We start from the raw sequence: 57,671 nt of genomic DNA, 5'->3' as shown, positions 1-57,671 counted from the left end.
CCCGACGATCATGATGGGCTGGCCGAGCTGGCCGCGTCGTACTATGGCGCGCAGCGTGCACTACCGGTCGCCGGGAGTCAGCCGGTAATCCGCTTGTTGCCGGATCTGCTGCCGCGATGTTCTGACGCGCACGCAGCGCGCCGGGCCGACGCGGTGGGCATCGCTACCCTGACTTACGGCGAGTACGCGCCAGCGTTTGCCCGTGCCGGCCACCGCGTGCTGCGCTATGGCTTCGCAGACCTCCATCGCGCAGACCTTGATGCAAGTCCGAGTCTAAGTTCGAGCCTGGGCACCAGCACTAGCCAAAACCAAAACATTAAACCAGCCGATTTCATCGTGTATCCCGGCAGCGTATTGCCGCCCGAGGTACTGCATCTGGTCGTCGTCAACCCTAACAATCCCACCGCAGAGCAATTCGACGCTGACACCCTCCTCGGCTGGCACGCACAGCTCACTGCGCGCGGAGGCTGCCTGATCGTGGACGAGGCTTTTGCGGACGTGGCGCCGCACGCCAGCGTGACGGCCCACAGCGCGTTGACCGGTCTGATTGTCCTGCGGTCGATCGGGAAATTTTTTGGACTGGCCGGCGCACGTGCCGGTTTTACGTTGGCCGAACCGGCGTTGCTCGACGCGCTCGCCGCTGAACTCGGTCCTTGGACGCTGACAGGCCCAACGCGGGCCGCCGTACGCGCGGCATTACAGGATCAGGCTTGGCAGCGCACTACCCGTGCCCACTTGCATGAGGCGGGCGAGCGGCTCGTGGCCCTATTAACCCGCCGCGGACTTGCACCTCGCGGCACGCCGCTGTTTGCCTGGGCGCCTCATTGCGCTGCTGCCGCACTGCAAAAGCACTTGGCCGGCGCAGCGATCTGGGTCAGATTGTTCGACGACAGCGCGGCGCACAAACGTGCGGCGTTCGATTCGAAGTCGATGCCGAACTCGACACACCCATCGATCGAACGCGACTCAACGTTACCCGCCTACCCGAGCGGATTGCGCTTCGGCTTGCCCGGGTCGAAATCGGAATGGGATCGTCTAGATGCCGCGCTCGCCGACTGCGCCGATTTGATCGACGCTGGAGCGATCAAGCGCTAGCCCGGCGTGCCTGTTTGCTGCGATACATCAACGCGTCGGCATCGCGCAGCATCTCATTGATGCTCGAATGGTGCTTCGCATCGTAATGGACCGCCCCGACACTGAACGCGATCTCGTAACCGCGCTGCGCGGCCCCGTTGTACTCGGCCACGGCTTGTGTCAGACGCTCCAGGATCGCCGCGCCCTGGCTGGCATCGGTATTGGTCAGTAGCACGACAAACTCGTCGCCACCCAGGCGGCCGATCACGTCCGATTCACGGAACAGCCCGCGCAGTATTCCGCTGAAATCGATCAACGCCCGATCACCCTCGGCATGACCGAACTTGTCGTTGATTTGTTTGAACCCGTCCAGATCGAAGAAAAACAAGGTCGCTGGCCGCTCCAATCGATGACACAAATGGACCGCGTGCTGCGCGAGCGCGACAAAGCCGCGCCGATTCGAGATCAAGGTCAGCTCGTCGAGCGTGGCGAGCCGTACCGCGGCGATTTCCTGCTCCGCCATACTGGCCAAATCGCGCAGCAAGGCGCGCTCGTCATCGTCGAATTCGCGTGGCACCGTATCGATCAGGCAGAGCGTGCCGATCTTACTGCCGTTGGCCACGGAAAGCGGACAGCCGGCGTAAAAACGGATCTTCGGGTCGCCGGTAACCAGCGGATTATCGGAAAAACGCGGATCGGCAAAGGTGTCGGGGATCGACAGGATGTCGTCGTCCAAAATGGCGTGCGCACAAAAAGACACATCGCGCGAGGTTTCGCTCATGCCCTCCGGCAATCCGACACACGATTTGAACCACTGCCGATCGGCATCCACCAGGCTCACCAGTGCGATCGGTACGTTGAAAAGACGTTTGGCCAAGCGCGTCAGGCGATCGAAACGCTCTTCCGGCGCAGTGTCCAGAAGATGCAGCGCACGCAAGGCGACGAGCCGTGCGTGTTCGTTGGGGGTCCGGGCGGGGGGCTGCATAGTGAACCTCAGCGTCTGAAAATCGATTGAACATCCGCAGTGGCAAGCCGACGCGTGGTTGCGCGGCGCCATAGTGTAACCACGTTTTGTGCTAACCCCAACACTCTGTCGTTCCGATCCAACCTGCCCGTCCAGCCTGCACCGCTCGCAGCAGGAAATTTCAGCATGGCCGCGGCCTGCGGCTATCGGATCAGGTGAGCGGCTTCGCAAGATGACGCTGAAATGCGGTTCGCCCTTCTATGCGTTCGTACCAGCTCGCCAGATGCTCGAAATCCGGCCGATCGATGCCGTCGATGCCGAACCAGCGGCGTGCATAAGCACCCAGGACGATATCGGCCAAGGTAAACGTATCGTTTTCGATAAACCGGCGACCGGCCAGATGCGCGTCGAGTATCGCCCAGTGTTTGGCGACATTCGCCACGTCGGCGGCAACTTGCGCGGCATTGCGCGCCTCGGGAGCGGTACGCACCATTGCCCAGAAGACGGGGCGTTCGGCCGGTTGGAGCGTCGACAAACTCCAGTCCAACCAGCGGTCTATCGATGCGCGGGTTGCGGGCGGAAGGGGATAAAGTATGCGCTCGCCGTGATATTGCATCACGAGATAGCGCAGGATGGAATTCGATTCCCACAGCGTAAAGTCACCGTCTTCCAGCAAGGGAATGCGGCCATTCGGATTCTTGGCGAGATATTCCGGTTCGGTATTGACGCCATGTTCCAGGCCGGCGTCGATTCGTTCATACGAGACCCGCAATTCGTCGCAACACCACACCACTTTTTGCACATTGACGGAGTTGCTTCGTCCCCACACTTTAAGCATCGATCGGTTCCTCAGAGGGCTTATAGGTATAAACAGCAGCAGGTCCGAAGAACGGAAGAAGTGTGATGCGCGACCAGCCGGGATCTCCGGTCAGCCGCGCGTTTCACGGAGCCTGCATGGCAAGTTCGCCTATCGTAAAGGCCAACCACCTTGCAGTACAAGCAGCATGGATGCCGCCACCCGTCGCTCCCTTGCAAGACAAATTCAAACAAACCAAAACACCCCCGAGCAAATCCGGGAAAAATCCACGAAAAACTCGATAAAGCTCAGGAAAACCCAGGAAAACTCACACTCGGACGCTCAGTTGGCCATCAGGTCGGCTTGTTGGCTGCCTTGCGCGGGAGTAACCGGGGAGGTCGTCGCCGAAAAAAATGTCGCCTTATTGCTACGCCCGTACACACGGTTGATGCCGCTCAACACCGCACGAATCGAAGCCGTCACCAGATTCGCGTCAACGCCGACCCCGAACGTGCTGCCCGGCACGGCATCGCAGGCCATCTCCGCAAAGGCGATGGCGTTGGCGTCCGCACCCTGCCCGATCGCCCGTTCTTCATAGTGGTGCACGCGCACGGGCGTATGCAAAACCGGCGCAAACGCGTTGACGAGCGCGTCGATCGGGCCGTTGCCCGTCCCGCGCAGCACCTGCGCGACGCCGTTTATGGTCACGCTCAGCTCGATCGATTCACGGCCGTCGCGTTCGCTCAATACGTGCTTGTGATATTCGATCGGTTCGCTAATGTCGATGTACTGGTTGTTGAACAGCGCCCACAGATCCGCCGCGGTCACTTCGCGCCCGGTATCATCGGTGATCGCCTGCACCGCAGTGCTGAACTCGACTTGCAAGCGACGCGGCAACGCCATGCCGTAGCCCTGTTCCAGCAGATAGGCGATGCCGCCCTTGCCCGACTGGCTGTTGACTCGAATGATCGAGTCATACGTGCGGCCCACGTCATTGGGGTCGATCGGCAGATAGGGCACTTCCCACAGCGCATCGGGCTGCTGCACGGCCATGCCTTTCTTGATCGCGTCCTGATGCGAACCCGAGAATGCCGTGAAAACCAGATCGCCGACATACGGATGACGCGGGTGTATCGGCAGTTGCGTGCAGTCCTCGACCGTACGCGCCACTTCGTTGATGCGGGAAAAATCGAGTTGCGGGTCTACGCCCTGCGAGTACAAATTAAGCGCCAATGTGACGAGATCGACGTTACCGGTGCGTTCGCCGTTGCCGAACAAACAGCCTTCGACACGATCGGCGCCGGCCATCACGGCCAATTCCGCTGCGGCCACCGCGGTGCCGCGGTCGTTATGTGGATGCACGCTCACGATAATGCAGTCGCGGCGTGCCAGGTTGCGGTGCATCCATTCGATTTGATCGGCGTACACATTGGGCGTAGCCACCTCGACCGTAGCCGGCAAGTTCAGGATCGCACGGCACTGCGGCGTCGGATTCCAGACTTCGATCACGGCGTCGCAGACTTCCTTCGCAAAATCGAGCTCCGTGGAGGTAAACACTTCGGGGCTGTATTGGAAGGTCCAGGCCGTCTCGGGTTGCGTGGCGGCGATTTCCTTGATCAAGCGAGTGCTGCGTACCGCGATCTCCTTGACGCCCGCACGGTCGGTCGCGAACACGATCTTGCGAAACGCCGGTGCGGTGGCGTTATACAAATGGATGATGGCCTGCTTGCTACCTTTGAGCGAGTCCATCGTGCGGCGAATCAGATCTTCGCGTGCCTGCGTGAGCACTTCTATCGTCACGTCGTCGGGGATGTGCCCGCCTTCGATCAGTTCGCGCACAAAATCGAAGTCAGTCTGGGAGGCCGCCGGGAATGCCACTTCGATTTGCTTGAAGCCGATTTCCACCAGCATCTTGAACATGCGCATCTTGCGCGCAGCGTCCATCGGCTCGAACAGCGCCTGATTGCCATCGCGCAAATCGGTGCTCATCCAGATCGGTGCTGCCGTGATGGTATTACCGGGCCAACGACGGTCGGGCAAGTCGATAGGCGGGAAGGCGCGATATTTGCCGGTGGGATTCTTCAACATGGTAGTGCTCGCTTATAAAATAACTGGCTGGTTTCAAGAGTCAAGATCGGGGTTTAGCAGCTGAAGTCAAAACGAAACGAAGCGCCGAACGTAGCAACGTCGCGCGATGTGACCGAATTCAGACCAAACTTGAACAGGAGACGTGAAGCAGATTCGCGCAGACGGTGGCGCGGGGGGCAATGCGCGTTAAACGCGCGATAGCTTGCCTAGCGCCGACGAGCGGGCTAGTAGAGATAGAACGAGGGGGATGTGGATGGAACGCATGGGTCGTAGTATCGCGAAGTCGCTATGACTTTGTCAAGCGCTTGAATTCGATCGCAGCGATAGGCTGGATCAATGCCTGGGCGGCGGCGGCGAATCATGCAACGTCACGGCCTTTGCTTGTGGCGCCCGGCTGACGAATGCCCGCGGGGCTGAGCGGCTACCTAGAATGAAGTTCGTCGGGCGGCGTGTATCTGCCCTAGCGTGTATCTGCCACTAACCAAGCTAACAGCTACACGCCAAGTCCAACGCCAGCAGTTACTGCTTTTTCATATCGTCTTTTTTCATCGCGTCATGCGACATGCCATCCTTGGCCATGCCGTCTTTTGCCATACCATCCTTGGACATGGTGTCGTGCGACATGCCGTCCTTTGTCATCGCGTCATGCGACATGCCGTCCTTGGGCATCGTGCTGTTCTTCATTGCGTCTTGCGCATAAGCACCGGTTACGGCGCACATCAGGCAAGCGGACAATACAGCGGTCATGATCTTGTTCATTAGAATCTCCAGGCATCGCTAAAGTGGTGGACGAAATCGTCCGATTGTCGGGCTCACTTAATATCGTGAGCTCCGGATTCTGTCGTGATCGGCACTGCTGGCGCGGTACCGAAAGCCGATTTACTCAAAGCCGCTGCCTCACGTGGACCTCCCTCACGTACACGCTCGCTCACGTGAACGCTCGCAAGTCAGCTCCTTTGCCGATTAGTCGCCCACTTGCGGCGAGCCTTACAGCTTTTCGAAAATAATTTAATCACCGTACGTCGCGAGCCACTGCGCCAAAAGAAAAGACGCCATGAAGCGCCCTCTGAAGCGCCACCCGCAGTTTTGTAACGATCGCTTCATAAATGATGAGCAGTATGCGGTGGCTTCCGCGCTTTGCGTCATTCTTACCGACTCTCGTCGACTCGAAGGTGCCCCCACGCTGCAACGATTGCCGAGTTGCGCGATACTGCAGGGCTGCGGATAGTGGCTCTATAAAGTCCCGCCAGGAAATCGATGCGAACTAACTTGCGCAGACACGCTCTCAGAGATTGGAGTACCCTTTCCACAGATAGGGTTGTGTTAGCGTTTTTCGCATCGCTTGCCTGCGGGACAGCGGCGCCCCCGCCATTACCTTAATTGACGCGAGGCAACATGCAACAACGACATGCCTATATAGACGAGCCGTTGGAAGAGCCCGCGAGCATGGACGCGGACCTACTCGAAAACGCCCCGCTCAGCGAAAGCGAGCAGATCGTCGACGCGCTGCTGCGCAGCCCGGCAGAAATCTCTCCTAAATACTTTTACAACAGCCTCGGTTCGCGGCTCTTCGAGCTGATCACCGAAGTCCCCGAGTACTACCCGACCCGCACCGAACGCGCGGTGTTTCATCAGCACCGCGCCGAGATCGCCGCAACGGTGGGCACTGGCCGTACGCTGATCGATCTGGGCGCGGGCAATTGCGAAAAGGCCGGCGCGCTATTCGGGTCGTTGCGGCCCAGCCGCTATGTGGCGGTCGATATCTCCACCGACTTCCTCCAAGCGGCCGTGGCCGACTTGCAGCAGCGTTTTCCGGAAATCGACATGCTGGCGGTTGGCGCCGATCTGTCTGGCGAAATTTGCCTACCGGCTAGCGTCCCCGAACGCCAGCGGGTGTTTTTCTATCCCGGTTCGTCGATCGGCAACTTCGACCCTGAACAGGCGCTGGCCTTGCTCGTGCAAGTGCGCAAACTGGCCGCGCCCGATGGCGGCTTGCTGATCGGCTATGACCTGATCAAACCGCAGGCGGTCCTTGAAGCGGCTTACGACGACGCGCTGGGCATTACGTCCGCGTTCAACCTGAACATCCTCAATCACTTGAACACGCTGATTCAAAGCGACTTCAAACTACGCGACTGGCGCCATCGCGCGCTGTTCAATGCACGCCGCTCGCGCATCGAAATGCACCTTGAAGCACGTCATGCGACCACCGTGCAGTGGCCTGGTGGGGCACGCAGCTTTGCTGCGGGCGAGCGTATCCATACCGAGAGCAGCTACAAATATCGCGTGGCTGACTTCAGTGCGCTGCTTAAGCTTGCGGGCTTTACCCAGGTCCAGACCTGGACCGATGCGCAGCAGTGGTTCGCCGTCAGCTACGCCAGCCTCGCTTGAGAACATGATGCAAAGAAACCCCAACGGTCCTGCCGCCTCCCTGCTAGGCCGCTATCTGGCAATCCGCGAGCGCAGCGTCGCACTGGCTGCGCCGCTTTCCGCCGAAGACTGCTGTGTGCAATCGATGCCCGATGCCAGTCCGGTGAAATGGCATCTTGCGCATACCACGTGGTTTTTCGAGACTTTCATTCTCGAACGCTATAGCCGCGACTTCAAACCTTATGACGAAGCATTCCGGGTACTTTTCAACTCCTACTACAATGCCGTCGGCGCCAAGCATCCCCGTCCGCAACGCGGACTGCTAACGCGCCCGGCCCTGCCGACCGTGCTCGAGTACCGCCATTCGGTCGACCAGCGCATCGCGCAATTGATGGCCGCGCCCATGGAGGCAGAACTCGAAGCGTTGATGGTGCTTGGCATGCACCATGAGCAGCAACATCAGGAATTGATACTCACCGACATCAAGCATGTGCTCGCGCAGAACCCGCTCAAGCCGGCTTACCAGACGACGCCGATGAGTTATGTGATCGATGCGCCGTTGGATGCGGTGATCGATACGCCGTTGGATGCGATGAACGTTGCGGGGAATGCTGCGGGGATGGTTTCCGGCGCAGCGCATCCGGCCGTTTCCGCCAGGAATTCGGCTCAAACCGACACGCCAGGTGCGCAAGCGAAGTGGCCGGTATGGCAGAGCTTCGATGCGGCACTGATCGAAATCGGGCACACCGGCGAGACCTTCCATTTCGACAACGAAACGCCGGCCCATCGCACTTACATACAGCCATTTCAGCTTGCGTCGGGTTTGGTCACCAATCGCGAATATGCACGCTTTATAGCAGCCGGCGGATATCACAACCCGGTGTATTGGCTTTCGGAAGGCTGGGACTGGGTATGCTCGGGCGAGCGCAAACATCCGCTCTACTGGTCAGAAACACCGGAAGCCGGCTGGCAGGAATTCACGCTTGCGGGTCTGCTGCCGCTCGACCCCGACCAGCCGGTGGTGCACGTCTCCTATTTCGAAGCCGATGCGTATGCCCGCTGGTGCGAAGCGCGCCTGCCGACCGAAGCAGAATGGGAATATGCGGCGAGCCGTCAAGGCAAGGTCGAGGCATCGGATGAAGCGCTTACGCCGCAACGTCTGCAACCTGCCGCGCGGCTACCCACGATCGGCATGCTTGCGCAGCTCTATGGCGACGTCTGGCAGTGGACTCAATCGAGCTATGCGCCCTACCCAGGTTTCAGGGCGGCGGCTGGCGCCGTGGGAGAGTACAACGGCAAGTTCATGGTCAATCAATACGTGCTGCGCGGCAGTTCGTGTGCGACACCGCTGGGCCATAGCCGCGCCACGTATCGGAATTTTTTTCCGGCTCATGCGGACTGGCAATTTTCCGGAATTCGGCTTGCGCGCGATCTGGCGGTATAAGCTGGGTGCATATGCTGCCGGTATAAGCTCGCTGGATGAGCTGGTTACATGAGTTACCTGCGTGAGTTACCTGCACAAGTCACCCGCATGAGCCGGCTCATACTCAGTCGACTATCTTTACACCATGCCAGAACGCGACGTATCCCGTGATGTTTGCGGCAGCGTCCTTCGGGCGCGGGTAGTACCACGCCGCATCTCGGTTGACCTGACCGTCGACCACGACGTTGTAATAACTGGCCGTGCCTTTCCAACTGCAGGTCGTCAGTGTCGAACTCGGTTGAAAATACTGCATGTCCAGCGATTCAGGCGGGAAATACACGGTGTTTTCCACGGTCTCGAACCGGTCTGTCTGTGCTACTACCACGTTGTTCCAGATCGCTTTGGGCATGAAGCTTCCTCTGTCAGTTTCAGATCGAGGTAGGCGCAGTTTTCCGTTCGCAGTTGGGGCTGCACCGCCTCGTCCTGACAACCATAACATCTAGTGCGCCATCGTGCCGTCTAGCCGTCGGCACCGAACCAAGCCGGAAGCCAGCGCCCGCCCTTAACCAGTCTTAATCACCCTTAGTCACCCTTAATCACGCGAGGATGCGCCAGCCGCAGCGCTCGCCGCCTGAGCCACATCGGCATGCTTACCCACCGCAGGCACGCCCATCGCTTGAAACAAAACCGCCGTGTCGATCAGCCTCGCACCGCGCGCGCGTATTTCGCTCAATCGGGCGTTCTGATACTGCCGCTCGCTGGCCCGCACGCTGTCCGCCGCAATCGCCCCTAATGCCGCGCGTTGCTCGGCATCGCGCCACACTTGCCCGTCGTGCTGCGCAGCCATCGCCGCCCCGTCCAGCGCTTGAGCGTCATGCGTCAATGCGCTGAGGGCGTCGGCCACATTTTGAAATGCATTCAGAACGGTTTGCTGATAGTTCGCAACCGCGGCCTGATAGCTTTCTTCAGCGGCACGCCGCCTAGCGCGCAAAGCGCCACCGTGGAACAACGGTTGGCTCAGCGACAGCCCCGCATTCCATAACGCTCCGGCGCCACCGGTCGCGGCCAGCCACGTGAATCCGCCCTGCCCGTACGCAGCACTCAACGACAAGCTCGGAAACATCTGAGCCGTCGCCACCGAGACCCCTGCGGCATTAGCCTTAACCAGCGCATCGGCCGCCAGAATATCGGGGCGCTGCTTGAGCAATTCGGAGGGGATTGCCACCGGTACCGGGTCGGGCACGCTGACGCCGCTCAGATCGAGGTCCTCTGGCGCCGCATCCGGCGTGCGCCCCATCAACACCGCCAATGCGTGGCGCTGCGCCAACCACTGCGTGCGCAAGCCCGGCAGGCTCGCGCGCAGCGTCTGGCTCGCGGCGGCCAGGTTCAGACTGTCGTCGCGGCTGTTCGCACCCAACTGATAACGTCGTTGCGCTTGCGCGGCATCCGTTTCGCTGAGTATCAGCAAGCGCTCGGTCGTTGCAATCTGTTCATGCAACAGCGCCGCATTCAGCGCGGTCGTCACTACATTGGCTGCGAGCATGCGGCGCGCGGCGTCGCGCTGATAAGACTGCGCGTCGATTTGAGCCGCCAGCGCGGTGTCGGCAAATCGCGCCGCGCCGAACACGTCGAAGGTGTAGTGGGTGCTGACCTGAGCGTCGAACAAGTTGTAGAGGAAACTCGATTGCCCGGCCAGCGGCTCGCCGATCGCGCGTTGTCGACTGGCTTGGCCACCAAGGTCCACCGAGGGCAACAGCGATTCGCCGATCTGGGCACGCAACTGTTCATGTGCTGCCGTGAGCGTGTGCGTGGTCGCCGTCAAGTCGTAGTTGTTGCGCAGCGCTTCGTCGACCATCGCATCGAGCGCTGCGCTGCCGTAAGCTCGCCACCATTGCGGCACGGGCCGGGCACCCAGCGCGAAATGTTGTGCCACACCTTGTGCGACATCGGTTTGGGCCGGCAGCGGCTCGACTCCGTAGTGCGCCGGTTGCGGCGCGGTGGTATGACCGTCCGGCCCGAACGTGCACGCGCCAAGCAGCGTGGCAAAAAGGATAGCAAAAAGCGCGGAAAACAGCATACGGTGCGCAAGCCTGCCCATAACGTCGTTCATCAGCGGCTCCCGTTGGCAACAGACGATGAAGGCGGCGCGGTATGTCCCGTCTCGCTTGTCTTCACCTTGAAACATAGCGCGTAGAGCGCCGGCAGATAAAACAGCGTCAGCACCGTGGCCGTCGTAATGCCACCCATCAGCGCGGTCGCCATCGGCCCGAAGAAATTGCTGCGTAACAACGGTATCAATGCCAGCACAGCCGCCGCGGCGGTCAGCGTAATCGGCCGGAAGCGCCGCACAGTCGCGCCGACGATCGCGTCGAAACGGCCGCGCCCGGCGGCGATATCCTGCTCGATCTGGTCGACCAGAATCACCGAGTTGCGCATGATGATCCCGAGCATGGCGATCGTGCCGAGCATCGCGACAAAGCCGAACGGCTGGTGAAACAGCAGCAAGGCGCCGACCACACCGATGAGGCCGAGCGGCGCAGTCAGCACCACCATCATGACCCGTCCGAAACTTTGCAGTTGGATCATCAGGAGCGTGAACACCGCAATCGCCATCAGCGGCATTTGCGCCGAGATCGAGGCTTGCGCCTTCGCGTTTTCCTCGACCGGGCCACCCACTTCGATCCGCTCGCCCACCGGTAACCCGCTACGCAATGTGTCCAGTCGCTTGTTCAGGTCGTTGGTCACATCGATGCCCTGCACGCCCGCGCGTACGTCGGCCAGCACAGAGATGGTCGGCTCACGGTCGCGTTCCCAGATCACGCCGTATTCCAGCTCGTCGCGCAAATGCCCAAGGCTGCTCAACGGTACCGGCCCATTGGCGGTCGGTATCGCCAGCGATAACAGTGAGCCCGGATCGACACGCTCGCTAGTGGGCGCGCGCAGATCGACATCGATCAACTTGTCGCGCTCACGATATTGCGTCACCGTATAGCCTGATAGCGTCATTGCCAGGAAGCTGGAAATATCCTGTGAGCTCACCCCCAGATCGCGTGCGCGTTGCTGATCCACCTCGAAGCGCACCGAGCGCTCGGCCGGTTCGTCCCAATCGAATTGAACGTTGCGCACGCGCTCATCCTGGCGCATCACTGCCGCCACCTGCTCGGCTACTGCGCGCGCTCCGGCAATCTGCTCGCCGCTGACTCGGAACTGCACGGGAAACCCCACCGGCGGCCCGTTCTCCAGACGCGTCACCCGCGTGCGCAAACCGCCGAACTGCTCGGGCAAAAGGCTTTCGAGTTGATGCGCAAGGCGCTCGCGGTCGGCGATCGATTTGGCCGTCACGACGAACTGTGCGAAGTTGGCGTTGGCCAGTTGCTGATCCAGCGGCAGATAAAAGCGCGGGGCGCCGGTCCCGACAAAATCGACCAGATGATCGATCTCGGGTCGCCCTTTGAGCGCCGCTTCCAACCGCTGCGCTTCGCGTAACGTCGCCGCAAACGACGCCCGTTCAGGCAGGCGTAAATCGATCAACAATTCCGGTCGATCCGAACTCGGAAAGAATTGCTGCGGCACCCATCCAAACGCCACCAGCGAGACAATGAACAGGGCCGCCGTGACCAGCACCACGCGCCCACGATAAGCCACGCACCAGCCGATCCAGCGGCGCAGCCGTAAATAGATACGCGTCTGATAAATTGCGTGGTCGTGGCCCTGCTGTTCATGCATGTCATCGGACGCCGCATCGAATTCGCTCGCCCCGGGCTTCTCCTTGAGAATCCGGAAGCCGAGCAAGGGAATCAGCACCACTGCCGCGAGCCACGAGAGTATCAGCGCGATCGCCGAGACTTCAAAAATCGAACGGGTATATTCGCCTGTTCCCGATTTCGCCAGCGCTATCGGCAGAAAACCCGACACCGTCACGAGCGTCCCGGTCAACATCGGAAAGGCCGTGCTGGTGTAAGCGAAGGCTGCTGCGCGAGTGCGGTCCCAGCCTTGCTCGAGCTTCACCGCCATCATCTCGACGGCGATGATCGCGTCGTCGACCAGCAGGCCCAGCGCCAACACCAGCGTGCCTAACGAAACCTTGTTCAGGCCGATGCCGAACTGATCCATGAATAAGGCAGTCACAGCCAGCACGATCGGAATCGAAATCACCACCACCATGCCGGTGCGAAACCCCAGCGAAACCAAACTCACGATCAGCACGATCGCTATCGCTTCGGCCACCGCTTCCAGAAAGTCGTTCACCGACTGCTCCACCGCGTGCGGCATGCTCGATACCTGATCGAGTTTCAAACCGGCCGGCAAGCGCGCACTCAGTTCACCCACGCGCCGATCGAGCGCCTGACCCAGGTGCACCACGTCGCCGCCCGGTTGCATGGTCACGCCGATGCCGAGCACGGGTTGGCCACCGAAGCGCATCTGCTGCGTGGGCGGGTCGTTGTAGCCGCGCGTAATTTTGGCGATATCGCCGAGCCGAAAGCTGCGGTTGTTCACGCGCACCAAGGTGTCGGCAAGCGTGCTCAGGCTCGTGTATTGCCCGGACGGTCGTACAAAGACGCGATCGTCCGCCGTGGAGATCAGGCCGCTGGCCGCGACCGCGTTCTGGCCGCCCACGATGTCGCCCAGTTGGCGCGGGGTGATGCCCAGCCGCGTCAGTTGCGCATTGCTGACTTCGATATAGATACGCTGGGTTTGATCGCCGAAGTAGTCAACCTTGGCCACGCCCGGCACTCGCAACAATTCGCCGCGTAATTGATCGGCGTAGTCGTGAAGTTGCGCGGGCGAAAACCCGTCGCCACTCAACGTGTAGATGTTGGTGTAGACGTCGCCGAATTCATCATTGAAATAAGGCCCCTGGACGCCGTCGGGTAAAGTCCCCGCGATATCGCCCACCTTTTTGCGGACCTGGTACCAGGTCTTGGGCACTTCGCTGGCCGGCGCCGAATCCTTGATCGTGAAAAACAGTTGGGACTCACCCGGGCGCGAATAACTGCGTTGGAAATCGACACCCGGTGTCTCCTGCAACTTGCGCGCAATCCTGTCCGTCACCTCTTCCTGCACCTGGCGCGCTGTGGCACCGGGCCAGAGCGTCTGTATCACCATCACCTTGAAGGTAAACGGCGGGTCCTCGGATTGCGACAGACGCGTATAGGACAGCATTCCCAGGATGGTCACCAACGCCAGGATGAACGTGACCAGCGCCTGATGCCGCAGCGTCCACGAGGAAAGATTGAAACGTCCTGGCGCGCTCATAGTGCGAAGTCTTCGGGATGCAACGGCGCGACTTCCTTGACCGTGTCACCGGCGCTCAGTGTGTGAACGCCTTGCACGACGATCGTGTCACCGGCCTTGAGTCCGCCCGCGACGGTCACGCTGCGCTGCGCGTAGGACAACACGCTGACGGGACGTAAGGATAAGCGATGGTCTATGGCTGAAACCACCCATACGGCAGGTTGATCGCCCTGATGAAACAAGGCGGTCGCGGGAATCGTGAAGCGCGCTGGATCAGTGTGCACCACGTCGCTGGCTTGGTCCGCATGCGCCACACCGCCGGCTTGACCGGCGTGCGCCGCGTCGCCGTCGGCCGCGGCGATGCGCAAGTCGCCGCTCATGCCCAGCCGTACGGCGGGGTCGTGGGTGTCGAGCGTCAGCTTGACGCGAAAGGTGCGACTTTGCGGATCGGCGGCCGGACTGACCTCACGCACGGTCGCGCGCAACGTATGGTCGGGCAACGCTGCGAGCACCAGTTGCGCACTCGCCCCCGGACGGATCAGGCCGATCTGGCTCTGCCCCACCTCGCCGACCACATCGATCGCACCGGACCAGGCCATCGAAAACACCGGCTGCCCCGGGCTCAAGACTGCACCGGTATCGGCTTGCTCGGCGGTAATCACACCGTCGCGTTCGGCGCGCAACACGGTGTAGTCCAATTGATTCGCGGCCAGCCCGGCGCGCTCGCGGGCATCCTTGAACTGCGCCTGAGCGGCGGCTTCGGCATCCTGCGTTTGCTCGAGTTGCAGCGCGCTGATCAGTTTTTCGCGCGCTTGCACCGTATCGCGCTCCAGTTGTACGCGCGCCGAATTCAGACGTTGCGTGGCCGAGGCCAAGTCGGCCTGGGAACTGGCGAGATTACGCTGTGAGTCGGCCGGATCGAGTCGCGCCACGATCTGGCCTTGCTTGACCGTATCGCCCAGATGCACGAGCCGTTCACGCACTTGGCCTGCAACGCGAAACGCCAGGGGCGTGACATAGCGCGCCTGGATTTCCGCCGGCACACTCACCGCAGCAGCATGAGTCGCTGCCTGCACCGGCAAGACCACCACGCTACGCGGCGTAATGACGGCAGGTTCAGCTTTGTGACAGGCTGCAAGACCCACGCTCAGGCACACCGCGACGCTCACCAGCGCAGCCAACCGCAGGCGTCGCGGGCCGACGCCGCTGCGCGCAAGCCCATTGTGCTCGATGGCCCGGTGCCGGGAGGACAAGTAACGATGTGGCTCGATAACGATCTTCACGACGCCCTTTTACAAAAATATCGGAGCGCCCCGCCGCGCCGTAACACCGCAGCCGTAGACACCCCGTACGAAAATGGATCCGACCTGTCGGCAAACGGATCGCCCTGCAGTCAGATGAGTTCGCGAATTGTAATTCACTATTGAATTCAAATACAACTATGTATTTTAAAAAGCGATGATAAACTCGGCGCATGACACGACAGCGCCTCTCCCGCGATCAAAGCCGCGAGCAAACCCGAGACCGTTTGCTCGAAGCCGCGCAGACCATTTTTACGAAGAAGGGTTTTGAAAACGCTAGTGTCGAAGACATTAGCGCGGCCGCCGGCTATACACGCGGCGCGTTCTACTCGAACTTCGGCGGCAAGACCGAACTGTTCATCGAGCTACTGCGACGCAGCCACGCCGGGGTCAAGCTCGAATTCGACCGCCTATTTGAAATCGCACCCGATGTGGCGACGCTGGAAGCGAGCATCATCCAGTACTACAGCCAACTCTATCGTGATGACCTATGCGGCGTGCTGTGGATGGAAGCGAAACTGTTGGCGATCCGCGACGTCAAGTTTCGCAACAAGCTCAACATCTTCCTGACCGAAAAGCGTGCCGAAATCATTGATTTCCTGCATCGTTTTTCCGCGCGTACGGGTGAGCCGCCGCTGGCCTCTGCAGAGGTTCTCGCGGTGGGATTGATGTCGCTCGCCGAGGGCGTGAGCTTCGCGCATCGCGTAGACCCGCAGCGCGTCAGTTGCAAGCTCGCGGAAGCGGCGCTGGCATGGTTCGGCCGCTGCTCCCTGTTTGGCCCCCCACGCGAATCCCAAACTGAATCTGAGCCGGCAACGCCGGCCGCCGACGACCTTTAGCCCGTTTAGGTTCCCCACCATCAAATTTACGTGCATTCCCGCTGGATCGGTGCTAGGTCCGCGCTGGGCCACCTTAGATCTGTGAAGCCCGCAATCGGGGGCGGCGCAGGCAATGTGACAGTTTGATTGCGTGTCGCCCTCACACAACGCATAGGTGTCGTTTTTTTTAAAGAAAGGTTGCGGCGTTTTTTTGTTTACCCTTTCTTTACCCAATGCCCGCAAGGGTTTCCACGAATATTCAAACGACTATTTCTCTTTTCGAAAGATATTATTCCAATTTTTAGGGTCTCCCGCTGCGGACCGCTCTCATTACACTCTGTCCGGTCGGGGAACGAGGGCTGTATCGAATAGCTCAACGTTCCCAAGCTTGTGCGCAAGATTGCGCTGGCACGATGCGTATTCATATTGAGTTCAATCCACTCGCAACATATCCGGAGCTTATCCCGAATGAAAAAAATCCTATTGGCGTCGGCTATCGCAAGCCTGTTCTCCGTGGCAGCGCACGCACAAAGCAGCGTGACGCTGTACGGCATCATCGATGAAGGCGTGCAATTCAACAGCAACGCCAAGAACACGGTTAATGGCGTCAACGCAGGTGGTCGTCAAGTTGCTCTGGATTCGACCAGCGGTCTGAATGGCAGCCGTTGGGGCCTGAAAGGTGCTGAAGATCTGGGCGGCGGTTTGAAGGCTATCTTCACCCTTGAGTCGGGTATCAACCTGAACAACGGCGCATTCGGCCAAGGCAGCACGCCGTTCGGTCGTCAAGCATTTGTCGGTTTGAGCAGCGACAAGTTCGGTACGCTGACGTTGGGTCGCCAGTACGACGAAGTTGTAACCTTCGTTCAACCTGTGACCTCGACCGGCTACCTCGGTGGCAGTAACCTGATCTCGCATCCGGGCGACTTGGACAACCTGAACAACACGCTGCGTACCAACAACACGATCAAGTACGCAACGCCGTCGTTCAATGGTTTGACAGCTGGCGTGGAACTGAGCCTGGGCGGTCAAGCAGGCAACGTAACCGGCAGCAGCGGATACTCGGCTGGCGTAGCGTATGCCAACGGCCCGATCACCTTGGGTGCTGGTTACAACTACTTCAAGAACCCAACGGGTACAGCCGGCAGCACGGGCCTGTTCACGGATAACGTGAGTGGCACAACTTCGCTGAGCGGCGTGTTGAACAGCAATTACCAATCGGCTAGTTCGTATCAAGTTGCTGCGGCTGGCGGTACGTACGCAATCGGACCGGCGGTGATCGGTTTGTCGTACTCGAACACCCGCTACCAGAGCATCGTTGCATTGAACGGCGCAAGCGCAGCGTTCAACGACGTGGAAGCTGGCCTGAAGTGGAACTTCACGCCGACGTTGTACGCCGGTGTGGTTTACAACTACACCAAGGGCAATGCAGTCAACGGCAGCGATCTTGGCAACCAGCATTTCAACCAAGTCAGCTTGTTGACCGATTACTCGCTGTCCAAGCGTACCGACGTGTATGTCCTGGGTGCAATCCAAAAGGCTGCAGGCAAGAGCTCGACGGGCGGCGCTGCAGTGGCTGACATCGGCAATGAGGGCGATTCGTCCAACAGCCGTCAGGCTCTGGTTCGCGTGGCTCTGCGTCACAAATTCTAAGCAGACTGTTTAGAATTTAGAAAAAGCTTGAAAAACGGGGGTGGTGCCATCGCCACCCCCGGATGTCTTCGCAGTAGGATAGCCGTCGCTCGCCGAGGGCATGAGCTTCGTGCACTGCCTCGACCCGCAGCGCGTCAATGGTAAGTTCACGGAAGCGGTGCTCGCCTGATTCGGTGGTTGCGCCCGGTTCGCCCCCCTCTAAGAAATCCAAACCTGAAGCTGAGTCGACATCAACGATCGACAACGTGCTTTAGGCAGTTCAGCCTCTCCCCATCGAATTTTTTGTGTGCGTCCCCGCCTCGTCGGCACGGGACCGGCAATCTATGCGGCGCATGCAATGCGACAGTTTGACTCATGTCGCCCTCACACAACGCATAAGCGTCATGTTCTTGACCAAAGGGTACGGGCGATTCCGCTCCACCCAATGCCATTAAGGGTTTTCACCTCTATTCAAACGACTATTTCTATTTTCGAAAGATATTATTCCTGTTTATGACGTCTCTCTGCTGAAAATTGCCTTCATACACTCTGTCCCGTCGGGGAACGAGGGCGGTATCGGATGGCTCATCGCTCCCAAGCTTGTGCGCAAGATTGCGCCGGCACGATGCGTATTTACATTGAGTTCAATCCCCTCGCAACCTGTCCGGAGCTTATCCCGAATGAAAAAAATCCTATTGGCGTCAGCTATCGCAAGCCTGTTCTCCGTGGCAGCGCACGCACAAAGCAGCGTGACGCTGTACGGCATCATCGACGAAGGCGTGCAATTCAACAGCAACGCCAAGAACACGGTCGGCACAACCAACGTCGGCGGCCGCCAAGTTACATTGGATTCGACCAGCGGCGAGCAAGGTAGCCGTTGGGGCCTGAAAGGTGCTGAAGATCTGGGCGGCGGTTTGCAGGCCGTCTTCACCCTCGAGTCAGGTATTAATCTGAACACGGGCGCACTTGGGCAGGGCGGCACAGAGTTCGGTCGTCAGGCATTTGTCGGTTTGAGCAGCTCGCGGTACGGTGCGGTTACCCTGGGTCGCCAGTACGACTCCGTTGTGACCTACGGTCAACCCATCTCGACGCTCGGCTACGCCGGTAGCACTAGCCTGAATGAGCATCCGGGTGATTTGGACAACACGAACAACAGCCTGCGCACCAACAACACCATCAAGTATGCAAGCCCGAATATCAACGGCTTGACCTTCGGTGCTGAAGTCAGCCTGGGCGGGCAGGCAGGCAACGTGACCGCCGGCGGCGGTTACAGCGCAGGCGCAGCGTATTCGAACGGCCCGATTACCTTGGGTGCTGCCTACAACTACTTCAAGAACCCGACGGGTGCGGCGGGCACAGGCCTGTTCACAGACAACAGCAACGGCTCAAGTTCGCTGTCCGGCCTGCTGAACAGCGGTTACATAACGGCGACTTCGTATCAAGATGCCATCATTGGTGGTAAGTACTCAATCGGACCCGCTACCTTCGGCGTGTCGTATTCGAACATCCAGTACGGCAACATCACAGCCGCCAACGGTGCGGCCGCCAAGTTTAGTAACGTAGATGCAGGCTTGACGTGGACGTTCACGCCGACGTTCTCCACGAGCTTGGCGTATGACTACTTGAAGGGTAACAGCGTAAACGGTGCCGATCTTGGCAACCAGCACTTTAACCAAGTCAGCCTGCTGGCCGACTACATTTTGTCCAAGCGCACCGACGTCTATGTTGCGGGCTCCTTCCAAAAGGCGGCGGGGACCAACTCACAGGGTGGCGCTGCAGTGGCCGACATCGGCAACGAGGGCGATTCGTCCAACGACCGTCAGGCTATGGTTCGCGTGGCCCTGCGTCACAAATTCTAAGCAGACTGTTTAGAATTTAGAAAAGCTTGGAAGCAAGAAGAAAGGCGCTTATGCGCCTTTCTTTGTTTGTGGCTCGCTGGGGCCCGACTCTTGCGGCCTTGCGTCGGCCGCATGCTTGCGAGGCGACGCGAGTGTACGGTGCTGAGGCTATGCTTCAGTGGAGTTGCTGTATCCCCGCCAATAGCCAACCATCGGTGCGTCCAACGTTGCGCGTCAAGTTCCATACTTCCTCGAACGGTTCAGCCGCCGCACCCTCAGTTTCGCGGATCAATCCGCTGAAGTGCACGCTGGCCAACCATTGCGCATCGACCCGCTCGAGCCCCACCAATTTCGCATCGAGCTTGACCACGTCGGTGCGATTGCCGGCGCCGCCGCGGTCGTTCAAATCGAGTTTGACGTTCGCATACATTTCCGGTGTGGTGATGCGATCGATATCGTCCATATTGCCGGCGTCCCACGCGGCCTGCAGCCGGATAAACGAGACTTTCGCTTCACGCAACAAGGCTTCGGTATCGAAATCGGCCGGTACAGTGAAGTTCGCGGTGCTCGCCATTGAAGAGCCAGCCGCAAGGCTTGCGGTAGCAAGTCCGGCGCTCGTGGTTGCGTTTGTGCTGGCGTCTACCCCACGCGTCGAATAACCCGGTTGCTGCGCATCGTTGCCACGAGCACCCAGTGCAGCCGTCGCCGCGAGACCTTGCTGCGGGGGACCGAAACGGCGCATCAACCTACGTGCGAGCCAGATCACCACGAACGCCACCAACGCGATCACGATCAAGTTGGAGAGCATGCCGGCGAATGCGCCTGCCAAACCGAAATGCGACAGCAAGGCGGCGATGCCCAAGCCCGCGGCCAGGCCGCCCAACGCCCCCATCCAGCGGCTGCGCGCGGGCTGCGCCGCGGGCGCGGGCGTGGCACTCGGCGTCGGACGTGCCGCGGCGGGCGCTGTGGGTGGCACCGCGGCCGGAGCGACGCTGCGTTGGACCGATTGCGATTGCGTGCCCATGCTGCGGCCACCGCCAAGGCGCCGCGCTTGCGCATCGCTCAACACCATAGTGAGGGCCAGTACTCCGGCGAACAAACCGACACCGATGCGTTTGAAAAAGGTGGAACGATTAACGTGAACCGCATTGCCAGACATAGTTATGCTTCCTTGTACCTGTGAGGTCAGCTTGACCATCATTGAACAAATGCCACGACACCCAACCGCACTCTTGTAGGCGGCGGCATTCCAGACCGGACATGAGCCTGGGAAACACAGCGTTCCACCACTCATGCGCAATCTAAACATTACAAACTGTAAGGTTCGACATTCTATCTCGTTTCGCGTTCCGTATCTGAAGGCGAATTTGGGACGACGAATTCGATGTGCGGATGCCGGGTCGCAGAAAGGGGGAAAAGAGGAATCGATCGGACGCACGCAGCGTACCACTGCTCAGAGCGTAAGAAAGAGTAAAAGGGGCGTAAGGCTGAATTCGCCAGGCAGCGACAGCGGTTATGCCGATTACCGTGGTTACCGCGATTGCGATTGGGTAATTGCGGCAGTTGTGCCGGTTACAGAAATTGCGCGGGCTACGGCGATTATGCCAGTGACGGCGATTGGGGCCGTTACAGCAGGTACGGCAGGCGAGCCGTCTTTCCCCGTTCGCCTGCCACCAGCCCGCAAAAACTTACTTATTGACTAGCTGAGCCGGCATCGTCAGCGTCAGCAACGCACCCACGACCAATGAGGCGGCCAGCATATACATGCCGCTGTTGGTGCTATGGGTCAGATCCCTCAACCAGCCCACCATGAACGGACTGACAAAGCCGGCCAGATTGCCCAGCGAATTGATCAGTGCGATTCCGGCTGCAGCAGCGGTGCCTCCCAGAAACGCAGTCGGCAAGCTCCAGAACAGCGGCAATGTCGTCAGGATACCCACCGTGGCCAACGTCAACGCGGACATCGAGAGCCACGTATTGTCACCGAAAAAGGTGCTCAAAAGCAGGCCGATAGCGCCCACCACACCGGGAATCGCCACGTGCCAGCGGCGTTCGCGCAAACGGTCCGCGCTACGTCCGATCAACACCATCGCAACAGCCGCGACCGCATACGGAACGGCGGTCAGCATCCCGATGTCGAGCGTGCCTTTGACGCCGGTGGCCTTGATGATCGTCGGCAGCCAGAAGCCAACGCCATACAGCCCCATCACGAAAGAGAAATAGATCAACGCGCACACCCAGACGCGCGGATTGGCAAATGCCTGGCCCAAGGTGCCATCGCCCTTCTCTTTGTCTTCGACACCGATTTTGGTGGCGATCAAGTTCTTCTCTTCGTCAGTCAACCATTTGGCGTCGGCCACCCGATCCTGCAGGTAAGCGATCGTCGCCAAGCCCAGCACGAGCGACGGAATCGCCTCGATGATGAACATCCACTGCCAGCCGGCAAGGCCGTAGACCCCAGGCATGCTCTGCATGACCCAACCCGACAACGGACCGCCGATGACACCCGACAGCGCGATCGCCGTCATGAACAGCGCAGTGATCTTGCCGCGGCGATTGGCCGGATACCAGTAGGTCAGGTAAAGCACCACGCCAGGGAAAAAGCCGGCTTCGGCCACCCCGAGCAAAAAGCGCATCACATAAAACATGACGGGCCCGTTCACGAAAACCATCGCACCCGAAACAATGCCCCAAGTCACCATGATCCGAGCGATCCAGATACGCGCGCCGACCCGATGCAAGATCACGTTGCTCGGCACTTCGAAGATGAAGTAGCCGATAAAGAAGATCCCTGCGCCCAGACCAAATACCGTATCGCTAAGCTGCAAGTCGGTAGCCATCTGCAACTTGGCGAAGCCGACGTTGACGCGATCCAGGTAGGACGCGACGTAACACAGGAATAACAGCGGCAGGATGTGCCAAGTGACCTTGGCGTAGGTGCGTGCCTCGAACGAGTCGGTATCGCGGCCCGTAGACAGCGGGACGCCAGGGGTAGTAGACATGTCTCTCTCCGATTGGCTTAAGCCACTTGTTTTTTTATCGATGCACTTTTCGACGCGCGACGGGTCGAATCGGCCCGCCGCCGCGTGATGTAAGACTACCAGAACATTTTGGCTCACTACCTAGGTACAAACTCGGTAGGCAAACCGGTTCCTCACACGCAACGCCCTCCATCCACTTCCAGGCACACCCCGGTAATGAACTCGGCCTCGTCGGAGGCCAGATACAAACATGCGTTGGCGATATCCTGCGGTGTCGAAAAACGCCCCAGCGGTATCGTCGCGGTGAATTTCTTGCGGTTTTCGGGGGTGTCGGGCACGCCCATGAATTCGGCGACGAGGCCGGTGGCAGAGATCACCGGGTTGACGCAATTCACACGGATGTTCTCCGGGCCCAGCTCGGCCGCCATCGATTTGCTGGTGGTAATCACCGCGCCCTTGGTGCCGTTGTACCAGGTCAGCCCGGGGCGCGGACGGATGCCCGCGGTCGACGCGATGTTGACGAACACGCCGCGGCCTACCTTGCGAAAATACGGCACGATATGCTTGGCGCTCAGGTAAATGCTTTTTACGTTGATCGCATAGATCCGGTCGAACTCGTCTTCCTCGACTTCCAGCATGGGCCGATTGCGGTGCGTGGTGCCAGCATTGTTGACGACGATATCGAGGTGCCCATAAGCCTCGAGCGTCGCCGCAAGCATGGCCGCAACCTCGGCGCTTTTCGACACGTCGACTTTGACAAAATGCGCGTCGCCGCCCGCCGCCCTGATTTCTTCGACCACACGCAGCCCGCCCGCTTCGCCGATATCGGCCACCATCACGCGTGCACCTTCACGCGCGTAGGTCTTGGCAATGCCTTCGCCAAAACCCGAACCGGCGCCGGTCACAATGGCTACTTTATTCTTTAAACGCATCTTGTCTCCTGGGGAAAGTAAAGCCCGTAAATCCGTAAAATCCGTCGGTAAAAAAACCTCGGTCAAAAACGTCCGTAAAACTCAACGCTCGTGACGATCATGAGGCGCTTGGCCGTCGCCCGATCAGTCGTGTTTGATGGCGATTGTTTTCAGCACGGTGAAACCGTACAGCGCTTCGAAGCCTTTCTCACGCCCATGCCCGCTGGCCTTCACGCCACCGAACGGCAATTCAACGCCGCCGCCCGCACCATAATTATTGATGAACACCTGACCGCTGCGAATCGCCCGAGCCAGACGCATCTGCCTGCCGCCATCGCGACTCCAGACGCTCGCCACCAAACCGAACTGAGTCGAATTCGCAAGCCGGATGGCATCCGCTTCATCCTCGAACGGCATGGCCGCAAGCACCGGTCCGAACACTTCTTCCTGGGCCAGCCTATGCTGGAACGGCACGTCGCGCAACAACACCGGCGCTTGATAAAAGCCCCCGGCTGGCGCTCCGTCGGCGACCTGTCCTTGCGCCGCGATCGCGATGCCGCTGCCCTTCGCTTCCTCCAAAAAACCAGCCACGCGTTCGAGCTGACTGCGCCGGATCAACGGGCCGCAGTCCAGATCCATCGAGGCCGAGCCTACCCGCAAGCGGCGAAACGCCTGCGCCACCCGCTCGAGCACCGGCTCGTAGGCGCTGCGCTCGATCAGCAGACGACTGCCGGCCGAACAAGTCTGCCCCGCGTTTTGCACGATGGCATTGATCACCACCGGCACCATCGCATCCAGATCGGCATCGGCGAATACCACTTGCGGCGATTTACCGCCGAGCTCCAGCGTCACCGGCGTGTGGTGCTCGGCGGCCGCGCGCACCACCACTTTGCCGATCGCAGGCGACCCCGTAAACGACACATGATCGATGTCCGGATGGCGAATCAGCAGATCGCCCGCTTCATGTCCGTAACCGGTCACCAGGTTGATCGTCCCCGGCGGAAAGCCCACCTGCGCCGCCAGTTCGGCTACCCGCAACAGCGACAGGCAAGCGTCTTCAGCCGGCTTGACCACGCAGGTGTTGCCCGCGGCCAACGCGCCGCCCACGCAGCGCCCGAAAATCTGCATCGGATAATTCCACGGCACGATATGCGCCGTCACGCCGTGCGGCTCACGCAGCGTCAGCACCGTATAGCCTTGCTGATACGGTATCGTTTCGCCGTGCAGTTTGTCCGCAGCGCCCGCATAGAATTCGAAGTAGCGCACGATCGCCGTGGCATCGGCACGTGCCTGCTTCAGCGGCTTGCCGCAATCGCGCGCTTCCAGTTGAGCCAGCTCTTCGTGATGCTCATGCAGGCTTTGCGCGAGCTTCATCAGCAAGCGTCCACGCTCAGCCGCCGCCAGCCGTCCCCAAGCACCTTCATAAGCACGTCGGGCAGCACCCACCGCCAGTTCGACATCGACCTGGTTGCCACGCGCGATGGCGTCGAAAATTTCGCCGCTCGATGGGTCGACCACCGGGATTTGCTCGCCCGAAGCTGGGGCGACCCAACGGTTATCGATGAAATGTTGTCGCATCTGTCTATACTCCCGCCGGGTCACCTGACCCTGTCTTTAATATGTTAAGCGGTTTGGTCACTCAACTGTATCGGGGTAGTCACGGGGCCGCGCGTTGATTATCCGATTCGCCTGGCGCCGATCCGTCACCTCGCGAGCGGACCCGATCTGCCGCGCCAGGACCTTACAGGCCGCTTGCACGGACACACATCGCTATGCACCCGCGCCTCGCGTGTGCTATTTTCCGATGCACCAACGGAGACTCTCATGCTGCGCTTTCTTGCCACTCTGATGACATTGCTTGCCACGGCCAGCGTGTCCGCCCAAACCGTGCAGCCGTCACAGCCGCCGGAAGTCTCGGGCGACTTCGTCGTCAATTCCTTCCAGTTCTCCGACGGCACGACACTGCCGCAGATCAAACTGCACTACGTCACGCTGGGCACGCCGCACCGCGACAGCCATGGTCGCGTCACCAATGCCGTACTGCTGTTGCACGGCACCACAGGCACCGGGAAAGCATTCCTGGCTGCGCCGATGCGCCGCGAATTATTCGCGCCGGGCCAGCCACTCGACGCGAGCCGCTACTACATCATCCTGCCCGACGGATTGGGCCGAGGCGGTTCGAGCAAACCGAGCGACGGCCTGCGCGCGCGCTTCCCGCACTACGGCTATAACGATGTCGTCGCCGCTCAGTACCAGTTGGTGACTCAAGGCCTGGGCGTCAATCATCTGCGACTTGTACTCGGCACCTCGATGGGCGGCATGCAGACCTGGATCTGGGGCGAACGTTATCCTGACATGATGGACGGCCTGATGCCCATTGCCAGTCAACCGATTCCGATGGCCGGGCGCAACTGGTTCTGGCGCCAGATGATCGTTTCGGCGATACGCACCGATCCCGATTGGCACAACGGCGATTACGCGCAGCAACCGGGGCAATGGGTACGGACCATGCCGATTTTCACGCTGATCACGCAAAACCCCGCACGCATGCAACTGGCCGCGCAAACGCGTGAGGCCGCGACGCAGCTCTACGATTCCACGGTAGCCGACGCGCGCCAGTTCGATGCCAACGATGTGCTGTACTGGTTCGAATCGTCGTGGGATTACAACCCCGAGCCCGAACTGGGCCGCATCAAGGCCAAGCTGTACGCCGTCAATTTTGCCGACGACCTGATCAATGCGGCCGATCTGAAGGTAATGCAGCGCATCATGCCGACCCTGCACGACGGGCGCTATGTGGAAATCCCCGAGACCGACCGATCATACGGTCATCAGACACTGGCGCATCCCGAAGTATGGAAGCCCTATCTGATCGATTTACTCAGCAGCCTGCCCGCGCAGTAAAATCGGAAAGACCAGTCGCTGCGACGCGCTGTGACAAATAAATAATCCATCCCCGGCGACCTCGAGTTGCACCGCAGGAGTTCGATATGTACATGCCCAAAGCATTCGAGGAAACGCGCATAGACGTGATGCATGGACTGATCCGCGAGCATCCGCTCGGACTGCTCGTCACAGTCGGCAGCGGCGGCCTGAATTTGAACCACATGCCCTTCGAAGTCGATCCTGCTCGCGGTCCATTCGGCACACTGCTATGCCATGTCGCGCGCAACAACCCGGTCTGGCAGGATTTCTCTAACGCGGTGCAACCGATGGTGGCGTTTCAAGGACCGAGCGTCTACGTCTCGCCTAACTGGTATGCGAGCAAGCGCGAACACCATAAGGTGGTGCCGACCTACAACTACGCGGTCGTGCATGCGCGCGGCGTGATGACTGTGATGGACGACGAGGATTGGGTACGCGGCATGGTCGAGCGTCTGACCCTGCGAATGGAGGCCGGCCAACCTCAGCCTTGGAAGGTCAGCGACGCGCCCGCCGATTTCATTGCCAGCCAACTTAAGCATATCGTTGGCATCGAGATCGCCATTACCGAACTGACAGGCAAATGGAAAGCCAGTCAGAATCGCCCGCTGGCTGACCAGCAGGGCGTGATCGCGGGACTGAAAACGCAGGATACCGACACAACGCAAGCCTTCGCCGAACTGATGCAAGCGAACGTTACCGACCATCCCGGGCGCCCCTAAGCGCGCCGCGAGCAGAACCTGCACGAGAATGTAACTGGATTCGGCTACGGTTACAGTCAAAGCGCCGTGCGCGCGATACAACCGTTGAAAGCGGGCGCAGCCGATGGCAAGATCGGGGGCGAATTCAGTTTTAGACTGAATTTCGCCCTTATTTTTGTGTCCAATCGAATTAGTACCGCCGTTTTTGGCACCCCTTATGCCACCATCTATGCCGCCGTTTACGCATAGCGGTGGACCGACACAAAACCCTAACACCGATCAAGCATCGACCTTGCCCTTGACCGACGTACGCCCCTATCTCAAGTCTCGCCCCAGCGCCGCCGGCGTCTGGGCTAAATCCGCCGCCGCGCTAGCAGTGATCGCCATCTTCGGGCTATGCGTGTGGTATTCGTTCACACATGGCGCGTTGGCGCAAGCGCGCGTCGGCATCACGCCCAGCCCGCTGAATTTGCTGGTGGCGACGTTCCCACCCGTCGGCTGCTGGGTCGCAGCCGCGTGGCCCACCCGGTTGCGCTGGTTCGCCGCGCTGGCCGGCAGCCTGTTGATCGTGGCGCTACTGTGTTCGCAACACGGACAGATCGGTCATATCCGGGAGTTGTGGTTGCTCGACCATCTGAGCGGTAACTTGGCGCTGGCGGCGTTGTTCGGTCATTCCTTGCGCCCGGGCCACAAACCGCTGGTGTCGCGGTTTGCGGAGCATCTGCATGGACCGCTGACGCCGTTGCAAAGCCGCTATACGCGACGGGTCACGGCGGGATGGACGTTGAACTTCCTGCTGGTGGCGGCGGTTTCGGTGTCGCTGTTCTTCAGCACCTCGTTTGCGCATTGGACCGAATTTGCGTGGTTTTCGGCGCTGCCGTTGTCGCTGTTCTGGTTTTTGTTGGAATTTGTCTGTCGCTGCCTTGTCATTCCTAAACACGAGCGCTCAAGTTTTATGGATACGCTGCGCGTGGTTTCGCATTGCGGGGTTCGTCCCGGGTCTGCCCGCGACGGCGCTTTGACGTCCCGTACACGCTGATCACTCAAACGCGCCACGGAAACTCGCTATGAAAACTTATCCGCTGATTGCGCACCGCACACCGGGCCAGGTCATCGCCTATCGCAACGGCAAGCCGATTACCGCAGCCCGCTTTCTGGCCGACGTCGCGGCTTTGGCCGAGCGTCTGCCGGCCGGCTCTCATGTGCTCAACGCGTGTGCCGATCGCTATCACTTCACGGTCGGGCTCGCCGCCATTTTATGGTCGGGCCGCATCTCGCTGTTGCCGTCTACGCATACTCCGGAAGCGATACGCGAGCTCGTGCACTTCGCGCCCGACGCGATCTGCTTGAGCGACAGGAACGACAACCCGATTGCGCTACCTCAATTCGTCTATCCGCTTGAGCTCGATGGCACCGATGCCGATGCCAGCGCGCAGGCCGCGCGCGCGACCCGCTTTGAAGTGCCCGAGATCGACGTCGCTCGCACGGTCGCGTTCGTTTTCACCTCCGGCTCGACCGGGGTCCCCGTCGCGCACCGCAAGACCTGGGGTTCGCTCGTGCTCAACGTGCGCGCTGCGGCAGCGCGCCTGGGCATAGACGCGACATGCCATACCACGCTGATCGGCACCGTGCCGCCGCAGCATATGTATGGATTCGAATCCACCGTGCTGCTGCCGCTGATCAGCGGAAATGCCTTTCATGCAGGCAAGCCGTTCTACCCCGCCGATGTGGTATCGGCACTTGAGGAAACGCCGCGCCCCCGTGCGCTAGTCAGCACACCTGTGCATCTTCGCTCCTTGCTGGCCGCAGGCGGCGAACTGCCTGCCGCCGACCTGTTGTTGTGCGCCACGGCGCCCCTGTCACGTGCGCTTGCGATTCAGGCGGAAGCCGGTTTTTCGGCGCCCTTGCTGGAAATATACGGCAGCACCGAGACCGGCCAGATTGCTACCCGACGCACCGCGATGAACGAGGTTTGGGAACTGATAGGCGCGGTGAACATCGAGCTGGCCGATCAACTTGTCTGGGCATCGGGCGGTCATATCGAGCAACCGACCCAGCTTGGCGACGTGATTGAGTTGCTCGACCCTGTGCCGGGTGCACCGCGCTCGTTCCTGCTGCACGGTCGCACTGCCGACATGATCAACATCGCGGGCAAGCGTTCGTCGATGGGCTACCTGAATCACCAAGTCAATGCGATACCCGGTGTAGTCGATGCAAGCTTCTACATGCCCGATGGCGACGAGGCCGATGTCGTAACGCGATTGAGCTGCTTCATCGTCGCCCCCACGCTGGATGCCGCCGCGGTGACGAAGCAGTTGCGCGAGCGCATAGATGCGGTGTTCTTGCCGCGTCCGCTGATCTTCCTCGATGCGCTGCCGCGCAACGATGCCGGCAAGCTGCCGCGCGATACCTTGCGCGCGCTACTGGAGACGCATGTGGCCCGCCGCGGCAATACAGCGAGCCCATCCGCCGGCGCTAATGGCGCTGATGGCGCGGGCAATGCACCCACTTCTGGCATCTCAAGCGCTGCGGACCCTGTGCACAGTTGGGTGATAGAGGCGGACCACCCTGCATTGGCCGGGCATTTCCCGGGGCAACCCGTGGTGCCGGGCGTGCTGCTGCTCGACGAAGCGCTGCATGCCATCGCCCTGCACTACCGGCTCTCGCCCGCTCAATGCGAACTGGGTCAGGTCAAACTGCTAAGCCCTGTCAGGCCAGGCGAACACCTAAGCTTGCGGCACACGCTCAAGCCGCGCGGCCACATCGATTTCGAAGTCCAGACCGCCGGCCGCGTGGTGGCACGCGGTAGTGCCACGCTGTCCGGTAAGGCGGGGCTATCATGAACCGGCCCAATCCCGTGCCGCGCGCCAGTGGTCGCGCCCGCAGTCGCACCGCCGGCGAGCCGGGCGCCGCGGCGCCCGCCGCAGCGTGGACCCAGCACAAGGAACGCAGCAGCCTGTTGATGTTGCGCGTCATGAGTTGGCTATCGTTGCGCCTGGGGCGCCGCCTCTCGCGGCCGCTGGTCTACGCCATTGCAGCCTACTTCGTGTGTTTTGCCCCGACCGCGCGGCGCGCCTCGCGCGATTATCTGAAGCGCGTGTTGCCGCGCAAGCCGACGCCATTGGATGGGTTCAAACAGGTGCTCGCGTTTGCGTCGACGATACATGATCGCGTCTACCTGATTAACGACCGCTTCGATCTGTTCCGGTTTCGCGCGGACGGCGAAGCACCGATGCGCGCGGTGCTGGCCAAGAACCGCGGCGCGTTCTTGATCGGCGCCCACCTGGGAAGCTTCGAAGCGCTCTCGGCAGTCGGGCGTAGCATGACCGGCACGCGCGCAACGATGCTGATGTTCGAGGAAAACGCCCGCAAGATCAATCAGACGCTGGCGGCCATCAATCCGCGCGCCACGGCCGACATCATCGGCATGGGCAACGTCGACTCGATGCTCAATGTGCGTCAGCGGCTCGACGAAGGCGGCATGGTCGGCATGCTGGCTGACCGCACGCCCGGCAATGAAGCGACCTTGCTGTTGCCGTTCCTGGGCGGTTACGCCGCGTTCCCGATCGGCCCGTTCCGACTTGCCGCGCTGATGGCGCGTCCGGTGTTGTTCATGGCCGGCATCTACGAAGGGGGCAATCGCTATTTCAGCCACTTCGAACTGATCGCCGATTTCAGCGAGCTGAGCGACGCCCCGCCGGCGCAGCGCACGGCCGAGATTCATGCAGCGATCGCGCGCTACGCCGCAATACTGGAGAAACATTGCCGCGCCACGCCTTACAACTGGTTCAACTTTTTCGATTTCTGGTCGCCCGCGCCTACGCTTGCGCAAGTGCACAGCGCGGCACCGCCGCCCGAGGAAAACGCATGAAGGATCAGACCGGCACGCGCACGGGGCGCCGCACGCACGCCAAAGCCCGCATCAGTCGCGGGCTGCTGGCCCTGGCGTCGGCGCTCGCACTCGGCACACCCGGCGTATTCGGCACATTCGGCGGCATGCTGCTGACCAGCTCGCCCGCCTACGCTCAAAGCTTCGACATCGACACACTGATGCACGCGCTCGCACAGCATAAATCCGGCCACGCCACCTTCACCGAGACCAAGACACTCTCGCTGCTCGATAAACCGGTTACCTCGTCGGGCGAACTTTCGTTTCGCGCGCCCGATCATTTTGAAAAACGCACCTTGCTGCCCAAACCCGAAACCCTCGTGGTGGACGGCGACACGCTCACCATAAGCCGCGATGGGCATGATCGCACGCTGTCGCTGGGCCAATACCCCGAGATCGCGGCGGCGATCGAAAGCGTGCGCGGCACACTGACCGGCGAGCGCGCCATATTGGAACAGTTTTACCAGATCGAAGTGAGCGGGAACGCTGCGCATTGGCGCCTGGTGCTGGTGCCCAAAGAAGCGCGCGCCGCCAAACAGATTGCGCAGATCACGCTGGCCGGGACCACCGCGGCCGACGGCGCAGCCGAACTGGACACGGTGCAGATCGACCAGACCAATCACGATCGCACCGTGACCAACATCACTGCCATTTCTGCGGCCGCTAACCCATGAGCGTCCGCTCGCGCAGCCGCGTCGCGCTCGTCATTTGGGCGCTGCTGATGGCGAGCTGTGCTGTCATGATCGCGCGCGCCCACTACACGGCTGACCTGTCAGCCTTTCTGCCCAACACACCCAGCCCAGAGCAGCAACTCATGGTGAGCTTGGTGCGAGACGGTCCGGCTTCGCGCACCGTATTGCTGGGCATCGATGGCGGCAGCGTGGAGCAACGCGCCAGCGCGTCGCAGCAACTGGCCGACGCACTGCGCCGCGATCCGCAATTCAGCACGATACAAAATGGCAATAGCCCGGCCGATGCACAAGCCCACGATCAGCAACTGGTGTTCGCGCATCGCTATCTGCTCAGCCCGGCCGTCGACGCGCAACGCTTCACCGCGAGCGGCCTGCATACCGCCATCGGCAATTCGATCGATTTGCTGAGTTCACCCGCCGGCATGTCGATCGCCCCGTTGCTCGCGCGCGATCCGACCGGCGAGACGCTGCAGTTGATCGATTCCTATAATCAAACGCTGCACCCCGCCAGCCGCCTCGGTGTGTGGAGCAGCCGCGATGGCCAGCGCGCGTTGCTGATCGTGCAGATTGCAGCACCGGGTTCCGATACCGATGCGCAACAGCAGGCATTGGCTGCGGTGCAACGCCAATTCGCGCGTGCCGCCGGTGCCGCCCCCTTGCATCTCGTGATCAGCGGGCCGCCCAGTTTCGCCGTTAATATCCGGCAGACCATACGCAGCCAAGTCATATGGCTATCGAGTTTGGGTAGCGGCCTGATCGTGGTGTTCCTGCTGTTTGTCTATCGCTCGCCCACGACGCTGCTGCTCGGCTTGCTGCCGGTGCTCAGCGGCGCTGCGGCCGGCGTAGCCGCGGTAAGTGCCGGCTTTGGCACCGTGCATGGGCTGACGCTTGGTTTCGGCACGACCCTGATCGGCGAAGCTGTCGATTACTCGATCTATCTGTTCATCCAGTCGGGGGTGGGCCTCTCTTATCCAACACAAAACTCGCCAACACAAAACCCGTCAACGCAAAACCTGGACCGGCGGCTAAGCGACTGGGTCAAGAACGCGTGGCCGACTGTGCGCCTGGGCACGTTGACTTCGATCTTCGGCTTTGCATCGTTGACCTTGTCGGGCTTCCCGGGTCTTGCGCAACTGGGCGTCTATTCGATTAGCGGGCTCGTCGTCGCGGCCGCCGTGACGCGCTGGGTATTGCCGGCGTTGATTCCGGCCAGCTTGCGGCCGCGCGACGTGACGGGCTTTGGTCGTCGCCTGATCCGCCTGATCGAACGCGCACGCCGCTGGCGCGCGGCGGTCGCGGTGTTGGCGCTCGCCGCTGTGGCGCTGCTGGCCTTGCACCACCACCGTTTGTGGAATACCGAACTGGCCGCGCTCAGCCCGATTTCTGCCGCCGATCAGGCACTCGATGCGCAGTTGCGCAGCGAATTGGGCGCACCCGATGCCGTGTATTTCGTGGTGGTGCGCGGCACCGACGTGCAAAGCGCCTTGCAAGGCGCCGAGCGCGTTACGCCTGCGCTGCACGCACTTGCCAGCGAAGGCGTGATTCAGAATTTCGAGAGCCCGAGCCGCTACCTGCCCAGCGTGGCGTTGCAACGTGCGCGCCAGGCCGCACTGCCTGAGCGGGCCGTACTGAGCGCCAACCTCGACCAAGCCACGCAGGGTTTGCCATTGCGTGCGACCAAGTTGAGTGGGTTTTTGGATGACGTCGAAGCCGCCCGACACGTGGCGCCGCTCACTCCTGCCGACGTGCACGGCAGTTCGCTGGCTGCAGCGCTCGATGCGCTGTTGTTATGTCATGCGAATCAATGCGATGCCCTTCTGCCTCTGCGCGCACCCTCGGGCGTGCCGGGCGGCATCGATCACGCACGTATCAGGCAGGCGCTGAATCAGTTGCAGCCCGAGTCACCGGGCGATTTGAAGCCCGAGTCGACGGACGGTGTGCAGGCCGAGGCGCCCGCTCAGCCGATTTTATTTATCGATTTGAAGGAACAGACCGACCGTCTCTACGCGGGCTACCTGCACCAGGCGATCTGGTTATCGGCGGCAGGCCTGATGGCGATTATTGTTTTGCTGGCGCTGGCGCTGCGCTCGGCGCGGCGCATGGTGCGCGTCATCGCGCCGCTGGCTGCCGCCGTGGTGGTGGTTGCCGCGTTACTGACGCTGAGCGGCGCGCAACTCACGCTGTTGCATCTGGTCGGCATGTTGTTGGTTGTCGCGCTCGGGTCGAACTACGCGCTGTTCTTCGAAGCGGCGCACGATCGCGATGCACGGGGCGACTCACAGGTCGATTCGCAGCTCGATCCTCGGGGCATGCAGCCGGCCACGGTGGCTTCCTTGCTATTTGCCAACCTGTCGACGATTGCCGGCTTCGGCGTTCTGGCCTTCTCGTCGGTGCCATTGCTGCGCTCGTTCGGCGAAACGGTCGCGCCGGGCGCATTGTTGGTATTGTTGTTCAGCGCCATGCTCAGTCGCCCACTCAGCTCCCTACTCACTCAGTCGACCAGTCCCCCTATAAGCCGCGCGACGAACAGCGCGACGTCCATTGCAGCGAAAGCGCATGCCGATGAAACGGAGGTGTTGCGATGAGCGAGTTTAAAACGGTGCATCGGCCCACCCCGGATGCGTACGGTGCGCGTCGCTGGCCGCTGACCACTCGGCCGCCGATCTGGCAAACGTCGGCAGCCATCCACGCGCTGGCGCTGGCCGGCTGCGTGCTGGCGCCCGCCGCATGGCCCTGGTGGCTAAGTGGCGTTGCGGCCAACCATATGGCGCTGTCCGCGGCAGGTCTGTGGCCGCGCTCGACGCTATTGGGCCCCAACTGGTCACGCTTGCCTGAATGCCCGGAAAACGCACGTGCGGTGGCGCTGACCATCGACGATGGCCCCGATCCGCAAGTCACGCCGCAGGTGCTCGACCTGCTCGATCGATACGCCGTCAAGGCGACGTTCTTTTGCATCGGCGCGCAAGCGCGCCGCTATCCGGCGCTGGCACGCGAAATTGTCGCGCGCGGCCATGCACTCGAAAATCATACTGAAACGCATAGGCATACGTTCTCTCTAATGGGAATTCGATCGCTGACCGCCGAGATTTCAGCAGGCCAACGCACCATTACCGATTTAACCGGCGTGCGCCCGGTCTTTTTCCGCGCACCGGCCGGTTTGCGCAACCCGCTGCTGGAGTCGGTACTGCGCCAACTCGATTTGCGACTGGCCTCGTGGACCAGGCGCGGGTTCGACACGCGCGAAGCGCGCGCGGAAGTGGTCAGCCAGCGCCTGCTGACGGGGCTGCGCGGCCGCGATATCTTGCTGCTGCACGACGGCCACTCGGCGCTGACCATGGACGGAACGCCGGTGATATTGAGTGTCCTGCCCACCTTGATCGAGGCGGTACAACACCAGGGTTTGCATTTCGTGACATTGCGAGACGCTCATGGCGTTTAGTCATGGCGTGGGCAACTGTTTCAAAACCGTGTCAGTTTTTTTGAGTGGCTACCTATGCGTCCTGCCCTGAAGCCTTTGCTGCTCTCCCACTACACCGCGACCACCTGCGCGGGCCGTGGGCTCGCCGCCCATCTGGACATGCTGCGCGCCGCCGGCACGGGCCTCAAGGCCGGCGGCTTCGCCCATTGCGACTTGAATACCTATATCGGTGCGGTGGCCGGCGCCGATGAGGCGCTTATCGACGGCGAGCTGGCGCGCTTCAATTGCCGCAACAATCGTATCGCCCTGATTGCCGTGCAACAGGACAATTTTGTCGAGCACGCACGCGAGGCCGTCGCGCGCTATGGCAGCAAGCGCGTCGGCGTGTTTGTCGGCACCAGCACGGCCGGCGTGCTGGAAACCGAATTGGCCTACCGGCAGCGCGATCCGGCGAGCGGAGCGCTGCCGACCAGCCTGGACTACGCGGCCACCCATAGCCCGTTTTCCGTCGCCGACTTTATCCGCCGCACACTCGGCGTCGCAGGTCCCAGCGTCGCCATTTCTTCGGCCTGTTCGTCGAGCGCTAAGGTATTCGCCGCGGCCAGCCGCATGATAGAGGTCGGCCTGATCGACGCGGCTGTGGTCGGAGGAGTCGATTCGCTTTGCCAGACAACGCTGTACGGCTTCAACTCGCTCGAATTGCTTTCGCCGCAAATGTGCCGACCGTTCGACGCAACGCGCAACGGCATTTCAATCGGTGAAGGCGCCGCCTTTGCTTTGCTGGAGCGGCCCGCGGCGGCATCGGCTACCACACACGATGGCGTCGCCTTACTCGGATACGGTGAATCGAGCGACGCCTATCATATGTCGTCGCCCCATCCGGACGGGCTCGGCGCCCAACTTGCAATGCGTGCGGCGCTCGAAAGCGCGCGGCTGGAGCCCGCGCAAATCGACTACATCAACTTGCATGGCACGGCGACGCCGAGCAACGATCAGGCTGAAGGCCGCGCGGTAGCGGCGCTTTTTGACGGTACGCCGTGCAGCTCCACCAAAGGCATGACCGGCCATACGCTGGGCGCGGCCGGCGCGGTCGAAACGGTACTTGCGGCGCTCGCGCTGCAACACGGCTTCATGCCCGCAAGCGCCAATACGCGCACGCTCGACCCCGCCATCTTGCTGGACTATCTGCTCGTGCGTCGCGACCAGCCGTTGCGCGCGGTGCTCAGTAACTCATTCGGTTTTGGCGGCACCAACTGCAGCTTGGTTTTGGGCCAGGCTGGCGACTCATCCCTTATGCACGGACGGCTGCAATGACCTCACCCACCTCGCTGACAGCGTATGTACAAGCGATCGGCTTGCGCGGCCCCGGTTTGGAAGGCTGGCTGGCCGCACAACGCGTGCTGGCGGGCGTCGCCCCCTATCTGCCCGAGCGCACCGTGCTGCCTGCGGCCAATCGCCTGCCGCCAGCTGAGCGTCGGCGGGTCGGTGCGGTGGTGAAAATCGCGCTGGCCGTGGCCGACGAAGCGCTGTCGCAAGTCGTGCCCGACGGTGCCGGCATACCGACCATATTCACCTCTTCGGGCGGCGACGGCGAAAACTATAACGTCATCTGCTCGACGCTCGCTTCCGACGACCGCGCGCTGTCGCCCACCCGCTTTCACAACTCGGTCCACAACGCGCCCTCGGGGTACTGGAGTATCGCCAGCGGCGACCGCGCACCGTCGCAAGTGTTATGCGCCCATGACGGCAGCCTTGCGGCCGGCCTGCTGGAAGCCTTCACGCAACTGGCGCTTGATGGTGGACGCGTTGCCGTGGTCGCTTATGAAGCCGATTACCCGGAGCCGCTACGCGCCGTGCGGCCGATTCCCGATGCATTCGGCGTGGCGTTGGTGCTGGCCGCGGCGCCCGATGCTCAGGCACGCTTCAAGCTGACAATAGCACTGGTCGACAGCGCAACCGATGCGCTTACCGAACCCGCGCTCGAAGCCTTGCGACTGGCGATTCCCTCCGCGCGTGCGCTGCCGCTCGCGACACTAATGGCGCGCGGTGAAACCGGCAGTTGCGTAATCGAGTATCTGCCGGGCAGCAGCCTGCGGGTCGAGGTGGCGCCATGCAGTTAGACCATGCGTGGATCGAAGCCCACATCCCCCATCACGGCAGCATGTGCTTGCTCGATGCGGTGGTGAGTTGGGATAGCGAGCAGATCGTCTGCCGCGCGAGCAGTCATCGCGATCTCGCCCATCCCCTGCGCGCACATGGGCGACTGGGCGCGGCCTGCGCAATCGAATACGCGGCCCAGGCAATGGCGGTGCATGGGGCCTTGCTGGCCGACCCCAACGACCGGCCCCAGGCCGGGATGCTCACGGGCATGCGCAACGTGGCGCTGGCTGTCGCGCGACTGGACCGTCTGGCGGACGACCTGCGCTGCGAAGCCTGGCGCTTGAGCGGTGATGCCGGCATGATCCTGTATCGCTTCGAAGTCAGCGCCGGCACGCAGCTTGTCGCTACGGGCCGCGCCACCGTGATACTTGACGCCAGCACAGCACTTGCGACTGCCTTGGGCACACCGCCCGGGCCCTGAAGAGCGAGCGAACCATGAACCCAGCCGCACACGCATCTCAGGTCACCGCGCATCAAAACGAAGCGGTGCTGTTTCTGATCCTGTTGCAATTGACGGTGATCGTGCTCGCAGCACGCGTCGGAGGCTGGCTCGCTCAACGCGTCGGCCAGTCGCCCTCGGTCGGCGAAATTATCGTGGGCATCGTACTCGGTCCATCGCTATTCGGTCTTGTTGCACCCGGCGCGTTTCATTTCGTGTTTTTGTCGACGCCGCCCCAAGCGATGAATGCGCTCTCGCAATTGGGGCTGATCTTGTTGATGTTCCAGATCGGTCTGGAGTTCGACTTCACCCATTTACGCGCGATGCAAAACCGCACCGCCACCATCCGGGTGGCGATCGCCTGTATCGCGTTGCCGTTTGCACTGGGCCTGGGCTTCGGCTACTGGAGTGCGCCGGTGCTGTCGCCGCAAGCGCCGCCGGTTGCCGCGGCACTCTTTGTCGCCACCGCCTTTTCCATCACGGCACTGCCTATCCTGGGGCGCATCCTGATGGAGTTCAACATGACTCGCGAGCGCATCGGCGTGATTGCGATCAGCGCAGCCGCCATCAACGACGTCGTTGGCTGGCTGTTGCTTGCGCTCGTGACCGCGCTCGCATCGGCACGGTTCGATTTGTGGCAATTCGGTTTAAAGGTGTTCGAAGTCTTCGCGTTTGCGATTTTTAGCTGGTTCGTGCTGCGCCCGCTCTTCAAGCGCCTGATCGTGATGCTCGGCGGCGACCTGAAGCGCACAGGTAAGCTCAACGCCAATCTACTTGCTGCGTTATTGATAGGCATCTTTTGCTGCGCGATGACCACCTATCAGATCGGCATCTTCGCGATCTTTGGCGGCTTTGCGATGGGTGTGCTGTTGCATGACGAAATCGAGTTGGTCGCGGCTTGGCGTGACAAGGTCGGCACCTTCGTACTGGTTTTCTTCTTGCCGATTTTCTTTACCTATACCGGATTGCGCACCAACATTGGTGGCCTCGACAGCATGGCCTTATGGGGTTGGTGTGCGTTGACGGTAATACTGGCAACCTTCGGAAAAATGGCGGGAGCGTATGGCGCAGCGCGCTGGTCCGGGCTAAACCGGCATGAAGCGGGCCTCCTCGCGATCTTGATGAATACGCGCGCACTGATGGAGCTGATCGTGATCAACGTTGGGTTCGATCTGGGCGTGATTTCGCAAAACGTTTTTACTATGCTGGTCTTGATGGCGATTATCAGCACCGTGATGACCACGCCGGGGCTACGTGTCGGCCTACCAAAATTGGGCCTCGGTTCGGTGCCCACCGTACCGTAGGCACACGATCCGAGTCTATCAACCCACGTAGAAAAACCACGTTGCGGCAACAATCGTGGCCACCGTAATGCTGATGAACAGCCAACGCGTCCCGATCTCCGTGCGTATCGCCGTCACGGGGCGGTCAACCGCGCGGAGTCGTTCCACCATGAGCGCTGAGAGAACACCGAGCAAACTGAGCCCGAAGAAGACATAGAACACGTACTCGACGGCAACGGTATAGCCGACGCCACCCAACTGACTGTTGATCGAGCTGAGCAGCACTGCCGCCGACAAGGCCCCGCTCAATGCCACCGCAATCTTGGTGGTACCCATTGCGACCGGGAAAAACAGCGATGCCAACAAGATCAGGGTCATCAAGAGGAGCGGCAGCAGGCTCTTCTGCAAGGTCGCGCTGACCTGACGCTGCAAGTCCACCTCGACCGAAAAACCGGAAAGCTCTCGATAACCGAGGGCACCGACTCGGCGCAGATCGCCGAGGGACGATTCGGTGACGAGATTGTCGCGCTGCTGACGCGCGCCCAACACCTTCCATTGCGACAGGCTTCTGAACGCGTTACGGGAAGCCACCGCGAGCGCGACGTCCGATTCGCTTGACTGCGTTGTTGTCTGAGTCACCGCGTGCGTCAGACCCACCCCTTTCGTGCTCGTCTTGACCAGCCCTGACGAGACGCTGGACGCGGTAGCCGGCAAGCGCTGATCGAGTACATAGACGATCCGGTCTGCCGCCGCATGCGAATTCGAAAATGGCAGCACCAGCACCTGTTTATCGAACGGAAATCGTCTGAGGTCGAAGTCGTTTTCGAACTCACCTTGTATCCGCCACAATCGATAAACGGTGCCGTCTGGCATATTCCCCTGCTCGACGGGGTGGGTGCGGTCGAAGCCACCACTGACCAGACCGGGAAAATTGATGTCGGTGGGATCCGGACTTCCGGGGCCGGCGTCCGGGGCAAAACGCAACCAGAGATAAAGATCTGCGCCAAATATCGAGCGCGACAAGTCCACACGCGTAATCTCGTTGATGAACATCCCTGTGTACACCACCCTCTGAAGTCGTGCATAACGACCCGACCCGACCTCGAAAACCGCGCCGCTGGCGATGTCATGCGAGTCCGGATCAATGACCGGTACGATCTGCAACGGCGCCGACTCGAAACGCCCCCGATAGAAATGGCCGATCCGAATTGCCTGCTGACGGCCACGCGCGCCATCAAACGCCAATGGGCCCAGCAATCCTGCGCTCGCACTTGCGGGATCGTTAAGCCCGTTGAGATATTGAAGCACAGCAGCACGCTGCGCTTTCAGATCCGACGGATTTGCCGCAACCGCAACACGTAGCGCGGCGATGGCGATCTTGGTCGCGTCATAGCTAGCCACCGAAAACCAGACCGGATCGTGACCAAAGCGGGCCTTGAACCGCTGGGCAAAGCTCAGTATCCCGGCGTTGGCCGAATCGAGAATCATCGGCGAGATGCCATACAACTCATCGGTGAAAAATCCCCGGTGCTGACGTTCCTCCGGTAAAGCTTCCACCCGTTGGCTGAAGCTATCGTCGCCAAACGCATCGCCACCGAGAAAAGGACCCGTTATACCCGCTCGGCGCAGCGAGGTGAGCAGGCGCGCACCATCACCGTCGAGCGTGGCGAAAACGATAGGCGCGTTATCCCTGCTTGCGGCAATCTGCTGAGCCACCTGATCGGCTTCCTGTTCTGTCTTGAACGTGAAGTAGCGGGCCTTGATGCCGACTCGGTCGGCCGCGCGGCGAAAGCCCGTCTCCAGCGTACGGCCGTAACCGTCATCGACGACAATCACCGTCGCCTCACGCCGGTGTAGCACACGATATAAGTACGTAGCCAGCATCTCTCCCTGTTCACTGTTTTTGAACAGGACGCGAAAGGTTGTTGGGTTGTCGGTCACGAGATCGGAGGTTGCCGTCGTGGTCAGCGAAGCAAGCTGCCCGCTCGCATAAATCGGGCCTGCCGCCAGTGACGCCGTACTGATCGCCGGTCCGAGAACAAGCAGCGCCCGGCTCGCTACGACCCGGAGCGCCACCTCGCGAGCACCGGCCTCAGTACTTTTGTCGTCATACTCGGTCAGCACGATGCGCGGCGCTATGCCCGCTGCATTGGCCTCCTCCACCGCGAACTGGATGCTCTCGAGGCTGCCGCGACCGAAGGTATACGAATCGCCGGTCAACGACAATGCCGCAGCAATTTCGACACTGTCAGGCACCTGACCGAACGTGACGACCGGCATGAGAGCCAGCCACAAAATCGCCATCCGCATCAACAGCCTGCGGATTTCTAAAAGAAAGAATGGATACGTCGCATTACTCATCATTTTTTCATCCCTTTGTTTATGAAAATACGCCGGGTATGCCTGGTCCTCAGGCATATATTTCTGAGATACGAGCTTGTCCGTCAAGTCCTGGTAGCGCGAGTGCGTTTTGCGAGCAAAATCTATCCGAACCGGATCAATTACGAGGCTTTTATCTTTTCTGGGACGGCCTCGCGTCTCTTAAAATCGCAACCGGTCTATGCGTCATAGCATTCGCCGGACGAAAGCGAGACCTCGAGAACCGATGAGGTCATGCGCCTCCCCCTCCTACCGACTGACTTTCGCAACGGCCATCTTTTGTCTCAAAAACAATGAGGGATGCGCGCGGGTCGTCGTGGTTGAATATTATTTATAGTTGACTATTATAAAAATCAGTATAGCAAACAAATAGGAATGGTAACTAATATTAGAATCGAGATGACTACCTGCGTCACGCTGGAGATGCGCCATGGATGACACCACCTATACCAAGGGGATTTATACGGCGACCGCAACGGTATGCCCAGCAGACGGAGGGCAATTCCAGGGGATGGTCGCACTGGTGTGCGACCACGGCGACGCGCTGGAAAACCTGATCTACACGGTGGAAGCCACCGCCGGGACTGAAGAGGAAGCGCTCGATGAAGCGAAAGAGCTCGCCCAGCGCATCCTCGGAGAAATAGAGCTTTAGGTGCCCGCCCTGCCCACCATAACCGCTTTTTAGCGGCGCACCCGACGCAGCCACAGCATCGGCAGCCGGATCAGAAAGCCGGCCAGCAGACGGCTATGCATCCACGCCAGCAAGGCGTTGTCGCGCCAGTAGTTGAAGTGCGACACCCCGCCGTCACCGGGCGAAAAATATTTGACCGGTGCGGCCTGATTGATCGGCCGCACGCCTTTCCAGCACAGACGCACAACCGCCTCGGGATCGAAATCGAAACGCCGCATCCAGCGTTGTGCTCCCATCACATGCAGCAGCGGCGCAATCGGATAAACGCGAAAGCCGAACAGCGAATCGCCTATGCCCGACCACAAGGTTTCCAGATTCGCAAACCAGTTGGAAATACGCCGGCCGCGGACCCTGAGCAGCGGCGCACTGGCATCGAACACCGGCACGCCTAGCACCATGGCGTCCGGTTGGGCCTGCGAGCGCGCGACGAAAAGCGGGATCAACTCGGCCGGGTGCTGGCCATCGGAATCCATCGTCAGCGCATGGCTGTAACCGCGTCGCGCCGCCTCTTGAAAGCCATGCAGGAGCGCCGCGCCCTTGCCCACGTTGTGCGCCAGTTCGATAATTTCGAGCCCGTCATCGCCGTGTGCCAATTCGCGCAACTGTTGCGCCGAACCGTCGGTGCTACCGTCGACGATCACCCAGACCGGATTCCAGTGGCGCCGCGCTTCGGTCACAGTGCCCAGCAGTTTGGCGCCAGGGTTATAGCTAGGGATCAAGACGACGTGCGTGCTTGAGTGCGCCACCGAATATGATCCGCAGTGCACGTCGCCGCTCGCCAACTCGGTGGGCGCGAGGTCCATAGCGAACTCGGCGGCCATCGGTGCGGGGGTCATGGCCGTCATCATAGCAAGTGCCCGGGGCCGTCTTCGGCGGCTTGCCGGCGCGTGCTCGCGATCGCGTGCGCAGCCGGGCGGGCGGGCGGCTGCGCCGCCGCAATGGCTGGCGCCGGTGGGCGCGTACCGCGGGACGAGCGGAGATCCTCCGCTGCCGTGCGCTCGCTCGTGCGGTCACTGGCGCGCTCGCCCGTGTGATCGCGTGCGCCAGCGTTCGCGACGGCGCGCGCGCCCGTACCCAATTCATCGACGAAGTACTGGTGCAGCTCGTCGAGGAACGCGTGGTCGTCGTCACCGACTTCGAACACACGGCCCAGCCGCACGCGATAGACGATGGGGAACGGTGGCCGATGAAACAAAGTCCAGCCTTTGGTCAGATACGGCGAATCGGTTTCGATGATGACCGTTTGCACGGGTACTTTGGCCGCCCGCGCGATCACACACACCGCGCGTTGACACGGTCCGATCGGCACGCAACGGGAGCGAGTGCCTTCGGGAAACAGCAACAACGATTGGCCGTTGTGCAGATCGCTGACCGAGCGACGGATCATGTCGCGCAGCGATGCATTGCTGATATAGCGCGCCAGTCGGGCACCCGCGCTCAAAAAAATATTATTCAGCAATTCATCTTTCATCACGCAGCCGATTTGCGGCAATCGCGAAATGATCAGCACCGCGTCGAGCAGGCTGGGATGATTCGGGGCAACGATCTGCGGCCCGGCATCGCGCAGCGCATCGAGTTCGCTCAGGTCCAAACGTGCGGCCCGCATCCACACCAGCGCGCGCAGATAAAATCGGAAAAACCCGGTTGTCGCGCTGCGCCCGACCCGTTGCCCTCGTGCGGCAGGCAGAACGCGCTGCAATACCCACGCAACGGGCGCCCAGATCATGCACAACACACCGAGCAGGATCAAGCCCATCCACATCCGCGCGCTATCGCGTATTTGGCCGAGTCTGCTTTGTTTCATCCGCTCACCTCCATCGGATAGCCACCTGCTGCTTCGATCTCCACCAGCAGATCCGGGCGACAGACGTCGGAACGCAGATAGACGATTGGCGGCAGTGGAACCTCTGTATCGAACGCCGCGACCAGTTCGGCGCGCACTGCGTCAAAATCCAGCGAGCGACGGATATAGACGCGGAAATTCAACCCGGCCAACGCAAAACGCGGGCTCCCGTCGTCCAGGCTATAGCGCTGATTGGCAGCATCGATCACTGCGCGCAGATTGTTCAGTGTTTCGCGGGTCTGCAAGACCACGTTTCCCACATGCATGGTCTGGTGACCCACAATGCTGGCTGTGCCGGAAATGAACAAATACGGCGTCTTCGCAAATTCGATACACACCGCGCGCGCGAACGTCGGGCTCTTCGGACCGTATTGCCGCGGGTAGTTGAACGCACTGACCTGACGCGGATTTTCGATCGCGATAGGCACAATGCGAGTCGCGATAAAAAATACCGTGACCGAGCCGCCGATCAAACCGAGTGCGCAGGCAGCGGGCACGTCGCCCGTGACTGTGCGACCGGCCGCGCTGAACGCCGCTTGGCGGCCGCTGTTGAATTGCCAGTACCGCTCGCTGCCGTCCACGTGATCGACGATATCGGGTACGTAGTTCCAGACCCGCAGCAGGTAGTCGAAACCCAAGGTCGCCAGAGTATCGAACAGCGCTGAGTACGCCGCAAAAGACGCCGCTGCAAGCCGAGTGCTCGCGACGTTGGCGGCGCCGGACGCTGCGCCGGTTGTTGCATCTAAATGCGCCAGCGCGCCGGCCGCCAAATCGTGTTCGGCAATGCTCACGCTGCCAAATAGCAGATCGTTGTTGTGCCGATAGCTCACCCCTCGATGGACGCCCGAGCGCAACGGCGCGACCCCATGCCAAGTCTCGAACAACTGTGCGCCGATGCCGTCCGGGCTACCCAACAACGGTGCATGCACCGTAGCCACAGGTAGATCGGCGTGAGCGCAAGTCAGCGCATGCAGCGCGCCCGGATCGCCGTTGATGGCCATGCCGAGCACGGTGTCGTTGTTGCGTGCCATGTGCGCCTGGACCGAGTCCGAGCTGTGCCACGCGACGCTGAGCATTGCGTCGCCTGGCATCATTCGCCTCGCTGCGGTATCGCGGCGTCGACGCTGCGGATATTCACACGGCGACGACGTGCCGCTTCCAGCGTACGCCCCAGGTTTAACGCAGATAGCAGGTAGTACATGCCTTTGAAGGCCAGTACCGAGGCCCAGATCGGCGTGCGCCCAAAAATGTCGCCGGCCAACACCGACAGCAAAGCCTCTTTCATGCGCAGGAAATTACGCGGCCCCATGAACAGGTCACGCATGGTCGGGTTGGTCACGCGATAAATGAACCACGAAAAATGACGTGGCCCATGCAGCATGACCTTGTCGAACCGGCGAAATGCAGACTTCGAGCGAGCCGGGTCGACCAACCAGGCATCGACCGCTTCGGCGGCGGCGAAGGCGCCGTTCATTGCCAGCATGACACCCGACGAAAAGACCGGGTCGACAAACGTATAGGCGTCGCCGACCATCAAGTAATTCGGCCCACGCAGATGGTCGCACACGTAGGCGAAGTTGCCTGTCGCTTCGGCGTCTGCGACCTGCTCGGCTTGCGCCAGTCGCAGCAATAGTGCCGGGCACATCGCGATCGTGTCGCGCAGGAATTCGTTCAGCGGCTTGGTGCGCGATTTCAGGTAATACGGCCAGACTACCGCGCCCACGCTAGTGGTACCGTCAGCCAGCGGTATGAACCAGAACCAGCCATGCTCGAACCAGAACACCGTGATATTGCCCGCGGCCTCGCCTTCATTGCGCTGGGCATGGCGGAAATGACCGTAGATGGCCGAGCTCGCATGGCGCGGGTTCTTGACCTTGGCTTTGAAGCGGTTGCCCAACAGCGTGTCGCGTCCTGACGCATCCACGAGGAAGCGCGTTTGCCAGATCACCTCGGTGCCATCGTCCCGTTTGCCCGTGACGCGGGCACCGGCATCCCCACCGAGAAAATCGATGGTATGGATGCGACACGCTTCCAGCGTTGTCGCGCCCGCCTTGGCGGCGTTGCGAAACAATATTTCGTCGAATTGCGCGCGCCGCACTTGATAGGCGCTGGGCATCGATTTATCCCAGGCGTCGCAGAAGTTGAAGGTCTGCTTATGTTCGTGCCACGGCGAGACGAATTCCGCACCCGGTTTTTTCATGCCGATGGCGCGTACTTCGTCGGCGACCCCCAACGCTTCGAACAAGGGCAAATTAGCGGGCAACAACGATTCGCCGATATGGAATCGCGGATGAGTGGCTTTCTCGACCACCGTCACCTGATGGCCTTTACGGGCCAGCAGCGTGGCCACCGTCGAGCCCGCGGGACCGCCACCGACGATCAGTACGTCGCAGTGGAGCAGCGTGGCCGCCGCACTGATCTGATCGGCCCCGTCGGCTCCGGCGAATGCCCCGTCTATCGAAGCATTTGGTGCGCCACTCGACGTGGCATGTGACTGCGCTGCATGTGACTGCGCGGCTTGCTCTGCAGCATGACTCATATCGCTCCCACTTGATGCAGCGTTACTTGCTTCGTTGCAATAATACGTAGGCGGCAAGATTACCGAGCGAGGCAAAAATAATTTTGTTATCCGGATTATCTGAGCGCAACTCTAGACCATATTTCTTTGAAATGATCAGCGAGATTTCGAGAATATCGATCGAGTCCAGACCGAAGCCGTCGCCATAGAGCGGCGTCTCGGCGGTGATTGCAGATCGATCGAGATCCTGCAGATTCAACTCGTCGGCAATCAGATTAGCAAGCTCAGTTTCAAATTCCGTCATAGTAGAAGTGGCAATACATCGGTTAGCGACACGAGATGCCGCAGGCCAAAAAAACCGGGGCCCTCGCTGAAGTCTCGGTTCGGTTGCGGCGCGCCTCGACAATCGAAGCGCCGCCAGCCGAGCCGGACAACGGCCGTCGCCCTGACGGTTGATATCGGATACTTGGAGTCGGACCGATTATAACGAAATTGGTTGCGCAAAAATCGAGGCAAACCCTCGCCCTTGCTTGGGTAGGCATTCAAATGCCACCCATGCACAGGTATTTGATGACCAGGTAATCGTCGATTCCATACTTCGACCCTTCGCGGCCGAGCCCTGATTGCTTGACGCCGCCAAACGGTGCAACTTCATTGGAGATCAGACCGGTATTGATACCGACCATACCGCTCTCCAGCCCTTCGGCCACTCGCCACACCCGTCCGATATCGCGTGCATAGAAATAACTGGCCAGTCCGAACTCGGTGTCGTTGGCCATCGCCAGCGCTTCCTCCTCGGTCTTGAAGCGGAACAACGGCGCCATCGGCCCGAAGGTTTCTTCCTTGGCCACCTGCATGTCGCTGGTGACGTCGGCGAGCACCGTCGGCTCGAAAAAACTCTGGCCCAGCGCGTGACGGTGCCCCCCCATCAACAGCCGCGCCCCTTTGCCCAATGCATCGGCGATATGCTCCTCGACCTTTTTGACTGCGGCATCGTCGATCAATGGCCCTTGCGACACGCCTGCGTCCAGGCCATTGCCCACTTTCAATGTCTTGACGGCCGCGACCAGCTTCTCGGCGAACGCGTCGTAGACGCTATCCTGTACATACAAGCGATTGGCACACACACAGGTCTGCCCGGCGTTGCGATATTTCGAATCGATCGCCCCCTGTACGGCGGCATCCAAGTCGGCGTCGTCGAAGACAAGAAACGGCGCATTACCGCCTAATTCGAGCGAGATCTTCTTGATCGTGGCGGCGCCCTGCTCCATCAACTGACGCCCGACCTCGGTCGAACCCGTAAACGAGAGCTTGCGTACCGTCGGGTTGGACGTCATCTCGGCGCCGATTTCTTTCGATGCCCCAGTGATCACGCTGAACACCCCTTTGGGCACGCCCGCGCGTTCGGCAAGGGCTGCCAATGCCAACGCTGAAAAGGGCGTGGCGCTGGCCGGTTTGAGCACGATGGGGCACCCGGCCGCCAACGCGGGGCCAACCTTGCGTGTGATCATCGCGGCAGGAAAATTCCACGGCGTGATCGCGGCGCACACACCGATCGGCTCTTTGATCACGACAATGCGGTTTTGCTTGGCCGGCGAGGCCAGGGTGTCGCCATTCACGCGCTTGGCCTCCTCGGCAAACCATTCGATAAACGAGCCGGCGTAGGCAATTTCCCCTTTCGATTCCGCCAGCGGCTTGCCCTGCTCCATCGTCATGATCATGCCGAGGTCGTCAACGTTGGCCATCATCAGGTCATACCATTTGCGCAGGATGATACTGCGCTCCTTGCCGGTCTTGCCGCGCCAGGCCGGCCACGCCCGAGCGGCCGCGGCGATCGCGCGACGGGTTTCGCCCGTGCCCATCTTGGGTACGGTACCGATCTGCTCGCCGGTGGCGGGGTTGGTAACGGGCACGGTCGCGCCTGCATCGGCGTCGCACCAGGCGCCGTCGAGGTAGGCCTGCTGTCGCAGCAAGGAAGCATCTTTCAGTTTCATCATGAGTGGGCTCGCTGAGGAAGGGCGGTGCACGGCTGTGCGCCGCAGTCATTGTTTAGTCGGACACCAAACTTCAGCGGGGGTTCACGATGCGTAAATAAATCTACTAGAAGATAGATACGCACGCGGCACAATCGGCAATTAATGACAATCGGCCCCATTTAAAACCGCATTTCACGATCTATCATTCCCGAACAGCCAGCCATTCTGCCAAAATCTATCTACCAGAAGATAGATTTTGACGCGAAATCAGGACTTATGCGGCTGGCCCCATAACCGCGGATCCCTAGCCCGATCCCTAAGCCTGATTCATAAGCCTGATCCATGGGCGCTGGCCAAGACTGCCGGCCCATAGCAGCCTAAGGCTGGATTTTCAGCGACAGTGCAACTTCGTTCAGACGATCCTTGCCCTGGAACAGCCGGCTTGCCAGCAAGCTGCCCTGGAAAGCAGCATAAAGCGCGCGCGCCGCGCGCTCCGGCGAGCCGTTGAACCGCAGGCTACCTTCCTGCGCTCCTTGCGCCAAAACCTTGGCAAGCCACACCTCATTGGCGTTGAAAAAACCACGCACCGCCAGCGCAATGTGCTCCGGCAACGCGCCGATTTCGGCTGCCAGCATACCGCACAGGCAAATGGTATTGCCTTCGACCAACAGCTTGCCAAACGATCTGGCATAACGCTCGAGCTGTTTGTCGGCGGAAAGGCTGCTGTCGATCGCGTACATCTCGGCCAGTACCGCGCTGCTATAGGTATTCACGGCCTCCAGTACCAGATCTTCCTTGCCCGGGAAGTAATAATGGATGCTCGAGGTTTTGACGCCAACCAGCTTCGCCAGATCCCGGTAGCTAAAACCGTTATAGCCTCGCTGCTTGATCAAGGTTTGGGCGTGGTCGAGCACTTGCTCACGGACGGTTTGCGTTTCCATACATGCAATAGTATCTACCGATAGATAGATATCCAAGCATTTCTTATGGCATTACGCCCGCGCACTCACTCTGCGGTCCCGATGCACGGGACTGAGCCATGGGACTTAGGCATGGGGATGACGCACGGCGCTGCAAAGCAGCGGCCGTGCAGTCTATCAAGCCGGCTCGTGCGATCGACGCCTAGCTTCGTCGAACGGGCTATCGCTCGTGCGGGCCGCTTCGGCTTCAGTCGGCATGCTTCTTATCGAAGTCCCAGACCGCCTCGAAGCCCATCAACGTGCACATGCCCGCGAACGAATAGAGTTCGCCCATGTGCCCGGTCGTGCCCTTGCGTGCCTTGATCTCACCGTAGACTTTCTCAAGCGCCTGCGCGACCGCCAGAAAACCCGAAGCCGGATAGATCGCCAGAGAAAAGCCCAACGCCTGAAGCTCGGCCGGCGTCAATTGCGGCGTGCGGCCGCCTTCCACCACATTCACCAGCAACGGCACTTCGAAGGTCTTGCCGATGATTTCCAACTCCTTTTCCGATTCCGGCGATTCGATGAAGATCACGTCGGCGCCGGCCTTCACGTACATCTCGCCGCGCCGCAGGGCCTCGTCCAGACCCAGCGATGTGCGTGCGTCGGTGCGCGCGACAATCAGCAGATCCGGGTCGATGCGCGCTTCCTTGGCAACCTTGATCTTCTTGACCATTTCCTCGGCCGCGATCACACGTCGCCCCGGCGTATGGCCACATTTCTTCGGAAACTCCTGGTCTTCGAGCTGGATGCCTGCGGCCCCAGCCTTCTCGTAACCGCGCACGGTGTGCGCCACGTTGAGCAGGCCGCCATAGCCGGTGTCGCCATCGCAAATAATCGGCGTCTTGCTCGCGCCGCAAAAAGCGCTCACGCGATTCACCATATCCGTGTAGGTCGCCAGCCCTGCGTCGGCCTCGCCCAGGTAGGACGCCACCGTGCCATAGCCGGTCATATAGAGGCTGTCGAAGCCCATTCGGTCGGCCAGGCGTACCGAGATCATGTCGAAGATGCCGGGCGCCACGACGATTTCTTTACCGGCGAGCTTTTGCTTGAGGATCGAACGTTGGGTTTGAGTCATGATGTCTTCCGTAGTCGGTATCAATCTTGGGTTTGGCCAATTTCTTCAAGGGAACGCTGATTGGTTTCTAGGCCAAACGCCACCAGCGCGACGACCAGCACCACCATGGCGCCGACGATGACCGAGAGCACGTCCTGGATGCCGCCTAATGCATACATGGCGACCACCACCTGCGGCGCGAAGATGCCGGCGATCCGGCCAGCCGCACCGGCAACGCCGTTGCCGCGCAACCGGTTTTCGGTCGGGAACAACTCGGGAACGTAAGTGGCGATCCCCAGCGCCACCAGCAGATACGTCAGGGTGAATAGCACGAAACCGAGCGCCGTCGCCATTTCCACCGAATGCGAATGGCTGTAAAGAAAGCCCACCACCGCGGCGATGAAGGACACGACGATCAGCCCGTTCTTGCGGCCGATCCTGTCTGCCAGCAACACGCCCAGCAGCGCGCCGGCCGGCCCGCCCAGCGACATCAGCGTGGTATAGCCTAGCGAGGACGCCAGCCCAAACCCCTGCCGCACGAGAAAGGTCGGCACCCAGACGATAAAACCGTAGATCACAATGTTGATGCACACTTGCACGCACACGCCCAGGAACGTGCGGCGCAGCAAAGGCGGCGCGAACAAGTTCAATAGCGTGGTGGTCTTCGGCACGACAGGCGGCGGCACCACAACCGGCGGCAACGCCTGCCCACCCGCGACCGTCTCGGCCTCGATCGCGGCCAAAATTTGTTCGGCCTCTTGCAAGCGTCCCTTCGATTCCAGCCAGCGCGGCGATTCCGGCATCTTCTTGCGCACGACCCAGACGATCAGCGCGCCCGCACCGACCACGGCAAACATCGGCCGCCAGCCTATCGTCGGGATAATCAGGTAGCCGAGCAAGGTTGAGAAAAACAAGGCGGAATTGGTGATCAGCGACAAATAGGCAGACCACTTGCCGCGCACTGCCGGTGGAATGAACTCGCCCAGCGAGCCGTAGCCGACCACGATCTCGGCGCCCAGCCCGAGCCCCATGAAAAACCGGCATACGATCAGCCAGTTCATGCTGGGTGCAACGGCCCCCGCCAGCGACGCCACGCCAAAAATGGCCAAGTTGAATTGATAGGTAAACTTGCGGCCTTTGGCGTCGCCGAGCACGCCCGCCGTCAGTGCGCCGATCAGCATGCCGACGAAGGTGGCCGTGAGGAAGTTCGCGTTGAGCTGAATATTCGACCAGCCACTGCGCGTCAAGGCGCCCAGCACCCCGCCGGCAAGATAGATGTCGAAGGAATCGAGGAACATCCCGCCTCCGATCAACCAGAGGATGCGACGATGAAACGCCGAAGTGGGCAATCGGTCCAGACGCGCGCCCGCATTCACGGTTTTCAGCACTGTGTTGTCTCCTTTTTTTATCATTTGCGGCTTTAGGTAGCCGCCTTATTTACTGTCTTATTTGCCGCCTTCGTTGCCGCCTTCGTCGGCAATCAAGTTGAAAACTTAGTTTGCCAACTCGGTTGCCAGCTTTAATTTACTGATTACGCTGCGATGGGCGCGCAGAATATGCGACCTCATGATCGCTTCGGCCCACGCCGCGTCGCGTTGCTCGATCGCGTCGACCATCTCCAAGTGCTGCAGCACGCTGAGTTCTCTGTCGCTATCTTTGTAGTTATTGAAGGTCCACTTGATCAAGGGCACCTCCTTCATCAGATTCAGCAACTGATTCAAGCGCGCATTGCCGCAGGCCGACGTGAGGATTTGGTGAAATTCACGGTTCGCTTCGAACCATAAGTCGAGCGTGGCGTGGTCTTGCTCAAGACGCACCACGCGTTGCATCTCCAACGCCAAGGCCTTGAGTTGCGTGAGATTGTCGGCGCTGATACGTGCAACGGCACGGCCTACCAAATACGGCTCGATCAGCGCACGCGCTTCGAAAATTTCTTCCACGTCCTGGATCGACCACGTCGTTACCCGTACGCCTTGATTGCGTTTGATTTCCAGCCAGCCTTCGGCGCCCAGGCGGCGAAACGCTTCGCGCACCGGCGTACGGCTCACGCCCAGGGCCCGCGCCAATTGCTCCTCGCGGATAAATTCGCCGGGCGCATATTGCATAGTCGCAATCGCCTGTTTGATCGCGGCATAGACGTGATCGTCGGATTTTGGCAGCGTGTCTAGATTCAAGGATGAGCCACACATTGTATGCAACGATTTCGAAAACAGCGTGATATCGCGCCTTAAGCGGGATATTTCGCATTCATTGTATGCAATATGTCGGTGGCATTTAATTGGGGTTACCCCCTGGATCACGCCGCGATAAGCTCGCGGCTAGGCTTTTGACCCCGTGGTCGCAGCCATTTTTGCGGCATGGTAGCCTCGGTCCATTCAACTTATCTACCGAGGCTTACCGATGGACATCGACCATCCCCCGCAACGCCCGTCTTATCGCTATTACGACCTGATCGTTGGAGCTTTTGTAACGGTGCTGTTATGCGCCAACCTGATCGGCGCCGGCAAGGCGGCCGTCATCAACGTGCCGGGCATGGGCCCCTTGGTCTACGGCGCCGGTGTCCTGTTCTTTCCCTTCGCCTATTTGTTCGGCGATATCCTGACTGAAGTCTATGGCTACGCTTACGACAGGCGCGCAGTGTGGGCCGGGTTTGCGGCGTTGATCTTCGCGGCGTTGATGTCGATAGTGGTGCTGGCGCTCCCCACGGCGAGCGGCGACTTCATGGCGCACTATCAGGAAAATCTCGAAGGCGTGTTCGGCAATACGCCGCGCATCGTGGTCGGCTCGATCACGGCCTTCTGGAGCGGCAGCCTGGTGAACAGCTACGTGTTGGCGAAAGTGAAAATCTGGAGCCGTGGACGGCACTTGTGGTTGCGCACGATAGGCTCCACGGCAGTGGGTGAGGCGGTCGATTCGACACTCTTCTACATGATCGCGTTCTACGCGATCTGGCCGACCACTCAGGTGATACACGTTGCGCTCGCGCAATACGTGTTCAAAACAAGTTGGGAAGTGTTCGCCACGCCACTGACTTACTTGATCGTCAATTGGCTCAAACGCGCCGAACAGCGCGACCACTACGATCGCGGCACAAACTTCACGCCGTTCCGGGTCAGGATTTGACGCGCATTTGAAGCCCCCCCCCGAACGCCCCTCGAAGGACGCCCCCTACCTTCGCGGGTCAGAAAAAACAAAACCCCACGCTTCGAGAAACGTGGGGTTCATCCGTCATGTATAGCGACCGGCTCAGCTCAACCGGCTCAAGCCGACAGTGACATCTGCTCGCGTTTGGCTACCGCACTCGAGCGGTACAGAACCAACGTACCGATCAAGCCGCATACAGCCGCAAAACTCATCCACAAGCCCGGCGCACCGTTGTTACCGGTTACCTTGATCAGGTAGGTCGAAACCGCCGGCGTGAAACCGCCGAAAAGTGCAGTCGCCAGGCTATACGCCAGCGAGAAGCCGGAGGTGCGCACGTCGATTGGCATCACCTCGGTGAGCGCCACCACCATCGCGCCGTTGTAGCTACCGTACAGGAAGGACAGCCACAACTCCGCGACCAGCATCTTCTCGAACGTGGGTACGTTGACCAGCCATGCCATCACCGGATACGCGGTCAGGATGGTCAGGATCGTGAAGCCGAGCAGCAACGGCTTGCGCCCTACCCGATCCGACAGCGCGCCCATGACCGGCAGCCAGAACAGGTTCGACACGCCGACGAAGAAGGTCACGACCAAGCTGTCGGTGACCGACAGCTTCAATACGCTACGCCCGAACGTGGGCGTATAAACGGTAATCAAATAGAACGAAACGGTGGTCATGACAACCAGCATCATGCCGGCCAGCACGATGCCCCAGTTGCGCACGATGGAGCCGAAAATTTCGCCCGCGCTCGGACGGTGCTTGCGGGCGAGGAACACATCCGTTTCCTGCAGCGAACGGCGGATCATGAAGATAAACGGAATGATCATGCAACCGATGAAGAACGGGATACGCCAGCCCCAGGCGGCGATCACGTCGTGCGCCAAGGTCAGGCTCAGCACATAGCCGATGATCGCCGCTACGATGATCGCGACCTGCTGGCTGGCCGACTGCCAACTCACGTAATAGCCCTTTTGCCCTGGCGGCGCCATTTCGGAGAGATACACCGACACACCGCCCAGCTCCACACCCGCCGAAAAACCCTGAAGCAAGCGACCGATCAATACCAGTAGCGGTGCGAACAAGCCTATCGTCGCGTAGCCCGGCACGAACGCGATGAGCACGGTGCCCATCCCCATGATCACCAGGGTGGTGATCAACCCGAGGCGACGGCCTACCTTATCGATATAAGCGCCGAGTACGATGGCCCCGACCGGCCGCATGATGAAACCCGCGCCGAAGGTGCCGAACGTCAGCATCAAGGAAGCAAATTCGTTTTCTGCGGGAAAAAAAGTTTTAGCGATATACGTCGCGTAAAAGCCGAACAGGAAAAAGTCGAACATTTCGAGGAAATTTCCGCTGGTCACGCGGAACACCATCCCGAGCTTCGATTGTGTCGGACTTGCAATCGACATGCTTGTTGCCTCCAAAATTTGTATCTAATCTGCGCACTGCAGTACGTCGTGGTTTAGCAATATTGCGCGCAATCGGCGCCATGGCAAGTCGAAGCCAGGCTCGTTTTGCTGCGGGCGAATCGCGCGCTCAGCCGGTTTATGAAGATAGCATTTTCCCCGGCATCCCGGCGCACGCCGCACGGGCTTGCGAACCGTTTTTTTTATAAACCCCGCAATCCGGCGCTGTTTTTTTAGCATGCGGGCCGACCAGCCTCGGGTAACTACCGATAGACATCAAGCTGCACAGAACCATGACGCCCCGCGCCCGCCGCCCAGTGATTGTTGCCCGGCTCACCATGCTCCCCAAAAAAACAGCCCGACCAGATATTTTCTGGCGGGCTGTTTCATGCGGCGTAACTGGCCGGGTAAAAGCGCGCGCTTAGCCTAGAACAAGTGACGAAAGATCCAGAACAAGGCACCCGACAGGCAGATCGAAACCGGCAAAGTCAGAACCCATGCCATCACCATGTTGCGGATGGTGCCCATCTGCAAGCCGGAGCCGTTGGCCATCATTGCACCCGCCACGCCGGACGACAATACGTGGGTCGTACTGACCGGCAAACCGAAGGCATCCGCCGCGCCTATGGTGGCCATCGCCACCACCTCGGCACTGGCGCCTTGCGCGTAATTCAGATGATCCTTGCCGATCTTTTCGCCCACCGTTACGACGATACGCTTCCAGCCCACCATCGTGCCCAGGCCCAACGCGATTGCGACCGCAACCTTGACCCAGGTCGGGATGAATTTGGTCGACGCGTCGAGTGAATCGCGGTAGGCCTTCAGTGCATCGGAATCGCTCTTGTCCTGCCCGATCCGATGGTTCTTGTCGATCAATCGGATCGCTTCACCGGTCAGGTACATGTCGTTGCGTATGTTGGTCGCGGCTGCGGGCGGCACCGTATCGACCGACCCGAAATGGGAGACACGTTCGGCAGTCTCACGAATCAGCGTGCTCAATGCGGCGTCGGGCACCGGTGCGGTTTGTGGAGTGCGAATAAACGTCGTCACAGCGGGACGCGGATCGGTACCCGCGGCAAATTGCGCACCATCGGTCTGTTTATCGAAAACCGCCGCGGCCTGTTGCGAATACAGGGCGAATTTCGCTTCTTGCTCGGCCGGCACGGCATGGTTGAGCGCATAAACCGTGGGCACCGTGCCGATCAGGATCAGCATGATCAAGCCCATGCCTTTTTGACCATCGTTGGAACCGTGCGCGAAACTCACGCCGGTACAGGTCAGGATCAGCAGCGAGCGTATCCACAACGGCGGCGGCTCATTACCTTTGGGGGCTTTGTACAACGCCGGGACCTTGATCAGCGATTTAGCCAGCCACAACAACAAGGCCGCAGCGAAAAAGCCGATCAATGGCGAAAACAGCAGCGCTTTGCCGATGCTCGCCGCCTGGGACCAATCCACGCCGCTCACAGCGGTGCTGACAGCCATCAATTGGTTCATCAGTCCAACACCGATGATCGAGCCTATCATCGTGTGCGAGCTGGATGACGGCAGGCCGAAGTACCATGTGCCGAGGTTCCAGATAATGGCCGCGATCAACAGCGCGAATACCATGGCAAAACCTGCGCTGCTGCCCACCTGCAAAATCAATTCGACCGGCAACAGCGTAATGATCCCGAACGCTACCGCGCCGCTCGAAGTCAGCACGCCGGCGAAATTCCAGAATCCCGACCAGACCACGGCGATCGGCGGGCTCAGCGAATTGGTGTAGATCACGGTAGCCACGGCGTTCGCGGTGTCGTGGAAGCCGTTGACGAATTCGAAGCCCAGCGCAATCATCAGCGCCACCCCCAACAGCAAATAGGGCAAGAAGGTTAGCGGCGGCCCGCTGGCCAGATCGCCAACCAAATGCGCGCCCGAATAGCCCAGCCCGGCGATCAGGAAAATACCGAACAAGCCCAGGCCGAGCCACTTCTGGCTATCCTTTTGTGCGCTTTTGTCGAACCGATTGCTTGCAGATGGTTGTGACATGATCTTTCTCGCGAAAGCAACGAAGGGAATGTGGAGATCGGGACAGACCATGGACCAGCATGCTTGCGGGAGCAAATCGGCCGGCGACAGTTGCCGCGACGTGCGAATGTCTTTTAATTGCCGCGTCGCCGTAGCTTAGTTCGCCAAAATGACACTTTAATGACAGTCACGTACTGCTTATCAATTTAAATCATAAACGAAAAACCGGCCGAAGCCGGTCGTTAAGAAAAAGACAATCGCTATCGCAAGCGCGATAAAAATCGCCACAACCACACAGTAAACCAGCACATTAATTTTGCTTGATGAGCCTGCTCATTAAGCCTGCTCATTAGGCTACTTAGTACGCCTCGCACGACGCCCCGGCATAGCCTATGCTTGCTGATGCTTGCTGCGGCACACCGGCTTTTCAGTTCAGCGCCAAGGCCTGCGCCGCGTTGACCGGACTGCCTTCGAGTGCAAGCGACGGACGTCCGTCAGGGCCGACCGGTACGTCGCCGACCAACGTGACCCGATAAAGTTGGCGATCGAACGCGAGGTCGAAAATATCGGTAGGTGCGAGGTGGGCGGTAGCCCGGTTATCCCAGAACGCGACGCTGCCCGCTTCCCATTTGAAACGCACGGTCAATTCGGGTCGCGTCACGTGTTCCCAGAGCAACTCCAGCAAGACCTGGCTTTCGCGTGGCGTCACGCCGACGATGTGCTTGAGAAAGCTCGGACTCACAAAGAGCGCCC

The 57,671-nt window shown here is 60.4% G+C and carries 46 protein-coding genes (2 of these 46 running past the window's edge); 20 read left to right on the top strand and 26 right to left on the bottom strand.

Going from position 1 to position 57,671, the window contains the following annotated elements:
* Positions 1–1,095 carry the 3' portion of a threonine-phosphate decarboxylase gene (locus GSQ77_RS17565; protein ID WP_158904064.1) on the top strand. 195 nt of this gene lie to the left of the window's left edge, so the window shows 1,095 of its 1,290 coding nt (coding positions 196–1,290); its start codon lies off the left edge, out of view; it ends in the stop codon at positions 1,093–1,095.
* On the opposite strand, the gene GSQ77_RS17560 is transcribed toward GSQ77_RS17565, so the two are convergent.
* The 4 genes from GSQ77_RS17560 to GSQ77_RS17545 all read right to left on the bottom strand — a co-directional run bounded on the left by GSQ77_RS17560 (position 1,085) and on the right by GSQ77_RS17545 (position 5,681).
* Positions 1,085–2,059 carry a diguanylate cyclase gene (locus GSQ77_RS17560; RefSeq protein ID WP_158904063.1) on the bottom strand — a complete coding sequence of 325 codons (975 nt, stop codon included), beginning with the start codon at positions 2,057–2,059 and terminating at the stop codon, positions 1,085–1,087. The two genes, GSQ77_RS17565 and GSQ77_RS17560, sit on opposite strands and share 11 nt — an antisense overlap.
* Positions 2,060–2,249: 190 nt before the next feature.
* Positions 2,250–2,876: a glutathione S-transferase family protein gene (locus GSQ77_RS17555; RefSeq protein ID WP_158904062.1), complete on the bottom strand. Its 627-nt coding sequence runs from the start codon at positions 2,874–2,876 to the stop codon at positions 2,250–2,252.
* Positions 2,877–3,176: 300 nt separating this feature from the next.
* Complete coding sequence (leuA, locus tag GSQ77_RS17550) at positions 3,177–4,922, bottom strand: 2-isopropylmalate synthase (protein WP_158904061.1); 1,746 nt, start codon at positions 4,920–4,922, stop codon at positions 3,177–3,179.
* A 519-nt stretch (positions 4,923–5,441) separates the two neighbouring features.
* Positions 5,442–5,681, bottom strand: a complete 240-nt coding sequence (locus tag GSQ77_RS17545) for a pentapeptide MXKDX repeat protein (RefSeq protein ID WP_158904060.1) — start codon at positions 5,679–5,681, stop codon at positions 5,442–5,444.
* Between the two features lie 636 nt (positions 5,682–6,317).
* On the opposite strand from GSQ77_RS17545, the gene egtD reads away from it, so the two are divergent.
* Together egtD and GSQ77_RS17535 are read left to right on the top strand one after the other, a co-directional pair.
* Entirely contained in the window at positions 6,318–7,313 is a 996-nt protein-coding gene (gene egtD, locus GSQ77_RS17540) for an L-histidine N(alpha)-methyltransferase (RefSeq protein ID WP_254067682.1), read from the top strand.
* Positions 7,314–7,317: 4 nt separating this feature from the next.
* Entirely contained in the window at positions 7,318–8,736 is a 1,419-nt protein-coding gene (locus GSQ77_RS17535; RefSeq protein WP_158904059.1) for an ergothioneine biosynthesis protein EgtB, read from the top strand.
* A gap of 103 nt (positions 8,737–8,839) precedes the next feature.
* Here the strand turns inward: GSQ77_RS17535 and GSQ77_RS17530 are convergent, their stop codons facing one another.
* The 4 genes from GSQ77_RS17530 to GSQ77_RS17515 form a co-directional block, all read right to left on the bottom strand.
* On the bottom strand, positions 8,840–9,124 hold the full coding sequence (locus GSQ77_RS17530) for a DUF427 domain-containing protein (protein ID WP_158904058.1): 285 nt from the start codon (positions 9,122–9,124) through the stop codon (positions 8,840–8,842).
* Positions 9,125–9,307: 183 nt separating this feature from the next.
* Positions 9,308–10,825 carry an efflux transporter outer membrane subunit gene (locus GSQ77_RS17525; RefSeq protein ID WP_254067681.1) on the bottom strand — a complete coding sequence of 506 codons (1,518 nt, stop codon included), beginning with the start codon at positions 10,823–10,825 and terminating at the stop codon, positions 9,308–9,310.
* Positions 10,825–13,971, bottom strand: a complete 3,147-nt coding sequence (locus GSQ77_RS17520; RefSeq protein WP_158904057.1) for an efflux RND transporter permease subunit — start codon at positions 13,969–13,971, stop codon at positions 10,825–10,827. The genes GSQ77_RS17525 and GSQ77_RS17520 overlap by 1 nt, the downstream gene beginning before the upstream one ends.
* A complete protein-coding gene (locus GSQ77_RS17515) occupies positions 13,968–15,233 on the bottom strand; it encodes an efflux RND transporter periplasmic adaptor subunit (protein ID WP_254067680.1) in 1,266 nt (421 codons plus the stop codon). The genes GSQ77_RS17520 and GSQ77_RS17515 overlap by 4 nt, the downstream gene beginning before the upstream one ends.
* A gap of 191 nt (positions 15,234–15,424) precedes the next feature.
* On the opposite strand from GSQ77_RS17515, the gene GSQ77_RS17510 reads away from it, so the two are divergent.
* The 3 genes from GSQ77_RS17510 to GSQ77_RS17500 all read left to right on the top strand — a co-directional run bounded on the left by GSQ77_RS17510 (position 15,425) and on the right by GSQ77_RS17500 (position 19,557).
* A complete protein-coding gene (locus GSQ77_RS17510; protein ID WP_158904056.1) occupies positions 15,425–16,090 on the top strand; it encodes a TetR/AcrR family transcriptional regulator in 666 nt (221 codons plus the stop codon).
* Between the two features lie 447 nt (positions 16,091–16,537).
* Positions 16,538–17,719 carry a porin gene (locus GSQ77_RS17505; RefSeq protein WP_158904055.1) on the top strand — a complete coding sequence of 394 codons (1,182 nt, stop codon included), beginning with the start codon at positions 16,538–16,540 and terminating at the stop codon, positions 17,717–17,719.
* Positions 17,720–18,378: 659 nt separating this feature from the next.
* Positions 18,379–19,557, top strand: a complete 1,179-nt coding sequence (locus GSQ77_RS17500) for a porin (RefSeq protein ID WP_158904054.1) — start codon at positions 18,379–18,381, stop codon at positions 19,555–19,557.
* Positions 19,558–19,711: 154 nt separating this feature from the next.
* Here GSQ77_RS17500 and GSQ77_RS17495 read toward each other — a convergent pair whose 3' ends face one another.
* From GSQ77_RS17495 to GSQ77_RS17480, 4 genes are all read right to left on the bottom strand, one after another.
* A complete protein-coding gene (locus GSQ77_RS17495) occupies positions 19,712–20,695 on the bottom strand; it encodes a Tim44 domain-containing protein (protein ID WP_158904053.1) in 984 nt (327 codons plus the stop codon).
* A 529-nt stretch (positions 20,696–21,224) separates the two neighbouring features.
* Positions 21,225–22,538, bottom strand: coding sequence for an MFS transporter (locus GSQ77_RS17490; protein WP_158904052.1), 1,314 nt, complete (start codon positions 22,536–22,538; stop codon positions 21,225–21,227).
* A gap of 152 nt (positions 22,539–22,690) precedes the next feature.
* Positions 22,691–23,449 carry an SDR family oxidoreductase gene (locus tag GSQ77_RS17485; protein WP_158904051.1) on the bottom strand — a complete coding sequence of 253 codons (759 nt, stop codon included), beginning with the start codon at positions 23,447–23,449 and terminating at the stop codon, positions 22,691–22,693.
* A 123-nt stretch (positions 23,450–23,572) separates the two neighbouring features.
* On the bottom strand, positions 23,573–25,006 hold the full coding sequence (locus GSQ77_RS17480; protein ID WP_158904050.1) for an aldehyde dehydrogenase family protein: 1,434 nt from the start codon (positions 25,004–25,006) through the stop codon (positions 23,573–23,575).
* 246 nt (positions 25,007–25,252) lie between these two features.
* Between GSQ77_RS17480 and GSQ77_RS17475 the strand changes: the two genes are divergently transcribed.
* From GSQ77_RS17475 to GSQ77_RS17420, 12 genes are all read left to right on the top strand, one after another.
* On the top strand, positions 25,253–26,332 hold the full coding sequence (locus GSQ77_RS17475; RefSeq protein WP_158904049.1) for an alpha/beta fold hydrolase: 1,080 nt from the start codon (positions 25,253–25,255) through the stop codon (positions 26,330–26,332).
* A gap of 86 nt (positions 26,333–26,418) precedes the next feature.
* On the top strand, positions 26,419–27,072 hold the full coding sequence (locus GSQ77_RS17470; protein ID WP_158904048.1) for an FMN-binding negative transcriptional regulator: 654 nt from the start codon (positions 26,419–26,421) through the stop codon (positions 27,070–27,072).
* Between the two features lie 196 nt (positions 27,073–27,268).
* Positions 27,269–28,090, top strand: coding sequence for a hypothetical protein (locus tag GSQ77_RS17465; RefSeq protein WP_158904047.1), 822 nt, complete (start codon positions 27,269–27,271; stop codon positions 28,088–28,090).
* 28 nt (positions 28,091–28,118) lie between these two features.
* Positions 28,119–29,894, top strand: coding sequence for an AMP-binding protein (locus GSQ77_RS17460; protein ID WP_158904046.1), 1,776 nt, complete (start codon positions 28,119–28,121; stop codon positions 29,892–29,894).
* Complete coding sequence (locus tag GSQ77_RS17455) at positions 29,891–30,922, top strand: acyl-CoA synthetase (RefSeq protein WP_158904045.1); 1,032 nt, start codon at positions 29,891–29,893, stop codon at positions 30,920–30,922. The genes GSQ77_RS17460 and GSQ77_RS17455 overlap by 4 nt, the downstream gene beginning before the upstream one ends.
* Positions 30,919–31,614 (top strand): LolA-related protein, encoded by a 696-nt coding sequence (locus GSQ77_RS17450; RefSeq protein WP_158904044.1) that lies wholly within the window; start codon positions 30,919–30,921, stop codon positions 31,612–31,614. The genes GSQ77_RS17455 and GSQ77_RS17450 overlap by 4 nt, the downstream gene beginning before the upstream one ends.
* Positions 31,611–34,217 (top strand): MMPL family transporter, encoded by a 2,607-nt coding sequence (locus tag GSQ77_RS17445; RefSeq protein ID WP_158904043.1) that lies wholly within the window; start codon positions 31,611–31,613, stop codon positions 34,215–34,217. The genes GSQ77_RS17450 and GSQ77_RS17445 overlap by 4 nt, the downstream gene beginning before the upstream one ends.
* Complete coding sequence (locus GSQ77_RS17440; RefSeq protein ID WP_158904042.1) at positions 34,214–35,071, top strand: polysaccharide deacetylase family protein; 858 nt, start codon at positions 34,214–34,216, stop codon at positions 35,069–35,071. The genes GSQ77_RS17445 and GSQ77_RS17440 overlap by 4 nt, the downstream gene beginning before the upstream one ends.
* 66 nt (positions 35,072–35,137) lie before the next feature.
* Positions 35,138–36,364 carry a beta-ketoacyl-[acyl-carrier-protein] synthase family protein gene (locus GSQ77_RS17435; protein WP_158904227.1) on the top strand — a complete coding sequence of 409 codons (1,227 nt, stop codon included), beginning with the start codon at positions 35,138–35,140 and terminating at the stop codon, positions 36,362–36,364.
* A complete protein-coding gene (locus GSQ77_RS17430) occupies positions 36,361–37,170 on the top strand; it encodes a beta-ketoacyl synthase chain length factor (protein ID WP_158904041.1) in 810 nt (269 codons plus the stop codon). Before GSQ77_RS17435 ends, GSQ77_RS17430 begins: the two co-directional genes overlap by 4 nt.
* A complete protein-coding gene (locus tag GSQ77_RS17425) occupies positions 37,161–37,631 on the top strand; it encodes a hotdog family protein (protein WP_158904040.1) in 471 nt (156 codons plus the stop codon). Before GSQ77_RS17430 ends, GSQ77_RS17425 begins: the two co-directional genes overlap by 10 nt.
* Positions 37,632–37,645: 14 nt before the next feature.
* Complete coding sequence (locus GSQ77_RS17420; protein WP_158904039.1) at positions 37,646–38,953, top strand: cation:proton antiporter; 1,308 nt, start codon at positions 37,646–37,648, stop codon at positions 38,951–38,953.
* Positions 38,954–38,971: 18 nt separating this feature from the next.
* On the opposite strand, the gene GSQ77_RS17415 is transcribed toward GSQ77_RS17420, so the two are convergent.
* Positions 38,972–41,293, bottom strand: coding sequence for an ABC transporter substrate-binding protein (locus GSQ77_RS17415; RefSeq protein ID WP_158904038.1), 2,322 nt, complete (start codon positions 41,291–41,293; stop codon positions 38,972–38,974).
* A 448-nt stretch (positions 41,294–41,741) separates the two neighbouring features.
* On the opposite strand from GSQ77_RS17415, the gene GSQ77_RS17410 reads away from it, so the two are divergent.
* Positions 41,742–41,963: a hypothetical protein gene (locus GSQ77_RS17410; RefSeq protein ID WP_158904037.1), complete on the top strand. Its 222-nt coding sequence runs from the start codon at positions 41,742–41,744 to the stop codon at positions 41,961–41,963.
* Positions 41,964–41,992: 29 nt separating this feature from the next.
* Here the strand turns inward: GSQ77_RS17410 and GSQ77_RS17405 are convergent, their stop codons facing one another.
* The 10 genes from GSQ77_RS17405 to GSQ77_RS17360 form a co-directional block, all read right to left on the bottom strand.
* The gene (locus GSQ77_RS17405) at positions 41,993–42,838 is read right to left on the bottom strand and encodes a glycosyltransferase family 2 protein (RefSeq protein WP_254067679.1); all 846 of its coding nucleotides are present in this window, start codon (positions 42,836–42,838) and stop codon (positions 41,993–41,995) included.
* A gap of 8 nt (positions 42,839–42,846) precedes the next feature.
* A complete protein-coding gene (locus GSQ77_RS17400; protein WP_216854918.1) occupies positions 42,847–43,806 on the bottom strand; it encodes a 1-acyl-sn-glycerol-3-phosphate acyltransferase in 960 nt (319 codons plus the stop codon).
* Positions 43,803–44,921: a hypothetical protein gene (locus tag GSQ77_RS17395; RefSeq protein WP_158904036.1), complete on the bottom strand. Its 1,119-nt coding sequence runs from the start codon at positions 44,919–44,921 to the stop codon at positions 43,803–43,805. Before GSQ77_RS17395 ends, GSQ77_RS17400 begins: the two co-directional genes overlap by 4 nt.
* Before the next feature lie 14 nt (positions 44,922–44,935).
* Positions 44,936–46,384: an NAD(P)/FAD-dependent oxidoreductase gene (locus tag GSQ77_RS17390; RefSeq protein WP_158904035.1), complete on the bottom strand. Its 1,449-nt coding sequence runs from the start codon at positions 46,382–46,384 to the stop codon at positions 44,936–44,938.
* A 22-nt stretch (positions 46,385–46,406) separates the two neighbouring features.
* Positions 46,407–46,682 carry a phosphopantetheine-binding protein gene (locus GSQ77_RS29580; RefSeq protein ID WP_301951171.1) on the bottom strand — a complete coding sequence of 92 codons (276 nt, stop codon included), beginning with the start codon at positions 46,680–46,682 and terminating at the stop codon, positions 46,407–46,409.
* Positions 46,683–46,905: 223 nt separating this feature from the next.
* Positions 46,906–48,360, bottom strand: coding sequence for an NADP-dependent succinate-semialdehyde dehydrogenase (gene gabD / locus GSQ77_RS17380; RefSeq protein WP_158904034.1), 1,455 nt, complete (start codon positions 48,358–48,360; stop codon positions 46,906–46,908).
* A gap of 356 nt (positions 48,361–48,716) precedes the next feature.
* On the bottom strand, positions 48,717–49,280 hold the full coding sequence (locus GSQ77_RS17375) for a TetR/AcrR family transcriptional regulator (protein ID WP_158904033.1): 564 nt from the start codon (positions 49,278–49,280) through the stop codon (positions 48,717–48,719).
* A 226-nt stretch (positions 49,281–49,506) separates the two neighbouring features.
* Positions 49,507–50,376, bottom strand: a complete 870-nt coding sequence (locus GSQ77_RS17370; protein ID WP_158904032.1) for an oxaloacetate decarboxylase — start codon at positions 50,374–50,376, stop codon at positions 49,507–49,509.
* A 20-nt stretch (positions 50,377–50,396) separates the two neighbouring features.
* A complete protein-coding gene (locus GSQ77_RS17365) occupies positions 50,397–51,743 on the bottom strand; it encodes an MFS transporter (protein ID WP_254067677.1) in 1,347 nt (448 codons plus the stop codon).
* Positions 51,744–51,848: 105 nt separating this feature from the next.
* Positions 51,849–52,529, bottom strand: coding sequence for a GntR family transcriptional regulator (locus GSQ77_RS17360; RefSeq protein WP_254067676.1), 681 nt, complete (start codon positions 52,527–52,529; stop codon positions 51,849–51,851).
* A 226-nt stretch (positions 52,530–52,755) separates the two neighbouring features.
* Between GSQ77_RS17360 and GSQ77_RS17355 the strand changes: the two genes are divergently transcribed.
* The gene (locus GSQ77_RS17355; protein WP_158904029.1) at positions 52,756–53,478 is read left to right on the top strand and encodes a queuosine precursor transporter; all 723 of its coding nucleotides are present in this window, start codon (positions 52,756–52,758) and stop codon (positions 53,476–53,478) included.
* A 137-nt stretch (positions 53,479–53,615) separates the two neighbouring features.
* Here GSQ77_RS17355 and GSQ77_RS17350 read toward each other — a convergent pair whose 3' ends face one another.
* The 3 genes from GSQ77_RS17350 to GSQ77_RS17340 form a co-directional block, all read right to left on the bottom strand.
* Positions 53,616–54,914: an MFS transporter gene (locus GSQ77_RS17350; RefSeq protein WP_158904028.1), complete on the bottom strand. Its 1,299-nt coding sequence runs from the start codon at positions 54,912–54,914 to the stop codon at positions 53,616–53,618.
* 423 nt (positions 54,915–55,337) lie between these two features.
* Positions 55,338–56,939, bottom strand: a complete 1,602-nt coding sequence (locus GSQ77_RS17345; protein WP_158904027.1) for an inorganic phosphate transporter — start codon at positions 56,937–56,939, stop codon at positions 55,338–55,340.
* Between the two features lie 406 nt (positions 56,940–57,345).
* Positions 57,346–57,671: the end of a TauD/TfdA family dioxygenase gene (locus GSQ77_RS17340; protein WP_158904026.1), read on the bottom strand. 622 nt of this gene lie beyond the right edge of the window; only the last 326 of its 948 coding nucleotides appear in the window; its start codon lies beyond the right edge, outside the window; its stop codon occupies positions 57,346–57,348.

Origin of the sequence: Burkholderia sp. L27(2015), from assembly GCF_009765705.1 — a bacterium.
In the GTDB taxonomy this organism is placed as follows: Bacteria; Pseudomonadota; Gammaproteobacteria; order Burkholderiales; family Burkholderiaceae; genus LMUX01.
This window is presented reverse-complemented; position numbering and strand designations above follow the sequence as displayed.

Coding starts and splice junctions, on each gene's coding strand:
- GSQ77_RS17560 (WP_158904063.1), bottom strand. CDS start 2,059: ATGCAGCCCCCCGCCCGGACCCCCAACGAACACGCACGGCTCGTCGCC.
- GSQ77_RS17555 (WP_158904062.1), bottom strand. CDS start 2,876: ATGCTTAAAGTGTGGGGACGAAGCAACTCCGTCAATGTGCAAAAAGTG.
- leuA (WP_158904061.1), bottom strand. CDS start 4,922: ATGTTGAAGAATCCCACCGGCAAATATCGCGCCTTCCCGCCTATCGAC.
- GSQ77_RS17545 (WP_158904060.1), bottom strand. CDS start 5,681: ATGAACAAGATCATGACCGCTGTATTGTCCGCTTGCCTGATGTGCGCC.
- egtD (WP_254067682.1), top strand. CDS start 6,318: ATGCAACAACGACATGCCTATATAGACGAGCCGTTGGAAGAGCCCGCG.
- GSQ77_RS17535 (WP_158904059.1), top strand. CDS start 7,318: ATGATGCAAAGAAACCCCAACGGTCCTGCCGCCTCCCTGCTAGGCCGC.
- GSQ77_RS17530 (WP_158904058.1), bottom strand. CDS start 9,124: ATGCCCAAAGCGATCTGGAACAACGTGGTAGTAGCACAGACAGACCGG.
- GSQ77_RS17525 (WP_254067681.1), bottom strand. CDS start 10,825: ATGAACGACGTTATGGGCAGGCTTGCGCACCGTATGCTGTTTTCCGCG.
- GSQ77_RS17520 (WP_158904057.1), bottom strand. CDS start 13,971: ATGAGCGCGCCAGGACGTTTCAATCTTTCCTCGTGGACGCTGCGGCAT.
- GSQ77_RS17510 (WP_158904056.1), top strand. CDS start 15,425: ATGACACGACAGCGCCTCTCCCGCGATCAAAGCCGCGAGCAAACCCGA.
- GSQ77_RS17505 (WP_158904055.1), top strand. CDS start 16,538: ATGAAAAAAATCCTATTGGCGTCGGCTATCGCAAGCCTGTTCTCCGTG.
- GSQ77_RS17500 (WP_158904054.1), top strand. CDS start 18,379: ATGAAAAAAATCCTATTGGCGTCAGCTATCGCAAGCCTGTTCTCCGTG.
- GSQ77_RS17495 (WP_158904053.1), bottom strand. CDS start 20,695: ATGTCTGGCAATGCGGTTCACGTTAATCGTTCCACCTTTTTCAAACGC.
- GSQ77_RS17490 (WP_158904052.1), bottom strand. CDS start 22,538: ATGTCTACTACCCCTGGCGTCCCGCTGTCTACGGGCCGCGATACCGAC.
- GSQ77_RS17485 (WP_158904051.1), bottom strand. CDS start 23,449: ATGCGTTTAAAGAATAAAGTAGCCATTGTGACCGGCGCCGGTTCGGGT.
- GSQ77_RS17480 (WP_158904050.1), bottom strand. CDS start 25,006: ATGCGACAACATTTCATCGATAACCGTTGGGTCGCCCCAGCTTCGGGC.
- GSQ77_RS17475 (WP_158904049.1), top strand. CDS start 25,253: ATGCTGCGCTTTCTTGCCACTCTGATGACATTGCTTGCCACGGCCAGC.
- GSQ77_RS17470 (WP_158904048.1), top strand. CDS start 26,419: ATGTACATGCCCAAAGCATTCGAGGAAACGCGCATAGACGTGATGCAT.
- GSQ77_RS17465 (WP_158904047.1), top strand. CDS start 27,269: ATGCCACCATCTATGCCGCCGTTTACGCATAGCGGTGGACCGACACAA.
- GSQ77_RS17460 (WP_158904046.1), top strand. CDS start 28,119: ATGAAAACTTATCCGCTGATTGCGCACCGCACACCGGGCCAGGTCATC.
- GSQ77_RS17455 (WP_158904045.1), top strand. CDS start 29,891: ATGAACCGGCCCAATCCCGTGCCGCGCGCCAGTGGTCGCGCCCGCAGT.
- GSQ77_RS17450 (WP_158904044.1), top strand. CDS start 30,919: ATGAAGGATCAGACCGGCACGCGCACGGGGCGCCGCACGCACGCCAAA.
- GSQ77_RS17445 (WP_158904043.1), top strand. CDS start 31,611: ATGAGCGTCCGCTCGCGCAGCCGCGTCGCGCTCGTCATTTGGGCGCTG.
- GSQ77_RS17440 (WP_158904042.1), top strand. CDS start 34,214: ATGAGCGAGTTTAAAACGGTGCATCGGCCCACCCCGGATGCGTACGGT.
- GSQ77_RS17430 (WP_158904041.1), top strand. CDS start 36,361: ATGACCTCACCCACCTCGCTGACAGCGTATGTACAAGCGATCGGCTTG.
- GSQ77_RS17425 (WP_158904040.1), top strand. CDS start 37,161: ATGCAGTTAGACCATGCGTGGATCGAAGCCCACATCCCCCATCACGGC.
- GSQ77_RS17420 (WP_158904039.1), top strand. CDS start 37,646: ATGAACCCAGCCGCACACGCATCTCAGGTCACCGCGCATCAAAACGAA.
- GSQ77_RS17415 (WP_158904038.1), bottom strand. CDS start 41,293: ATGAGTAATGCGACGTATCCATTCTTTCTTTTAGAAATCCGCAGGCTG.
- GSQ77_RS17410 (WP_158904037.1), top strand. CDS start 41,742: ATGGATGACACCACCTATACCAAGGGGATTTATACGGCGACCGCAACG.
- GSQ77_RS17405 (WP_254067679.1), bottom strand. CDS start 42,838: ATGACCCCCGCACCGATGGCCGCCGAGTTCGCTATGGACCTCGCGCCC.
- GSQ77_RS17400 (WP_216854918.1), bottom strand. CDS start 43,806: ATGAAACAAAGCAGACTCGGCCAAATACGCGATAGCGCGCGGATGTGG.
- GSQ77_RS17395 (WP_158904036.1), bottom strand. CDS start 44,921: ATGCTCAGCGTCGCGTGGCACAGCTCGGACTCGGTCCAGGCGCACATG.
- GSQ77_RS17390 (WP_158904035.1), bottom strand. CDS start 46,384: ATGAGTCATGCTGCAGAGCAAGCCGCGCAGTCACATGCAGCGCAGTCA.
- gabD (WP_158904034.1), bottom strand. CDS start 48,360: ATGATGAAACTGAAAGATGCTTCCTTGCTGCGACAGCAGGCCTACCTC.
- GSQ77_RS17375 (WP_158904033.1), bottom strand. CDS start 49,280: ATGGAAACGCAAACCGTCCGTGAGCAAGTGCTCGACCACGCCCAAACC.
- GSQ77_RS17370 (WP_158904032.1), bottom strand. CDS start 50,376: ATGACTCAAACCCAACGTTCGATCCTCAAGCAAAAGCTCGCCGGTAAA.
- GSQ77_RS17355 (WP_158904029.1), top strand. CDS start 52,756: ATGGACATCGACCATCCCCCGCAACGCCCGTCTTATCGCTATTACGAC.
- GSQ77_RS17350 (WP_158904028.1), bottom strand. CDS start 54,914: ATGTCGATTGCAAGTCCGACACAATCGAAGCTCGGGATGGTGTTCCGC.
- GSQ77_RS17345 (WP_158904027.1), bottom strand. CDS start 56,939: ATGTCACAACCATCTGCAAGCAATCGGTTCGACAAAAGCGCACAAAAG.